The 53,528-nt window shown below is 35.9% G+C and carries 40 protein-coding genes; 38 read left to right on the forward strand and 2 right to left on the reverse strand.

The genetic code is table 11. The annotated features are described in order from the left end of the window. The first annotated feature begins 175 nt into the window (after positions 1-175). The 34 genes from G601_RS0105685 to G601_RS0105855 all read left to right on the forward strand — a co-directional run bounded on the left by G601_RS0105685 (position 176) and on the right by G601_RS0105855 (position 45,516). Positions 176-1,594 carry a flagellin N-terminal helical domain-containing protein gene (locus G601_RS0105685; protein WP_026664768.1) on the forward strand — a complete coding sequence of 473 codons (1,419 nt, stop codon included), beginning with the start codon at positions 176-178 and terminating at the stop codon, positions 1,592-1,594. A 155-nt stretch (positions 1,595-1,749) separates the two neighbouring features. Continuing rightward, positions 1,750-3,615, forward strand: a complete 1,866-nt coding sequence (locus G601_RS24760; RefSeq protein WP_051205627.1) for a flagellinolysin — start codon at positions 1,750-1,752, stop codon at positions 3,613-3,615. 170 nt (positions 3,616-3,785) lie between these two features. Further along, entirely contained in the window at positions 3,786-4,334 is a 549-nt protein-coding gene (locus tag G601_RS0105695) for a Uma2 family endonuclease (RefSeq protein ID WP_026664769.1), read from the forward strand. Positions 4,335-4,386: 52 nt separating this feature from the next. Beyond that, complete coding sequence (locus tag G601_RS0105700) at positions 4,387-4,689, forward strand: hypothetical protein (protein WP_026664770.1); 303 nt, start codon at positions 4,387-4,389, stop codon at positions 4,687-4,689. Between the two features lie 42 nt (positions 4,690-4,731). Beyond that, a complete protein-coding gene (locus tag G601_RS0105705; RefSeq protein ID WP_026664771.1) occupies positions 4,732-6,555 on the forward strand; it encodes a motility associated factor glycosyltransferase family protein in 1,824 nt (607 codons plus the stop codon). Between the two features lie 327 nt (positions 6,556-6,882). Then, complete coding sequence (locus tag G601_RS0105710; protein ID WP_026664772.1) at positions 6,883-8,322, forward strand: flagellin N-terminal helical domain-containing protein; 1,440 nt, start codon at positions 6,883-6,885, stop codon at positions 8,320-8,322. Between the two features lie 126 nt (positions 8,323-8,448). Further along, positions 8,449-9,372, forward strand: coding sequence for a Uma2 family endonuclease (locus G601_RS0105715; protein WP_330368805.1), 924 nt, complete (start codon positions 8,449-8,451; stop codon positions 9,370-9,372). Between the two features lie 79 nt (positions 9,373-9,451). After that, positions 9,452-10,219 carry a transcription termination/antitermination NusG family protein gene (locus tag G601_RS0105720; RefSeq protein ID WP_026664774.1) on the forward strand — a complete coding sequence of 256 codons (768 nt, stop codon included), beginning with the start codon at positions 9,452-9,454 and terminating at the stop codon, positions 10,217-10,219. A gap of 343 nt (positions 10,220-10,562) precedes the next feature. Then, positions 10,563-11,108 carry a hypothetical protein gene (locus G601_RS22115; protein ID WP_051205628.1) on the forward strand — a complete coding sequence of 182 codons (546 nt, stop codon included), beginning with the start codon at positions 10,563-10,565 and terminating at the stop codon, positions 11,106-11,108. Between the two features lie 133 nt (positions 11,109-11,241). After that, positions 11,242-12,177, forward strand: a complete 936-nt coding sequence (locus G601_RS22120) for a Gfo/Idh/MocA family protein (protein WP_035790374.1) — start codon at positions 11,242-11,244, stop codon at positions 12,175-12,177. 30 nt (positions 12,178-12,207) lie between these two features. Next, entirely contained in the window at positions 12,208-13,560 is a 1,353-nt protein-coding gene (locus G601_RS0105735) for a Gfo/Idh/MocA family oxidoreductase (protein ID WP_026664775.1), read from the forward strand. A 120-nt stretch (positions 13,561-13,680) separates the two neighbouring features. Next, complete coding sequence (locus tag G601_RS22125; protein ID WP_051205629.1) at positions 13,681-15,300, forward strand: RNA-binding domain-containing protein; 1,620 nt, start codon at positions 13,681-13,683, stop codon at positions 15,298-15,300. An 813-nt stretch (positions 15,301-16,113) separates the two neighbouring features. After that, positions 16,114-17,121, forward strand: coding sequence for a class I SAM-dependent methyltransferase (locus G601_RS24765; RefSeq protein WP_051205630.1), 1,008 nt, complete (start codon positions 16,114-16,116; stop codon positions 17,119-17,121). 53 nt (positions 17,122-17,174) lie between these two features. After that, positions 17,175-17,597: an adenylyltransferase/cytidyltransferase family protein gene (locus tag G601_RS0105755; RefSeq protein ID WP_026664776.1), complete on the forward strand. Its 423-nt coding sequence runs from the start codon at positions 17,175-17,177 to the stop codon at positions 17,595-17,597. Between the two features lie 9 nt (positions 17,598-17,606). Continuing rightward, on the forward strand, positions 17,607-18,800 hold the full coding sequence (locus tag G601_RS0105760) for a CDP-glycerol glycerophosphotransferase family protein (RefSeq protein ID WP_026664777.1): 1,194 nt from the start codon (positions 17,607-17,609) through the stop codon (positions 18,798-18,800). An 82-nt stretch (positions 18,801-18,882) separates the two neighbouring features. Then, positions 18,883-19,314, forward strand: a complete 432-nt coding sequence (locus G601_RS22135; protein WP_255346160.1) for a macro domain-containing protein — start codon at positions 18,883-18,885, stop codon at positions 19,312-19,314. 55 nt (positions 19,315-19,369) lie between these two features. Further along, positions 19,370-21,490, forward strand: a complete 2,121-nt coding sequence (locus G601_RS0105770; RefSeq protein WP_026664778.1) for a hypothetical protein — start codon at positions 19,370-19,372, stop codon at positions 21,488-21,490. A 45-nt stretch (positions 21,491-21,535) separates the two neighbouring features. Beyond that, on the forward strand, positions 21,536-22,762 hold the full coding sequence (locus tag G601_RS24770; RefSeq protein ID WP_051200757.1) for a glycosyltransferase: 1,227 nt from the start codon (positions 21,536-21,538) through the stop codon (positions 22,760-22,762). A gap of 126 nt (positions 22,763-22,888) precedes the next feature. Continuing rightward, entirely contained in the window at positions 22,889-25,252 is a 2,364-nt protein-coding gene (locus G601_RS0105780; protein ID WP_035790375.1) for a PEP/pyruvate-binding domain-containing protein, read from the forward strand. Next, complete coding sequence (locus G601_RS0105785) at positions 25,239-26,000, forward strand: class I SAM-dependent methyltransferase (protein ID WP_026664780.1); 762 nt, start codon at positions 25,239-25,241, stop codon at positions 25,998-26,000. The genes G601_RS0105780 and G601_RS0105785 overlap by 14 nt, the downstream gene beginning before the upstream one ends. Positions 26,001-26,020: 20 nt before the next feature. After that, positions 26,021-26,629 (forward strand): gamma-glutamyl-gamma-aminobutyrate hydrolase family protein, encoded by a 609-nt coding sequence (locus G601_RS0105790; protein ID WP_026491362.1) that lies wholly within the window; start codon positions 26,021-26,023, stop codon positions 26,627-26,629. A 19-nt stretch (positions 26,630-26,648) separates the two neighbouring features. Beyond that, the gene (locus G601_RS0105795) at positions 26,649-27,428 is read left to right on the forward strand and encodes a phosphocholine cytidylyltransferase family protein (protein ID WP_026491361.1); all 780 of its coding nucleotides are present in this window, start codon (positions 26,649-26,651) and stop codon (positions 27,426-27,428) included. Continuing rightward, on the forward strand, positions 27,429-27,950 hold the full coding sequence (locus tag G601_RS0105800) for an adenylyl-sulfate kinase (RefSeq protein WP_026664782.1): 522 nt from the start codon (positions 27,429-27,431) through the stop codon (positions 27,948-27,950). Between the two features lie 85 nt (positions 27,951-28,035). Then, complete coding sequence (locus tag G601_RS0105805; protein ID WP_026664783.1) at positions 28,036-29,490, forward strand: CDP-glycerol glycerophosphotransferase family protein; 1,455 nt, start codon at positions 28,036-28,038, stop codon at positions 29,488-29,490. Between the two features lie 36 nt (positions 29,491-29,526). Further along, the gene (locus tag G601_RS0105810) at positions 29,527-32,649 is read left to right on the forward strand and encodes a glycosyltransferase (RefSeq protein WP_081673401.1); all 3,123 of its coding nucleotides are present in this window, start codon (positions 29,527-29,529) and stop codon (positions 32,647-32,649) included. Beyond that, the gene (locus tag G601_RS24775) at positions 32,636-34,024 is read left to right on the forward strand and encodes a glycosyltransferase family A protein (protein ID WP_051205632.1); all 1,389 of its coding nucleotides are present in this window, start codon (positions 32,636-32,638) and stop codon (positions 34,022-34,024) included. The genes G601_RS0105810 and G601_RS24775 overlap by 14 nt, the downstream gene beginning before the upstream one ends. 44 nt (positions 34,025-34,068) lie before the next feature. Next, a complete protein-coding gene (locus G601_RS24780; RefSeq protein ID WP_051205633.1) occupies positions 34,069-36,513 on the forward strand; it encodes a glycosyltransferase in 2,445 nt (814 codons plus the stop codon). Between the two features lie 176 nt (positions 36,514-36,689). Further along, the gene (locus tag G601_RS0105825) at positions 36,690-38,540 is read left to right on the forward strand and encodes a hypothetical protein (protein ID WP_026664785.1); all 1,851 of its coding nucleotides are present in this window, start codon (positions 36,690-36,692) and stop codon (positions 38,538-38,540) included. A gap of 61 nt (positions 38,541-38,601) precedes the next feature. Continuing rightward, the gene (locus tag G601_RS22155; RefSeq protein WP_051205634.1) at positions 38,602-39,696 is read left to right on the forward strand and encodes a radical SAM protein; all 1,095 of its coding nucleotides are present in this window, start codon (positions 38,602-38,604) and stop codon (positions 39,694-39,696) included. Positions 39,697-39,714: 18 nt separating this feature from the next. Continuing rightward, positions 39,715-40,785, forward strand: a complete 1,071-nt coding sequence (locus G601_RS0105835) for a 4Fe-4S cluster-binding domain-containing protein (protein WP_026664786.1) — start codon at positions 39,715-39,717, stop codon at positions 40,783-40,785. A gap of 701 nt (positions 40,786-41,486) precedes the next feature. Continuing rightward, positions 41,487-41,921, forward strand: coding sequence for a hypothetical protein (locus tag G601_RS0105840; protein WP_026664787.1), 435 nt, complete (start codon positions 41,487-41,489; stop codon positions 41,919-41,921). A gap of 2 nt (positions 41,922-41,923) precedes the next feature. Next, on the forward strand, positions 41,924-42,724 hold the full coding sequence (locus G601_RS0105845; RefSeq protein WP_026664788.1) for a LicD family protein: 801 nt from the start codon (positions 41,924-41,926) through the stop codon (positions 42,722-42,724). Between the two features lie 45 nt (positions 42,725-42,769). After that, positions 42,770-43,633, forward strand: a complete 864-nt coding sequence (locus tag G601_RS0105850; RefSeq protein WP_026664789.1) for an acyltransferase — start codon at positions 42,770-42,772, stop codon at positions 43,631-43,633. A gap of 146 nt (positions 43,634-43,779) precedes the next feature. Then, positions 43,780-45,516, forward strand: a complete 1,737-nt coding sequence (locus G601_RS0105855) for an AAA family ATPase (RefSeq protein ID WP_242834387.1) — start codon at positions 43,780-43,782, stop codon at positions 45,514-45,516. A gap of 91 nt (positions 45,517-45,607) precedes the next feature. Here G601_RS0105855 and G601_RS0105860 read toward each other — a convergent pair whose 3' ends face one another. Together G601_RS0105860 and G601_RS0105865 are read right to left on the reverse strand one after the other, a co-directional pair. After that, entirely contained in the window at positions 45,608-46,465 is an 858-nt protein-coding gene (locus tag G601_RS0105860; RefSeq protein WP_026664791.1) for a methyltransferase domain-containing protein, read from the reverse strand. 21 nt (positions 46,466-46,486) lie between these two features. Continuing rightward, positions 46,487-48,031: a glycosyltransferase gene (locus tag G601_RS0105865; protein ID WP_026664792.1), complete on the reverse strand. Its 1,545-nt coding sequence runs from the start codon at positions 48,029-48,031 to the stop codon at positions 46,487-46,489. A gap of 184 nt (positions 48,032-48,215) precedes the next feature. Between G601_RS0105865 and G601_RS0105870 the strand changes: the two genes are divergently transcribed. From G601_RS0105870 to G601_RS0105885, 4 genes are all read left to right on the forward strand, one after another. Beyond that, positions 48,216-49,064, forward strand: a complete 849-nt coding sequence (locus G601_RS0105870; protein WP_026664793.1) for a Uma2 family endonuclease — start codon at positions 48,216-48,218, stop codon at positions 49,062-49,064. 100 nt (positions 49,065-49,164) lie between these two features. Continuing rightward, entirely contained in the window at positions 49,165-50,448 is a 1,284-nt protein-coding gene (locus G601_RS0105875; RefSeq protein ID WP_026664794.1) for an ATP-grasp domain-containing protein, read from the forward strand. Positions 50,449-50,524: 76 nt separating this feature from the next. Further along, positions 50,525-51,823, forward strand: a complete 1,299-nt coding sequence (locus tag G601_RS0105880; protein WP_026664795.1) for an N-acylneuraminate cytidylyltransferase — start codon at positions 50,525-50,527, stop codon at positions 51,821-51,823. Positions 51,824-51,893: 70 nt separating this feature from the next. After that, positions 51,894-52,766 (forward strand): N-acetylneuraminate synthase family protein, encoded by an 873-nt coding sequence (locus G601_RS0105885; protein WP_026491345.1) that lies wholly within the window; start codon positions 51,894-51,896, stop codon positions 52,764-52,766. The last annotated feature ends 762 nt before the right edge of the window (positions 52,767-53,528 follow it).

A 53,528-nucleotide genomic window follows, 5' to 3' on the forward strand; every position in this document is an offset into this window, starting at 1 on the left:
AGCACGCATGTTTTGTGGCACGGAACGCAAAGAAGCGCGCTTGTGATATAGTAGGATAACAGGGAGAGAGCAGCCTAGGAACTCCGCTCACCGGATATCCGAATCGAAGAAACAAATTTCATATTTTTAACTACCGCAAAAGGATTTGCGGCGTACACAAACAAGGAGGTATATTATGGTAGTACAACACAACGTGACAGCGATGAACGCTAACAGAATGCTCGGAGTAACAACTGGTTCACAGTCAAAGTCAGCCGAGAAACTCTCTTCAGGTTATCAGATTAACCGTGCAGCAGATGATGCAGCAGGTCTTTCAATTTCCGAGAAGATGAGAAAGCAGATCAGAGGTCTGGATCGTGCTTCAACAAACGCAGATGATGGTGTTAGTTCTGTACAGACAGCAGAAGGTGCACTCACAGAAGTACACGATATGCTGCAGAGAATGAATGAACTTGCAGTTCAGGCATCTAACGGAACAAACAGTGCATCAGATCGTACATCAATCCAGAACGAGATTGATCAGCTGACAACTGAGATCGATCGTGTTGCAGAAACAACCAAGTTCAACGAGACATACTTGCTCAAAGGTCAGACCGGATACAGACAGAAATACATGAACGCTCATGATGCTGGTCTTCAGGGAACGCTCTCTGATAATCTTAATGGTGGTAAGAGCGCAACATTTACAACAGAGATTAAATCTGATACTGACAAGAATATTGCCGGAAAAGATTACCATATCTTTGATAAGACATCTGATACTATTGATGCAATACAGCAAAAGATTACAAATTCGGTTGCTAGCGTTACTATCAATGGTGCAAGCTATGTTAAGGGAACATCCTCTGCTGATGGAAGCACAGTAGTATTTAAGCTTGGTGAAGAAGAATTCTCAGTAGATGAGATAAAGGCAAAGGTTGTTGACGGTGCAAAGGTTTCAGTTGCAGGTGACGACAAGGGAACAAGAACTGCTGTTGATACTAACCTTGACAAGAACATTTCTGTTGCTACTGCAGTAAACAAGATTAAGGCATCTCTTCTTCAGGCAAACAAGATTGGTGTTGATGCTTCTGAAACAGGTGATAAGTCTCGTCCTCAGAAGAATGTTAAAGTTGAACAGCAGGGTACTGCTACAAACAACAAATACACCTTCTCCATTTCCAAAGGAACAGCTCAGGTTTCTAAGGATCTTGGTCTCCAGCTCCATGTTGGTGCTGATGCAGACATGACAAACAAGATTACAGTTAACGTAGAAGCTATGACAGCTAAGAATCTTGGAATCCAGAACCTGAACGTTGTTGACAACACAGGTATGGCTGCAACATATGCAATCGATGCTATCGAAGATGCTGTTAAGACAGTATCTGCTCAGAGATCTGCACTCGGTGCTGTTCAGAACCGCTTAGAGCACACAATTAAGAATCTGGATAACGTTGTTGAGAATACCACAGCAGCTGAGTCCCGTATCCGTGATACAGACATGGCTGACGAAATGGTTACATACAGCAAGAATAACATTCTTGCTCAGGCTGGTCAGTCTATGCTTGCACAGGCTAATCAGAGTAACCAGGGCGTTCTTTCACTCCTCGGCTAATCCAGTTAGCGAATACTAAACGTACATTAAGTACAACCATAGAGAGGGCTCTCCCGAAAGGGGGAGCCTTCTTCGTTGGTGTTAAGTTTTACGCGATTGATTCCGATAACCATATTGTAACTGAAAAATATAGGGCAGGATGATAGGGACACGATATGGTTATACAGCATAATTTACAGTCAATAAATTCAAACAGACAGAGCTCACTTGTGAATACAAACAGGGCTAAGTCTGCCGAAAAGCTTTCATCCGGTTATAAGATAAATCGTGCTGCAGATGATGCGGCAGGACTTTCCATATCTGAAAAAATGCGCAGGCAGATGAGAGGACTTCATCGCGCTTCTGTAAATGGCGGCGATGGAATATCTCTTGTCCAGATTGCAGATGGCGCACTTAATGAAGTACATGATATGCTTCAGCGCGGCAATGAACTTGCAGTTCAGGCAGCTAATGGAACCAACTCATATAGTGACAGACAGGCCATAAACAATGAAATAGTTCAGCTGAAAAAGGAAATTGATTCCATAACAGCGAGAACCAAGTTTAATGAGACCATGATCTTTAGTAAGAATGGAATACTTCCAAGACTTGATAAGATAAGACCAGATACCAAGACTCAGAATGCTTTGGAGGAGATTGCTACAAAGATTACTGATGAGTATTTTCCAAATGCAGTTGATCAGATACTTACCAAATTTTCATCCCTTGGAGATAAATTAAAAGAGCTGGCAGCTGATGATAAAAGTAAATATAATACCAGGCTCAGTATTCAATATATCGATGGTGTGGGCAAAACTCTTGCTTATATGAGCGCAGCCTTTTTAAACAGTGATCAGTCATTTTACTCGGGATCGTTACTCATGGCAGTTGATAAAGATGATTTTCCATCAGTAAATTTGTCAGACAGCCAGATGGAGAAGCTGGAATCTACTATAGCTCATGAAGTAATGCATGGAATTATGGACACAGTTCTTTCTACGAGAATGCATAGACAGGGCGGAGCAGAGGATTTTCCGACGTGGTTTGTTGAAGGAACTGCTCAGCTTGCAGGAGGCGGTTATAGTACCGGATGGAACTATGAGCTCTCAAATATAGCGAGTGGACTTTCCGGTACAGATGACAGCTCAAAGGATAATCTTATACATGATTATCTGAGTAGAGGCGGAGAATATACCGTTGATACCAGAGAATATGGACACGGATATCTGGCAGCAGCTTATGCGAGCTATCTGGCAGCAGATGGAAATGATGTAACACAGTCCAACCTTCTTAATGGTGCAAATAAGATGTTCCAGAAATTAATGGATAGTAATGACAGCTTTCAGGATGTAATGGCAGATGTCATGGGAATATCTGAAGCACAGCTGAAAAATGCTATTGATAGTGGAAGTACCACATCACCCAAAGAAGGGAAAATGAGCGCTGTCGAATTTGTAAGAAGGCTTACCTATGAAAGTCTTGGTGGTGCAGGTTCACTTGTTACAAGTGCACTTAATACAGGTGGTTCTTCAATCCTTGGAGTATCAGCAGATAAGGATGCTCAGCCTGTAGTAATAGTTAGTAAGAAGGTTAACTATACTGCATTAAAGGATGATGAAGTAGACAATAGAGGCCACTATGAGAGACTGGCCCTTCATCTTGGAACAGATGCAGATATGACCAATAAGGTAGAGGTTAATCTATATGACATGAGTAGTGGTGCTCTAAGGCTAACTGATACAAATGTGCTCACCTCTGAGAATGCAACAGATGCAATAAATGATTTTGGCGATGCCATTATGATGGTGAGTGCAGTAAGAAGCTATTTTGGAGCTGTTCAGAATAGAATCGAGCATACAATCAAGAATCTGGATAACGTTGTTGAGAACACCACAGCTTCAGAATCCAGAATCAGAGATACCAATATAGCTGATGAGATGGTCAAGTTGTCAGCCGCCAATATACTTTCCCAGGCGGGACAGTCGATGCTTGCACAGGCTAACCAGAGTACACAGGGTGTGATGTCACTTCTGCAAGGATAAAAAATAGCCTTCCCCCTGGGGGGAAGGTGCCCTGAAGGGGCGGATGAGGGGATTGATAGAAATTGGAGGCTCTTCCGTTTGGGAGAGCCTTTTCAAATGATAGACTGAAATGGTATAATTTTCAGTATATTAAATGAAAAGTGTGACTATTCATTTCGGAGGTGAGTGATATGCCATTACCTATTGAAAATAAAGAATATTATACAGTGGAAGATTTTTATAACTGCGTCGAAGAAGAATTTGTGGAACTTATAGATGGGCATATATATAATATGACTGCTCCAAATAGAATACATCAAAAGATTACGACAAAGATGATTCAGAGAATTACGAATTATATTGATTCAAATAATGGAGATTGCGAAGTATATCCGGCTCCTTTTGCTGTTCTTCTGGATGCGACTAAAGATACTGTTGTTGAGCCTGATATTAGTGTTATTTGTGATAAAAATAAGCTGACAGATAGAGGTTGCACCGGTGCCCCGGATTGGATTATTGAAGTGGTTTCGCCAAGTAATTATTCTCATGATTATATTGATAAATTGAATTTGTATCATCAGGCCGGGGTAAGAGAATATTGGATAGTCAATCCTATGGACGAAAAAACTACAGTATATAATTTACAAGAAGAGGTAAGTCCAAAAGTATATGATTTTGACGAATCTATACAAGTTGGGATAGATGAGAATCTTAGTATTCGTGTTAGAGATTTTCTATAAACTAAAAAAATCGATTGGGTAATTTTTTTATGTTGATTCAGAAGGTGCGAAAATGGAAAGCATAAAGGATTTAGGACGCCAGATAATCAGAAATAACGAGAAGGCTGCTGACACCATTTATCAGAGGAAACCGGGCGGGGCAGAGATGATAGCTCCTGTTATGAAGCAGCTTGTGACGTTCACAGAGTTACTTGTGCAGAGTGGGAAAGTAAATCCGGATAATGCAGATAAACTTCAAAAGTGGCAGGGGGATTTTGCAAGACTTGCAGCTGCGAATGAGAATGGTGATTTGATACTTGCGGCAGATATAATTCATCACGATTTGAATGATGAGATTAGCAGGTGGATTATGTGACATCAACCTGATGGGTATTTGAGTAATTGTGTGGGGGATACAATGCTTCAAAAAAGTGAAGAATTAAGAAAAAAGAATTTTAATGCATTTGAAAAGCGTTACGGCTTCGCTCCGCAGATAAACGCTGATGAGGATGCGATTTATAGGATGGATTACGCAAAAAATGGCGAACCCATCCTTTTTATTAAGGGGGCAGTTCCAGGTGGCGCAGATCTTAGGATGAACAGTGAATATGATCCGACCTATGAAGCATCAAGGTGGGCTGAGAAGTTCGAGTTTGTGAACAGGCGTACAACAACTATAATGCTTGGATTTGGAGCTGGTTATCATCTCAAGGCACTTATGAAAAAGATGAGACCGGATACGATGTTTTATATTTTTGAGCCTCAGGAGGATCTTTTTTCATATATATGTGGATGTATGGATATAACAGATATCATAGGTAATAGCAGAGTTATGCTCTTTGTTAATGATAAGCAGCGAAGTCTGTATGTCACTGAAACCATGATGGATATTGTTACCTTCAATTCTGAGTCAGAGGCCATAAGCACGCCATTTTATGCTTCGAATGCAGAGTTTGAGGAGGCCTGTGAGGCTCTTAAGGTAATAATGTTTGGACAGCGCAATTATCAAAAAAATCGCGGAAGGGCAAGTCTTAAGTGCAGGCTCTATGCCTGGACACATATGAGAGAGGCTGCGCTTCTTCGCGATTTAAGAGAGGCTCTTCCTGATGGAATACCTGCGGTGATAGTATCCGCTGGACCGTCTCTTAATAAGAATGTTGATGTTCTTAAGAAGATAAAGGGGCATGCACTTATTATGAGTAGTGATAGAGCTCTCAATGTGCTTGATGACCATGGAATTGAGCCTGATCTGGTGCTCTCCGCTGAGCCGGTAAAGGATCCATCGTTCCTGAAGTATAAGGTGGCAGAGAAAATTCCGCTGTTATGTTCTATGCAGACCAATAGTGAATCTCAGAAGCTTTTCAAGGGACGATGCATATATTTTCATGCGCTTCATTATGAGGATGCTCTATTTGGAGAAAAAGTGGAGGCAAATCTTGGAGGGCTGGACCTTGGAGGAAATGTTTCCGGAGCCTGTTTTTATGCATGTGAGAAGCTTGGAATAAAGACAATTGTTCTGATAGGTCAGGATATGGCATATCTTGATGGCAAACACCATGCGGACAATAATGATTCCGGCGGAGATGATGCCAGAAACCTTGAAACAATAGAGCTTCCCGGAGCACTTGGTGGTATGGTACAGTCCTGCTCCATGTGGAGGGAGTTCAGGGATTATTTTGAAAGAAGAATAAATCTTAACCCTGAGCTTAGGGTAATAGATGCAACTGAGGGCGGAGCTCTTATAAGAGGATCGGAGGTTACGACTCTTGAAGAAGTTGCAAAAGAGTTTGGTGATAAGAGTTATGATATTGAAACTGCAATAAGAAATATACCAAGAGCGGAGACTGAGGAGGAACATCAGGAGACAATAGCAAAGCTTCGAAGCTGGTGCGACGATCTTGATAAGATAAAAAATAATTCAAACGAAATAGCGACAATATGCGCCCAACTCCTCAATGTGAGTAAATATCAGGATATCAGAGATAAGAAGAATAATAATAAGTTAAAGAAGCTGGATATTTTAAGAGCAGAGATTTATGCTACAAAGGTTAATTCTCTTCTTGAGGAATTCTGGGTAGAGGATGTCTATTCCATTCCGGATTATCAGTTCATGATAAGAAATAATGAGGAAGCGATTCCTGTTTTTGAGAATGGCAAGGAATATTATTCACACCTTCCGGAGGATTGTGAGAGTCTTAAGGAAGCAATTTTAGTAGCAATTAGTGATGAAAACAGCAAATAAAATGAAATTATTTGCAAGTTTTTGAAGGAAATTATTCAATTGATGAAAAGCCCAAAATGCAGATAAACACTGCGTTTGCAGGCTTTTTATTTTGCCATAAATTCAATTTTGAAATAAAAAATCAAAAAAATTTCAAAAAAGGGGTTAAGTTCTCGGAAAAGAAAACGATATATAGAGTGTAAAACAAATACAAACATCGTCAAGGATGATCGATGTGGGAGCGCACTCAACTTAATAAGAAACTTTTAGTAATGAATTTTTTTATCAAGCAGGCAGTCTCTGACTATACGGATTATAGGAGGAACTGCACCCACATGGAGGTATAATATGGTTATCCAGCATAATATGACGGCGATGAATTCTAATAGAATGCTTGGCATTACAACAAGTGGTCAGGCAAAATCTTCTGAAAAACTTTCCTCAGGATACAAAATAAATAGAGCAGCAGATGATGCAGCAGGACTTTCAATTTCAGAAAAAATGAGAAAGCAGATGAGAGGTCTTGACAGAGCATCAACAAACGCAGATGACGGTATCAGTTCAGTACAGACAGCTGAAGGTGCACTTACAGAAGTACACGATATGCTTCAGAGAATGAACGAACTGGCAGTACAGGCAGCTAACGGAACAAACAGTGAGACAGACCGTAAATCCATCCAGGATGAGATCAGACAGCTCACAACAGAGATTGATCGTGTAGCAGAGACAACAAAGTTCAATGAAACCTATCTTCTTAAAGGCGGAAATGGTTTTTATGATAAATACATGGTAGCACATGATGCAGGTCTTGACGGAACCCTTGCAGATGCAGGAAATTACGGAACCTTCACAATGGATCTGAAGAATGACACCAATGTAAAGATTGCAGGAAAAGAGTATCACATCTACATGGATCAGGATAAAGTAAGTGTAATCCAGGAATCCATTCAGGTGCTCGGTCAGACAGTTGGAAATAAGTGCGTTATCGACGGCACAGAGTATATAGTAGCTGAAAGTTCTTCAGATCCAAATGAAAAGATATTCAAGTTTGGTGAAGAAGAGTTTACAGTAGATGAGATTAAGCAGAAGGTTGTTGATGGTTCCAAGGTAAGCGTTGGTGACGGACAGCCTACAAGAACAGCTACTCTCGAGACACTTGATAAGAATATACATGTAAGTACAGCTGTCGCAAAAGTTAAAGATGCACTTGTTCAGGCTAACAGAGTGGGTGTTGATTCCAAGAATCAGCAGAAAGTAAAGGTTGAACTCAATACCACAAAGAGACCTGATGGTACACCTGCAATGGATACAGTATCAGGAGGCAAGGGTGCTAGATACATGTTCAGTATCCAGAAGAGCACAGCTCAGGTTGCTAAGGATCTTGGTCTTAGCCTCCACGTAGGATCTGACGCAGACATGACCAACAAGATTAGCGTTAACATTCAGACAATGACAGCTGCACATCTTGGAATCCAGAACCTCACAGTAGAAGACAGCACAGGTATCGCAGCAACATACGCAATCGATGCTATCGAAGACGCTATCAAGCAGGTATCAGCTCAGAGATCAGAACTCGGTGCTATTCAGAACAGACTTGAGCATACGATTAAGAACCTGGATAACGTAGTTGAGAATACAACAGCAGCTGAGTCCAGAATCCGTGACACAGATATGGCAGACGAGATGGTTACCTACAGCAAGAACAACATCCTCGCACAGGCAGGACAGTCCATGCTGGCTCAGGCAAACCAGAGTACACAGGGTGTTATGTCACTCCTTCAGGGCTAATAAAACTGCTTAACAAGAATCCAAATTTAATCAAACTCTATTATGCTGGGGCGCTCTCCATGAGGGAGGGCGCCTCTTTTTGTGCTTTTTTATATAATGTAAAGAGTACTTTTGGATATAAATTAAATGATAATGGATATCCATATATGGTTTGTTAATGGAGATGCATGGTGGTATAATGGATATGAGAATATGTACCACTATTATGGAAGGAGTATATCTGCTATGACTATAGATCAGATGATTGCGCGTAAAGAAGAGACGGGACTAACCTATGAGAAGATTGCAAAAATGTCCGGAGTACCAGTGGGTACTGTTCAAAAGGTATTAGGGAAAATTACAAAGTCTCCTCGGTATGATACTTTAAAGGCTTTGGAGAGAGTTCTTGGTGTGGAAAAACCTTCCGGGAGAGTCGAGGAAGCAGAGCCGGTATATGGCAGAGCTGGCAATAGTGGTAGAAATATTCATTCAAATGTTTTACATACAAAAGCGAAAAATCAGGGGGAGTATACATTAGACGATTACTATGCACTTCCGGATGATCAGCGAGTTGAGCTTATCGATGGAGTGTTTTATGACATGAGTGCTCCATATACTACGCATCAATTCATAGCGCTTGGAATCTTCAGTCAGATAAAAAACTATATCAATTCAAAAAAGGGTAAGTGCATCCCTCTTGCTGCACCTTGTGATGTGCAACTTGATAAGGATGATAAGACCATGGTTCAGCCAGATGTAATGATAATCTGTGACAGAGACAAAATAGTAAAGCAGAAGGTATACGGGGCTCCTGATTTTGTGGTAGAAGTGTTATCGGATTCTACTAAAAAGAAGGATATGACTCTAAAACTCTCAAAATATGAAAATGCCGGGGTAAAAGAATACTGGATAGTTGATCCTGATAAGCAAAAAATAATAGTATATGATTTTGTTCATGACTTTGATGTTTCAATATATGGCTTTGGTGATGATGTTCCAATTGGATTATATGATGGAAAATGCAGGATAGATTTCAAGACAATTCTGGATGAAATTAAGTTTCTGCTATAAGATATACTTGTTTTAAATGTCATATGTTGCGTTATAAAATATAGGATATGACTTCTCTATAGATAATGGGGGATGAGAAATGTGGTATGTAGTTCAGACTAAAAGCGATAATGAACAGCTTGTAATGGAATATTTCCGGAGGACAGCAGATTCTACGAGTTTTCAGAATCTTTTTATACCAATGTTTGAGGATGTGAGGAAAAAAGAGGGGAAAGCGACAATACATTTAAGACGACTATTTCCGGGGTATTTCTTTGTTGATACAGAAAATCCGGATGCAGTATTTAAGGCGTTAAAGAAGGTACCGGAATTTAAAAGGGTTCTCGGTGCAGAAGAGGAAGATGGAACTAAATTATTTATTCCTGTAGAGAAGGAAGATCAGAAGTTCCTTGATTCACTTATGGAAAATGGGCTTATGAGAGTTAGCCTTATAAAACGCGCTGGTAATGGAAGAATAGAACACATAATAGGACCGCTTGCAAAATACAGTAACCGCGTTATAAAGTTCGACATTTCCAGAAGACGTGCTATTGTTAAGGCAGATGTTTTCGGAAAAGAGAGAAAATTGAAGTTCGGTCTTTGGACGGAGAAGGATCCAAAGCTTCCGTGGATATCAGATATAGAGAGTAATGAGGAAGCTATAGGGAGTGCAAATCTTCTTAAGGGTATTGCAGATATTGGAATATATCCTGGAGATCAGGTAGTAGATGAGTTGGGAGTATATGAAGATCAGATATTTACTGTTACAGAGGTTGATACTTCCAGGAGAATAGTTTATACCACCATTGAAATGTTCGGAACGATGGTAAAGCTGCAGTTCAATGCAGATGATGTGAGAAAAGCATAAATCATAAAAAGTAAGCTATTTACAAAATGCAATAAATGTGATATTTTTGTTTTCGTTGCTGAGCAACGAATATATGTTATGCATTTATTGCATTTTGAATAGACATCTGAGCAAATCGCTCATTTATTCCACTTAGTGTTAATGATAATGTTAGTTGCAGTTATGTAATTCTTTTATTACTCCTTTATTGGATTGCTTCTTGCTATTATTCAATGTTCATTCATATGCGCTTGTGGATTATGAAAGTGATTACAGTCGTGGTAACCTGCATAAATACTTGAACTACGTTGTTAGGGCATCCAAAAGATTGTATAATGATCATAAGATATTTCTGAAGATAAGAATGATAGTTATCTACACAGCAGATGTTGAGAGAGGAACTACTAATCCTGAATTAGACATGGATAGCTTGAAGTTTAAAGTTACTGAAGCATTTCTTTCTGAATTTGATAATGAAGAAGCTTGGAAAAATATATCAAGTAAGATATCCGTTGGTGAGGATATTTCTGCTGAAGAAACTATGCAACTGATTATTTATCCGCTTGCTTTTAAAGAAAGAGAATCAAAACAAGATGCGATTAGACAAGTGATAGAGCTTGCCAAGGGGATAAAAGACGATAAGAAAATGATTTTTGTTTTAAAGTGTCTGATGGTCTTTTCTGATAAGGTTATAAGAGAGGATGATGCAAGACACATTAAGGAGGTACTTATGATGACTAAGGTCGAAAAGCTTATATATGATGAAGCAGAAGAAAATGTTGCTACAAGAATAGCGAAGAATCTTTTGAAAACAGGTAGTGAGGTTGATTATGTTTCTGAAAACACTGGACTTTCGAAGGATATAGTAATTCAGTTGGTTGCAGATATCGCAAAAGAAAAGGAACAATAAGTGTTATTCTTATTCAAAAGAAAACACAAAGTTATATGAAAGAAATTACACCCTATAGGGTATAAATACGATCATTTTGATTTGAATTATACCTTATAGGGTGTAATAGCATATTTGAAAATGGGTGACAATTATGATCAATCTGGGAATGATAGGAACCGGACGAATTGCAAAACGAGCAGTGAAGGAAATAGCTGAGGTGAAGGATATTAAACTCTCAGCAGTTTATAATCCTAACGAAGACCACGCAAAGACTTTTGCAGCAGATAATGGTATATGTCAGTCATACGCTGACATAAATAAGTTCTTAGAATCTATCGATGCACTCTATATTGCAGCTCCACACAGTACTCATTATGACTATGCCAAGAAAGCTCTAGGGCTAGGTAAGCACGTAATCTGCGAGAAACCCTTAACTTTAAGCGAAAAACAGACGATATCATTATATGAGATTGCTTCAGATAATAAGCTTGTTCTGATGGAAGCAGTAAAAACAGCTTACTGTCCCGGATTTAAGAAGCTCTGTGAAGTGATAGAAAGCGGAGCAATTGGCGAGGTAGTTGATGTTGAGGCAGCCTTTACAAGACTTACAGAAGGTGATGTGAGAGAGCTTACAGACACGAAAATTGGTGGTGCCTTCACAGAATTTGGAACTTATACCATGCTTCCTATATTCCGATTTCTTGGAACAGATTATACGGATATCGAATATAAAACTATAAAAGCAGGAAACGTTGATGGCTACACCAAGGCGCATTTTAACTATAGTGACAGATTTGCAACTGCAAAATGCGGTCTAACAGTAAAGTCTGAAGGGCAGCTTCTTATCTCGGGAACAAAAGGATATATTCTGGTGCCATCACCCTGGTGGCTCACAAGATACTTTGAAGTTCGATACGAAGATCCTCGAAAAATAGACAAATATGAAGAGATATTTGAAGGTGATGGTCTGAGGTACGAATTCAGAGAATTTGTAAGACGAATAAACGATAAGAATTATGATACAATAGAGTATAAAGAAGCTATATCAAGAAGCAGGGTATTTGAACACTTTCTATCAGACAGATAATTGTTGATTCAGGTTATGAGGGGTAATCTAATGAAGAAAGTAATAACCTATGGTTCATTTGACCTTTTTCATGAAGGACACTATCGCATTCTCGAGAGAGCTAAGGCGCTTGGGGATTACCTTATTGTGGGAGTGACCACGGAATATTATGATCGGCAGAGAGGGAAGCTAAACCTGGTAGATCCTATTATGACCAGAATAGAGAATGTACGCCACACCGGTTTTGCTGACGAGATTATAGTTGAGGATCATGTTGGCCAAAAGGTAGAGGATATTCAGAAATACGGAATAGACACCTTTGTTCTCGGCTCTGACTGGGAAGGAAAATTCGATTATCTAAAACAATACTGCAATGTAGTATATCTTGAGAGAACCCCAAATATATCATCAACATTTTTAAGACATGACAGAATGAGGCTTATTAAGCTTGGCATCGTAGGCACTGGAAGAATTGCTGTCAGATTCATGGACGAAGTCAAGTACGTATCAGGTATAGAAGCTGTTGCTGCGTACAATCCGGAAGAAATAAGCCTTAGTAATTTTGCTGTGAATTACCCTGTCCTTACTTTTTCAGATTATTTCGACGAGTTTTTAAATGAAGTAGATGCAGTATACATCGCTTCTCCAAATGAGACACATGCTGATTACGTTCGGAAGGCCATCCTTGCGGATAAGCACGTGTTATGCGAAAAACCTATGACTTTTACTTATGATGAGGCAGTGGAGCTGTATCAGCTTGCTCACGATCATCATGTTGTGCTGATGGAAGGAATAAGAGCAGCGTATCTTCCTGGATTCCAGCAGCTTCTTACTGTGGCGACAAATGGAACTATAGGTGAGATTTGCGATATTGATGCCTGCTTTACACGAATTGGTATTAGAAATTCCAGAGAGATGGCGGATGCAAAGTATGGCGGAGCATTCATGGAGTATGGAAGTTACACTATGCTTCCAATATTCAAGCTGTTCGGTATAGACTATGAGGACATAAGAATAGACTCCATTCTCGGAGATAACGGTATAGACCGGTTTACCAGAGTACAGTTCATATATAAGGGGAAAATGGCTACATCCAAGACAGGTGCTGGAGTAAAATCAGAAGGCCAGCTGGTAATATCTGGAACAGAAGGATATATATTGGCTCAATCCCCTTGGTGGCTTATTCAGAGCTTCGATGTCCGTTATGAGGATCCTAATAAAGTGGATCATTATGAATCACCATTTGTTGGAACCAGCGGATTCAGGTATGAGATAGCGGAGTTTCTTGGCAAGATCAACAAGACCGGAGGCAAGGACTATAAGCTGACATCCCAGGAGTCTATTGCTATGGCTAAGGTTGTTGAGAAATTTATGACTATGAGAAGGCAGCAACAGGGATGGTAGAGACCATAAAATAATAATTATGAGAAGGCATTCTGTGGTTGCAGGGTGCCTTTTTTTCTTTGGTTTCATTGACGAAAACTTTGGATTGATATATAATTTCTTTGTATTCGGAGGGCAATTATGGATTACAGACAAATAAAAAAACGTGCAAATGAAATTTTGAAAACCAGGACTGCTGAGTGCTCATATATAGAGTATAAAGCCTCAGAACAGCAGCTTGATAAGATTTTAAAGACTATCTGTGCATACGGGAATAATTACTACAACAATGATATTCAGTACCTCTTTATTGGTGTTGAGGAAGAAAATAGTGAAGATAATAAGGCAATACCAGTAATTCCCATAAAAGGAATACCGGAAGGACGCATGGAAAAATGCAAAAATGTTATTAATTCGTTGCGGTCATTTCTGTATCCAAATGTTGCTTTTGAAGTGATATCGAATAAACTTGATGGATTGAATTACCTGCTTATTATTGTTATGAGACAAGCTGGTGGACCTTTTATGGTTGCGGAAAAAGCGGAGAAGGACAAAAAGATAAATCTTAAGCCGGGGAGATATGTAAGAATTGAAGCGGACACAAGACTTGCAAGAGTTGATGAAGAATATGATCTTTTACGTAAGTTTTCAAATTTCCACTACAGCTCTATTGTGAGTACAGGAGCAACAATTGATGATTTGGATATAGATCTTCTTCGCGAATATATATTTAAAACCAGCGAAAGACAAATAAGTGAGGATCTGGATAAAAGAGAGTTAGCAAAAGTACTTGCGCTAGTAGATAAAAATGATCCTAGCGAAATGAGGGTAAAGAATTTCGCTGTCTTGATGTTTTCTTCTCATCCGGAAAAAATCGTACCGTATGCATATACAGAGTGCATAATTGATATGTTTGGAACCAAGAGAAAAATGGAGTCCAAAGTTTTTAAAGGAGCGGTATGGAAGCAGTACTATACTGCGCTGGACTATATAAACAGCAATTTCTTAAATGAGCTTGTAATAAGAGTTGATGGAAGTGCTGATAATAAAAGAATAGAGAATTTTACTTTTATAGCGCTTGAAGAATTACTTGCAAATGCAATCGTTCATAATAACTATGAAAATGGAAAACCGATTCAGATATATGTATCTGAAAAACAGATTAATATAGTTAATTACAATAAACCGCTACCGCCTATACGAATCAGTGATCTGAATGAAAGAACTTTTTTTAATGAAAGAGATACGGAAAATCCGGAACTAAGAGATATGTTTAAATCATTAGGAATCATTGAATCTTTTGGAACTGGTATAGGGGAAGCTAAGAGATCTATGAGGGAAAATGGATCACCGGATTTATATTATAAGACCTTTGATGTGAATGATAATATTACATCTGTCGTTATTCCAGTAAATGAGGAATATTATGAAATTAAAAATGGCTCCAAACCAAAGAAAAATGTTTGGATTGAGAGTGAAACCAAAGATTTTAAGCAAAAAATCTTGGATTCAGGGTTTTCAAAAAATATAAAGCAAAATATGTTGAAGTTATATGAGCAGATTGGTACGGGAGTTTTTGGGAATTCTCGTGTGGTTGAAATTCTTGGATGCTCAGAAGTTACTGCAACTTCATATTTGAAAAGAATGGGAAATGAACTAAAAATCATCGTTCCAGTAGAAGGGGTGGGAAAAGGAAAATATAAGTTTAAGTATAATGATATAGATACGGTTTCTGGAGGGGGAGATTTTGAAAATGTTTGAAGAATAAATACCTTAAACAATTTGATAATGTATACCGATATACCTAATATGGAGATGTTCTCCATATTAGGTATATTTTATATAAATTTAATATAATTTAGTGAAGTTGCTTTGTTGTTGGTACAATATATTTGTGATAATATACTATTATGTACAATATTTAGATAATTGTGCGAAAATTCAACTTGACATAGATTACATAAACGCATTGATAGACAGCCAGGAAGTATCTGAAAATCAGAGCTGCCATGCCGCCTGACGTACGGATATGGACATAATGAGCAATGACTCATTCATTGCGGGGGAGTTACAGGGGCTTTGTTAAACTGTGACATGGCGAAGCGCGGCATTGTGATGAATGAGGTGGTGGAAGAGGAGAAGGCAGAGTATAGGATATTTGACAATATAGGAAGGGTGTTGTAACATCATATTGCGAAAACGCATATAAAAGATATGAAAAAGTTCCAAGACAAAACGAAGCCCTCGATGTTCCAGCATCGAGGGCTTCTTGCTCGTCATAGTGAGCTATTCTCAGGCTATTACCGTGTTAATCTTCCCTGTCAAGCCATTTGCAAATATAATAGGCGACTATACTTGCCATAACAGAGATTAGAAAAGATATTAAAAGTTGCAAGACCGCCACCTCATTTCTGCTGGAGGTACACGGCTTCACAACGATAACACAAAAATTCTCCAATGACAATCAAAAACAAATTTGACAAATACAATGCAATTAAAGCAGGCGCAGCGTAAGCTGCGCTTTAAATATATCCAAAATAGATTAATAGAATTAGTTAAATCAACCACTATAAGATGAAAAAACGTATTTATATATTCGGAACAGGTGAATATGGTCACAGATTACTCGGCTTTTTGAAAGAATGTACAGATTCAGAAGTTGCAGGATTTATCAAGTCTGAAGCATACGATGGAGAAATGTGCGAAGGCATCGTAGTAATCAGTATTAAGCAAGCATCACAGATAAGTGGCGATTATATGATTCTGATTGCACTTGGTAATAGAGATACTATCAATCTGATAAGAGTGAAACTAATAGATGCCGGAGTTAAAGAAAACAGGATATTCGATTGCTCTGGATTTATAAGAAACAACTTACCTGTTGAAAGGAAAAGATGCCCTATATGCGGGAGTTTGATTTCTGAATATTTACCCGGACAGATTTGCGAATCAGAATTGTTCAAGAATCTTCATATTATAGGTGCGGGATATAGGAAAAACATGACTTGCCCGGCATGTGGAAGCATGGATAGAGCCCGCTGGCTTTACTATGTTTTGGCTACGCAAACAGATATCTTTGAAGAAGGAAAAACTATCTTGCATTTTGCACCTGAAGCACAGATAAGAGAAAAACTTCAAAATATACAGAATCAGTATATTCCTGCAGATATTAATCCTTCGAATGGAATTATAAAGGCTGATATTAAGAATATTCCATTTAAAGATGAGATATTTGACTATGTTATCGCTAATCATGTGCTAGAGCATATTGATGATTTAAAGCTTGCAATGGCAGAGCTTAAACGTGTTATGAAAAGAAGTGGAAAATTGATATTATCATTTCCAATTTGTAGAGATATGGACACAATAGAAGAGGACAAGCCATTAAGCAAAGATGAGAGAAAACGGCTTTTTGGACAGGAGGATCATGTAAGACTTTTTGGAAATGACTTCAAAGAACAGATTGAGAAACATGGAGTGCATGTAAAAACTTTTTCTCCAAATGTTTTTTTGGATAATGAAGAAATAAGCACAAATGGTTTTATTAATGATGATCTGATTTTGATATGTAACAAGGAATAAGTATCACTAAAAACGATTTTTTGCAGGTTTGTTAGAAAACAAGAAGGCTTCATATGTATAAAGTCGGCTATACACAAGGCGTATATGATATGTTTCACATCGGGCATTTGCACATCATAAATAATGCTGCAAAACAATGCGAAAGACTAATAGTAGGAGTCAATTCCGACGCTCTTGTTGAAGAATATAAGAATAAGAAAACTGTTATCCCTCAGGAAGACCGTGCTGAGATAATAAGGAATCTTAAGAGTGTGTCTGAATGCATCATTGTTGATACGCTTGATAAGGTTGAAACATATAAAAAATATAAGTTTGATGCAGTATTTATAGGCGATGATTGGAAGGGTGATGCCAGGTGGAAACAGACTGAAGAGGATCTAAAACCCTTCGGAGTAGATGTTGTTTATCTTCCGCACACGCCTAATATATCATCTACGCTTTTAAGAGTAGAAATACCTATGCGGGTTGAGGACTAACATACATAATTGGATACTAGTGATATCAAATATATAGAGATGAGAAAAAGAAAAGCAAGACGACTAAGCTTGCTTTTTCGTTTGTTTTGGGTACTTCCGATAAATAAAAAGAAAGTAACATTTTCTGCTTTTGAAGGAGATGGTGGTTTTGGATGTAATCCAAGATATATCGCAGAGGAGCTTCATAGAAGAAGGCCAGATTTAAAATTGGTTTGGCTGCTTCATGATCCAACAAAAGATTTTCCGGATTTTATTAAGCCAATTAAAGATACAACGTTTAATACAGTATTCCATCTTGCAACATCAAAAGTATGGATAGATAACTATAGAAAACCATTTGGAACTTTGAAAAGAAAAAAACAACTATATATTCAGACTTGGCACGCGACTATTGGGTTTAAGGCAGTTGGACTATATCGTGGAGATGCATTTCCAGAAATAGCAAGACTTGTCAGTGAATGGGATTCAAATCTTGCTGATTTTTTCCTGTCTAATTCAGAATACTGTGACAGAGTTTATCCAAAAAAACTATTATATAAAGGACCAACTCTTAGAGTAGGATCACCACGAGTTGATCCGCTAATAAATAATAAAGAAAAACTTCATGCACAAATAAGAGAAGAGCTTTCTCTTGATAAAGATATGAAGCTTGTTTTGTTCGCACCTACCTTCAGAGGCGGAAATCAGCAAGGGCAAAAGCAAGTAATTGCTGAGACACCGCAGATTGATTTTGATAGATTGATAAAAGTACTTGGAGAAAAGTTTGGAGGTGAATGGAGGATTCTTTTAAGGCTTCACCCACAGCTTTCAGCAAAACTCGATGAAATGCCGCTTCTAAGTAAAGACAGTAGGCTTATAGATGTGAGTCAGATGCCTGACATAAGTGAAATAATGGGTGGATGTGATCTGGTTATAACAGATTATAGCAGCTGTGCATTTGATGCAGCATTTGCTATGATTCCGGTCTTACTTTATGCGGATGATGTTGAAGAATATGTAAAAAATCGTGGACAGTTTATGTGGAAGAGGGAAGAATTGCCATTTGCAATTGCAGATAATAATGAAGAATTAGAAGATAATGTAAAAAACTTTGATTTAGATAAGTACCTTTCTGCAGTACATGAATTTATAAATAGAAATGAGGTCATTGAAGACGGTCATGCCAGTGAAAGGGTTACTGAAGTAGTGGAAAGGATTATTTAAAAATGTTAGAGCGTTCTAAGTGACATATGTATGATTGAGAATGAAGGTTAATATATGATTACATATGTAAAAAGTAATATATTTGATAGTCCTGCGCAGGTGCCGATTAAATACAGTTAAAACTGTAGGCGTGATGGGAAAAGGACTAGCGTTGGAGCTTAAGAACAAATATCCTGAGATGGTTGAAGCCTATAAAGATTTGTGTGATAAAAAAGCACTTAATGGTGGCGAGTTAGCTCTTTTTAAGGGTGAAGATAGATGGGTATTACTATTTCCTACGAAGAAACATGGGAGAAGTCCTTCCAAAATTGAATATATCGAAGAGGGTTTGAAAAAGTTCTGTGCGGTGTGGGATAAGCTAAATATTGACTTAATTGCTTTTTCTAAACTGGGATGTGGAAATGGTGGACTTGATTGGAACGTAGTAAAGCCTCTTATGGAGAAATATCTTAAGAAGCTTCCAATCAATATTTTGCTTTATGTTGATAATTATGAGTCTCCAAGACATAAATAAACTGATGCTTTTTCAAGTTCATTATAGGAATTTTGATTAACATACCGGTGACAAAATGATTAATCTCAAGTTTAAGGATGAAGTGGAATCATTCAATAAATATTTTAATAAGTTTAAGAATGTGCGGATAGCTTTATATGGTATTGGACGAATGACTTCTGTGATATTGACAGAGCTTGGTATGCAATATAATTTTGTTGCTTTATTGGACAAGGATCCTGAGAATATCGGAAGGAATATTAGAGGAGTACCAATAGTTAGTGTAGAAAATGTTGAAAAAGTTGCAGATATTATAATAATCAATACTCATAGAAATTATTGGAATATTATTTTTCATAGGATAAGAGATGTAAAAATACCAGTTTACTATTTAGATGGGACGATAGCGAGAACAGAAGTGTTAGAGGAATCATCAGGAAATGAGTATTGGCAAAAGGACGTCAAAGATCTCGAGAGGGAAGTTGAAAACTACGATATCGTTACATTTGATCTTTTTGATACGCTTATAGCTAGAAGCATATTGATTCCTGATGACGTCCAAAATTTGTCTTCTGATAGATTAAATGACATAACTGATTCTTTGGGCAACTTTTATGATGAAAGGAAAAGAGCAGATTCTCTCTTGTCAAATAAATATATAAATATTGATGAGATTTATGACATTATATGGAATAAGAATTCCTATAGTGAAGAACTTAAAGAAATGGCCAAAAGAATAGAGCTTGATGTAGAAAGAGTTGTTTCATATCCACGGGCGGATATGGTTAAGCTGTGTAATAGAATCTCTGAGGAAAAAGAAGTGTATATTATTAGCGATATGTATTTGCCAACTTCTTTTTTAAAGGAATTGTGTTACAAAGCAGGTATAAGCGAAAATATTCCATTGATGATATCAAATGAATTGAAACATAGTAAAAAAGATGGGAGTTTATGGGAACAATTTGTAAAAGAGCATGAGAAATCTCAAATAATTCATATAGGAGATGATGTTATTGGAGACATAGAACAACCTAAAAGATATGGGATAGCTACAGCTTATGTAGCATCACCCAATAAAATTTGGGAAATGTCATCCATGAAGGAACTTCTGGTAAGAGTACAAACAAAAGCAGAATCCGTGTTTGCAGGTCTGTTGTGTAAACGTTTATTCGCAGATGCATTTGGGCTAGTCGCCACTCGAGGTAAAGTAATTCTTAAATCGTACGAAGACATTGGATATGTACTTTTTGGCAGTATGATGTACACATTTTTGGAATGGATAGACGAGCAGACAAAAAAACAGAATATTAACAGAATTTTTTTTATGGCTCGAGATGGGTATTGGCTAATAGAGGATTACAATTATCTGAAAAGTGTCGCATGTAAAAAAATATATACTCAAGCACAGTATTTGCCAGTTTCGCGTGAGGTTTTACTAATAGCAGATTGTGATAGCGACAAGGAATGGAGTCCCCTATTAGAGCATCCATATTCTGGTCGTTTCTGTGATTATGTCAAGTCTAGGTTGCATTATTCTTTGCCTGAAAATGATGAACATAGTGATGAATGGATAGTACTTCCAAGTGAAATTAGTAAGATTAAAGAATGGTTAAGACCATATATTGACATGATTTTTCCTGGTTTGTCTAAGGAAGCTAATGAGTTTAAAGAGTATTTGAATGAATTACATTTATGCAAGGATGATGCATTGGTGGATTTATGGTATGCAGGCAGTAGTCAAAAACTACTATCGAAAATTTTGGGAATAGATTTACAAGGGTTTTATATGGTTGTAAGAAAACAAGCAAGTGATAATGATATGCATGCTTGTTTCCAAAAGAATAATGACTATAAGGGCGAAGATAGTTATATACGAAAACAAAGCATATTTGTTGAATCTTTTTTGACAGCTCCTTATGGGATGATTAAGTCCATAAAGCAAGATGGGACATTCATGACAGAACCTAAAATGACTAATCAGAAAGAATGGAATGCAAGAATAAGAATAAATAATGGAATTAAAGAGTTTATTAAGGATTATGAAAAGCTTGGTAATAGATGGATTGATACAGATTTTATTAATGAACTGTGGAAGCAATTTTACCTAGGTAATATAGAAATTGAAGAACAGTTAAAGAGTGCTTTTTATTATGATAACATCTTATCTAAAGTCCAGGAATATCCGGTATTCGAGTAGTTGCAAAGATTTTTTAGAATCATTAAAAAAAATATGCAGGTGTCAATGAAGAACAATACTCCTTTTTTTTCAATTATAGTTCCGATTTATAATGTAGAAGACTATTTAGCTGATTGTTTAGACAGTATACAAAAACAGAGCTTTAAGGATTTTGAGATAATTTGTGTTGAAGATGAATCAACTGATAATTCAAAGAATATTTTGTATTTGTATGCGGATCGTTCTGATCTAGAAATAAGAATATATGAAAATACACATAATGTTGGGTTATCAGCAAGTAGAAATAATGGAATATTCAAAGCAAGAGGAAGATACCTAGTTTTTGTTGATTCTGATGATAAGATCGACATATCCATGTTAGATACTTTATATAATATTTTAAAAATAGATGATATGGATATCATCTATTTTAATAAAGAAAATTTAGGGAATGATGATTTTTCTATCAAGCTTGATTTGAGTAAATATTCTAAAGTTTATGCAGGCAATGAATTATTTTGCATTTTTGAAAAAGATAATATAACAAATATTACTGCATATACAGCGGTTTATAATAAAGATTATGTTTTAAATAATAACATTTTATTTTATGAAGGTATTGTACATGAGGATTACTTATATTATGTTAAGGCAATATTAGGAGCTAAAAAGGTTCGAGTGATAGATGATGTTCTTTATTACTACAGACGACGAAAAGATTCTATAATGAGCGAAATAACTGAAGCAAGGCGCCAGTCTATTTTTGTTGTTATGATGGAAATAGCAAGGATATGGAGCGCGTATGCGACAAATAAGGAATTAGACGAAGCTTTTTACTCATATTTAAAGAAGAGATACCGAGTATATGAATATTACAATAGTGTACTTCCTAAGGAGAAATCACTTCATGTTGGAAGAGCGGTAGATGAATTTTTCTATGATATTATTCAATGTAAAGAGAATCTGGAGTATAAGATTATACCGTTAACGTATTCAGAGCAAGAACTTATAAAAAATGCTGCTAGAGTGTGGATATATGGGGCGGGAATGGTTGCTAGTGTAGCACTCGATTATTTGGATAATAATAAAATTAAGGTAGCAGGATTATTAGTTACAAATCTTGATAGAGATAAAGAAGTTGTTAAGGGGATAAAGGTGTTCAAATACAACAAACAAGATATATTACCGACGGATGTGGTAATAATAGCGATGAGAGAACATTTAATTCCTGAGATAGATGAAGTGCTAAAAAAAGATGGGATTACTAAAAAAATTATTTTACGTGCTCGATAAAGGCATATACGTAGTGATATTTAAAACTTATAAAAGAATTATTAGTTCGTGTAGTTAATGACTTGTACTGCTTTTGATTATATTTATAGGAAGTATTATAGAATAGACAAAGGGGGCAACTTCTGTATGATACATGGGTCTAAAGCTGATACTCTAAAGATGCTAGAAGGCATTATTCATAATGCCAAAATATTTCCTCAAGTATCTTTTACTGTTAAAGAATGGCTACAAGATAGTAAATGCATTATGGATAATATAATGAATGAATTTAATTCTACTGTAATTATTCGATCAAGTTGTCATGATGAAGATACTTCTGAAAATAGTAATGCTGGCAGATTTCTCTCAATTCCCAATGTGAAATTGAATATAGATGACCTTCATAATGCGATTGAAAAAGTAATAGTTTCGTACAATCGTACTGATTATTCGGATCAAGTGTTAGTACAGACTATGCTGAATTCTCCAGTTATGTGTGGGGTTGCTTTTACGTTAGATCCTAATACAGGAGGGGATTACTATGTTGTAAATTATGATACAACAGGTTCTACCGAAAGCGTGACGTCTGGGGATGGGAATGAAAACCACTTATTCTATTTTCATAAAAGCAAAAATTTTAATAATATTTGTGCATACTCAGATGATACACAGAACAAAAGGCTAAGTAAATTGTGCTCATGTCTTGCAGAACTTGAGGGATTATTTGAGGAAAATAATCTTGACGTTGAATTTGCATTTGATAAAAATGAAAATCTATATATTTTGCAAGTTAGACCCTTGGTTATGAGGAATAAATTATCAAATAGCGAATTACAAAAAAAGGAACTAGAAAGGATTTCAGAATATATAAATAATGCTCAGAAGAAAAGACCGTTTTTGTGTGGTAAAAACACGATATATAGTGTAATGACTGATTGGAATCCAGCAGAAATGATAGGCATAAGACCTAAGCCTCTTGCTTTGTCTTTATATAGAGAACTTATCACTGATAATGTTTGGGCGTATCAAAGAGACAATTATGGTTATAGAAACTTGAGAAGTTTTCCTTTATTGGTTGACTTTGGAGGATGCCCCTACATCGATGTAAGGGTAAGTTTTAACTCTTTTATACCAGCTACATTGAGCGATAGTTTAAGCGAGAAATTAGTAAATTATTATATCGATTTACTAAAAAAGAATCCTAAAGCACATGATAAAGCGGAGTTTGATATAGTTTTTTCATGTTATACATTTGACCTCGAGGAACGCATAAAAGTACTAAGAGAATATGGATTTTCTAAAGATGAGATTTCGCAGATTGTGGATTCACTATGTCTCGTGACAAAGAATATTACAGATTTCGAGCGTGGATTATGGAGAAAAGATGAAAAGAAGATTGAAATATTGGAGAAAAGATATTATGAGCTAATGGATAGCAATTTGAATGATATTGATAGAATTTATTGGCTTCTTGAAGATTGTAAAAGATATGGAACGCTCCCATTTGCTGGATTGGCGAGAGGTGCATTCATTGCTGTGCAGATTCTAAAGTCAATGGTATCTGTGGGAATTATATCAGAAGATGAGTACTCAGCATTTATGAATAGTGTTAATACAGTTAGTTCTCGTATGAATGATGATTTTATAATGCTCTCAAAGGAGGGATTTTTAAAAAAATATGGGCATCTTCGACCAGGTACATATGACATATCTTCAAAAAGATATGATGAAGCCCCTGACATGTATTTCGATTGGATTCATGAAAAAGAGCAAAAACATGATAGAAAGATGTTTAAGCTATCACTTTCCCAAATGAAAGAACTGAGGAAGAGATTGCAAGAAAGTGGGCTTTCGACAGATGTAATTGAATTATTGGAATTTATTAAATGTGTTATTGAAGGACGAGAATTTGGTAAATTTGTATTTACGAGAAATGTTTCAGAGGCACTTCGAATTTTAAAACATGTTGGGAAAGAGTATGGAATATCTGAGGAAGAGATGTCTTATGCAAATATTCATGTGATTCAGGAACTATATTCTTCTACTAAAAATGCTAAGGAAATAATACATAAATATATTGAGGAGGGCAGAGCTTATTATGATGTTACTAAGCAGATTACCCTACCACCAGTAGTGACGTCAAATATTGATATTTGGCAATTCGAATATCCAGATACAGAACCAAATTATATAACTACAAAAAAAGCTTGTGCTGAGGTGGTGTGCCTAGATGATGATATTAATTCGGATATAGAAGGAAGAATAGTATTAATAAAAAGTGCTGATCCTGGTTATGATTGGATCTTTTCACATGATATTAAAGGATTTATCACTATGTATGGGGGAGCTAATTCTCATATGGCAATACGTGCTGGTGAATTGGAAATACCAGCTGCCGTAGGGGTAGGAGAAAAGTCATTTTTTAGATTAAAACAGGCAAGTATTGTTGCGTTAAATGCACTTGAGAAAAACATACAAATAATAAGGAGAGATAAAAATGAAGCAAGGTGATTTTACAGAATTAGCTAAATACTATGTGGACAGACCTGGTTATTCAAAAGAACTTTTACGCTATGTAAGTAATAGAGTTATGGTGGAATTTGGAGATGATATAGTTGTTGCTGATGTAGGTGCCGGTACTGGCAAGTTAACAAGTAACTTATATGAAATTGGAATGCGAGGATATGCGGTTGAACCTAATGATGCGATGAGAAATGAAGGAATAAAAATCTTTTCTAAAATCCCTGAATTTCTATGGAAAAAGGGGGCAGCGGAGGCTACGGGATTAGATGAACATTCAGTCAATTGGTTATTGATGGGATCTTCATTTCATTGGGCTGATGCAACGAAGGCATCTATAGAATTTAAGCGAGTATTAAAAGCCAATGGTTATTTTACTGCTATTTGGAATCCAAGAGATGTTCAGAGGAATGAGCTGTTTGTCGATATAGAAGAAATGATCCATCGGATTGTACCTGAATTGAAGAGAGTATCATCAGGGGCTTCTGTTACGACGGAGATTATCAAAAATAAGTTAGGTGGAAACTTTAAAAATATAGTTTTTATGGAAGCTGAGCATGAAGAAATCATGTCTAAGGAACGGTACATCAATATATGGAGATCGGTAAATGATATTCAATCCCAGGCAGGACCCGAGCGGTTTGAAATGATCTTAAATAATATAGATAAAATGTTAACTGGTATGAAAGAGATAGCAGTGCCTTATAAATCAAGAGCATGGACAGCTCAAGTATGTTAATTGAGAATGATGGGTGAATAATGAAAAAAGTGATTTTTACGCAGAGAGTTGAGATTATTGAATCTTATAATGAGCGGAGAGATTGTGCGGATCAAAATATTGCAAATTTTATTTTGAAGTGTGGATATTGTCCAATACCTATTCCAAATCTTCCAGAACTTGTTGAAGATTATTTACATGAAGTGAAACCGATAGGAATAATCCTTTCCGGAGGGAGTAATCTCGCAAAATATGGGGGAGATACAATAGAGCGTGATGAGACTGAGAAAAGACTTGTGGATTTCGCTCTAAATAATAGTATTCCAGTTTATGGTTTCTGTAGAGGTATGCAATTTATTCTAGATTATTATAAATGCTCATTAAATAAGATATCTGGTCATGTGGCTGTTAAACATAATGTATCTGGTGAAATAGGTAATCGTATTGTAAATAGTTATCATAATTATGCATGCACAGATATAGATGAATGTATGCGTAACGGAGTTAATGTTGTGGCAGTTTCTGATGATAAGATTGTGGAAGCAATAAAAGTGAAAGATGCTAATATTGTGGGAACGATGTGGCATCCAGAAAGAAATATACCATTTGAAGAGAGTGATATAGAAATGCTTAGATGTTTATTTAAATAGCGAAGGAGATTATAAAGGTATGAAAACAATTATTTTGGCTGCAGGTCAAGGTACAAGATTAAGACCACTAACTGATGATAAACCCAAATGTATGGTTGAAGTAGGTAAGAAAAGTATTATCAGAAGGCAATTGGATGTTATGAGAAATTGTGGTATTAAGGAAGAAGATACAATCATTGTATGCGGATATAAAGCTGATACTTTGATTGATGAATTAAAAGATACGAAGATAACATTAGTAAAAAACGATGAATATGAAAATACAAATATGGTTTATTCACTTATGTGTGCTAAAAACGTAATTGAAAAGGCAGAAGATATTTTAATATCTTATGGAGATATTATATATGAGAAGCATGTATTAGCCGAAGTGCTACAGTATAGAGGGGATATTGGAGTTGTAGTTGATGATGGGTGGTATTCATACTGGGCAGCTAGATGTGATAATCCACTAGATGATGCGGAGACATTAAAGTATGATGCCGGTGATTATCTAACAGAGATCGGACAAAAGACTACTGATTTAAAGGATGTAATGGCACAGTATATAGGACTTATGAGATTTGTTGGCAAAGGGATTAAAGATATGCTTGAAATAGTTGAAGAAGCATCCAGAAGATCTGAGGTAGGCGAATCACTTTGGAGAACAAAGCGAAACTATAGAAAAATGTATATGACAGATTTGCTTCAAGGGATGATAGATGAAGGCAAGAAACTTAAAGCTCTTCATATTGATAGGGGATGGTATGAAGTGGATGATAAGGATGATTTAAAGCTTGCTGAAGAAGGGATTATTTAAGTGGAGAATACTAAACAAAAGGGAATGGTATATTGGATAACAGGTCTGGCTGGTGCAGGTAAGACTACTATTGGTAGTTTGTTTTATGAAACATATCATGAGGAACATCTAAATAGTGTTTTTTTTGATGGGGATACATTAAGAAAGGTATTTGGAGATGATCTGGGCTATTCTAAAGAGGACAGAAAAAAGTGTGCAATGCGCTACTCTAAATTATGTAAGCTCTTGTCTGATCAAGGTATAAATGTTGTTATATGCACGATTTCAATGTTTGATAGTATAAGAGAATGGAATAGAGAAAATATTAGAAATTATAAAGAAATCTATATACGTGTTCCATTAGAAATATTAAAAGATCGTGATCAAAAGGGGTTATATAGTGGTAGTTCCTCTGAGGAAGATACTACTGTCGCTGGGTTGGATTTCATATTTGAGGAACCAAAATCTCCGGACTTGATATTAGATAATGATGGTCTCAAAAAACCTACAGAAATGGTATTAGAGATATTGCGCAACATTTGATCATAAGGTAATGCCATTTCAGTCCTTGCATGCAAAAATTGATTACAAGGAGCATTATGACATTTCAAATTTGAAGGAGAGATTAATGAGAAGGACTGTTATATACGGTGCTGGATTAATTGCAGAAAATATCGACTATAATGAACTAAGAAAGGTTTTTGATGTTTATGCCTTTTTTGATCGTGATGTCCAAAAACTTGGAAAGCAAATAAGTGGGTATACCATCTATTCTGATAAAGATTTAATTAAATATGTTTTGGAGAACAACATAGAGTGTGTATTAGTTGCAATCGGAAACATACAGATGCAGAATGAGATAATTGCTGAAATATCTGAAAAAATAAAAAAACATGCAAATGTATATGTGACAGGTTATCAAGAGGCTGTATTTTATAATTCATTGGAATGGGATGAGCTAAATGAATTGTTATCTTCGCAGAATATTGACGATTGTTTATTTGATGCAGGGTTCTTTTGGTCATCATATTCGTATTTTTATTATAGTAATTCAAAATTGGTTGAGATATTTCACCAAAGAGGTAGCAGGTGTATTATGGTTTTCCCTGAAAAGGACTCATTAGAATGGTCGTTTGCGGGAGTGGATAATTTAAGACGTATTATTAGAATAATCAACGATCTGAAGAAAAAAGATATTATTTGTATTTTTAAATCGAATCATATATTGGAGAAGTGTGAAATTAAATTGTGCTTCGGTTTGGGATATGATCATCATTACATTCCATTTGGGATGGATTTTGGGCCTGATCGTAAAAATGTACTGATACAGGTGACACCAATTAGAACACATTTATATCATTCAGGAATGTCGAAAAAGGAAACTAAAAATTCAAGTTATAATGAACAGGTATTACGTAGTATCGATTATTATATAGGGAGTGAATATTTTTGTGATTGGATATGTAAGAATAATGAATTATGGCAGAAAAAAGTTTTGAGATTTGGGTATCCTAGATTAGATAATTTGTATGAATCGATTAACGAGGATGTTGAACTGCCAGATAATTGGAAAGAAAGGTGTAAAGGGAAAACCGTTTTTTTATCTACAGTCATTGATCCAAGACCGTTATTTAAATTCTTTACCGTGGAGAATCCGGAAAGGGTTATGATATGGAGACCTCATCCACTTACGTTAAAGAGAGAGAATTACATTGATGAGATAATGAAATATGAGGAAGAATATTCAGTTATTATTGATATGTTGCCGAATTATTATGCGAGTTGCTCTATTTCAGATGCTTTGATTTCTAATCTTGAAGTGTCTTTAAATCTCAATTATTTGTTTTATAATAAGCCTATTTTATGCATATTACGAGGTACAGAAGATGGCGATTATGAGGAACAAGCATGGTATAAAGCTATGTATAAAGCAACTGGAATGCAAGAAATCGGCGATTTTATTAAAATGATAGGTGATGGTAAAGATTATCAAAAGGAGGAAATGCAAGTATATAGAGATTATATGACAACTGGTTTTGATGGTAAAGTTTGTGAAAGAATATACGATTTTTTCCAAAATTAGTAATTAGATATACCTTATTGCAATAAAGAAAGGTTGATGATGAAAAAGATTTCAGTAATTGTTCCTATATATAATGTTGAAAAGTACGTTTCCAGATGTATTAGTAGCATACTTAGTCAGACTTATAGAAATATCGAGTTAATTATTATTAATGATGGCTCAGTGCAAAATGAAGATAAACTGATTCAAGAATATTTGGAAAAGGGATGCGATTTTGATATTAAGTATATTAAGAAAATGCAAAACGAAGGTTTATTTAAAGCTAGAATAACAGGAGTAGAGAACGCAACAGGTGATTACATAGCATTTGTTGATGGAGATGATTATATCGATAATGATTTTTTTAGGAGCTTGGTGCGTAAAATTGAAGAAAGTGATGCGGATATTGTTTATTCGTATACTGCAATGTTTAGTGCTGAAGGGAAAAATACAGTATTTCCTATTATGAATACTGTTTTTGAAAAGTTTCCTTTATATGGAAATGATTTTAAACAAGAATATTATAAGCAAGAGGGTACTGCATACGTATGGCATACTATTTGGAACAAACTATATAAAAAAGAGTTATGGATGAAAGCTTTGCCCTTTTTTAAAACTGTTGATAAGCATTTGGTGATGCTTGAAGATTTCTTGTTTTCATCAATTCTTATTTACTATGCGCAGGGTGCTGAGTTTGAGCAGGATGCAGTATATTATTATTGTCAACATAATGATTCTTCTACTGGAGTTGGAAATCTTAGTTGTCAAAAATATATTAAAAATGTGCAGGATATTACCTACGTATTTGATAAATTAGATGAGTTCTTTGATGAACGAGAGAAGTGGATTAGTGATCATATATATAGAGTAAGACAAATGTATTCTCGAATTTGGTTTAATTCAGTAAAAATGGTAGAAGAAAAAGATCGTAAAGAATGTCTGAAGATTTTAGACACTCTATGCGGTGACAGAGGGCTATCTTCAACTTTTGGGGATAGCTATTTTTATAGTGTTCATGCAGAATTTGACAATGTATTAAGTACAATAAAAAACAGATTATTAAACGGAAAAGAAGAATATGTCAGCTTTGATATTTTTGAAACCGCTGTAAAAAGACCATTTTATAATCCATGTGATTTATTTTATCTTTTGGATGAGACGTTTGAAAAATTATATCGTTGTAACAGTAGCTTTCACACATTGAGAATAGATGGTGAGAATGGATGTAGAGCAGTATCAGAAAAGGAAGATATCAATTTGGATGATATATATCATTATATATCAGTAACATATCGTATTCCTGAAGAAGTGTGCTTGTCACTAAGGAATGCGGAGATATGTTTGGAACAGAAATATAATTTAAAACGACGCTTTGTTTATTCAATTTATTCATACGCTTTAGATATTGGTAAAAAGGTAATTTTTACGTCGGATATGTATCTTGATGAAAACGATGTAGAAAATATTTTACAAAAAAATGGTTATACAAATTACGAAAGGATATTTGTATCATCTAAAACTGGTAAGCTTAAACGTACGGGAAGTTTATATAAAGAAATAGTTCGGCAATTAGCAACGGCTCCAGGTAAAATTATCCATTTTGGAGATAATTATTACAGTGATTATGATATGGCAATACAGTGCGGGTGGAATGCTTTTTATATACCCAATTGCATGGATGCCATGGAAAAGTATGTTTTGATCGATAAAGATAGAGCCGGAATAAATGGGTATGGTTGCATGATTCAAATGGTAGCAAATTATTATTTTGACAATCCATTTAGACCATTTAATCCACTCACAAAATATGGGTCAGATCCATATTTTATGGGATATTACGTTCTAGGAATGAACATTGTGGCTCAAATTATTAAATTGAACAAAGTTCTGAAAGCTTATAAAAAGAAGAGAGTTGTATTTACTTCAAGAGACGGATATCTGTTAAAGAAGGCATACGATGAATATATGTCAATATGCAAGAATAAAGTGGTAACTGATTATAGATATACATCAAGAAAAGCAATGTTACCAATGATAGTAGCCTATAAATCTGATTTTTATAATCTGCCAATTGTCTATAGTAAATATACCCCACTAATGATTTGTGAATTACTTAGTTTTTGTTCGCGTAAGATAGGAGTTAATTATCTGAAAGCGAATGGATGGAATCCATATGAGAAATTCAGTTCAATTGACCAATATCATAACTTTATTAGTTTTTTCTTGGATAATTGCTATAGTAAGAATAAACACACAAAATCTCAAAATGTAATTCGTAAATATTATAAAGATATTTGCTCAGATGATCTTATTTATGATATGGGATATAGCGCGGCAATACATAGTGCAATCACCGATGCATGCAAGAATAAGCCTATGGCATTATTTGTCCACACTGATATTGATAAACATATGCATTTTATGCGTGCTAACCAATTTGATATTATCAGCATAATGGACACTATACCACCAGTATCAGGAGTTATTCGTGAATACTTTTTCTCGGAGCAGGCCCCATCTTGTATTCAATATAAAAATACCAATAATAATATTGAACTCGTTTTTGAGGAATATGAGAAATCTTATACGGATTTATTTCCCCTTTTAATGATGCAAGAAGCTGCTTTAAGATTTAATAGAGAATTTTGGAGACTCTTTTCAGAATATGAAAACTATATTGATTTTAGAACTGATGATATTTTGTTTCCATTTGAGGATTATTTAGAAAAGATTACCAAGAATGATCTTAAGGCTTTCTGTGCCTCGTTTTATGAAGATAAATTATATGGAGCTGTTGATAGTATAAACGTAACACAGTTTTGGGAACAGAGATTGGCTTATATTGGTAAGGATGATAGGGGAAATGTAGAGTCGGAAATTGAGAGATTAAAACACAACCTTGGGAAGGATAAACTTGCATTTTGGGGGACTGGAAAAGTGTGCAGACGCTTAATTGCTCAACATGGAACTTTACAAGTGGATTACTTTTTTGATAATTCTGAGACTAAAGAAGGAATGATAATTAATGGGAAGAAAGTAATTAAGCCAAAAGATTTCAGTAATTATGAAGATACTTTGATTATTGTTGCTTGTAAAGCAAATTTAGAAATAGAAGAGCAACTAGAAAAGAATGGATTAAAAAAGTATAAGGACTTTTTTGCATACTATGACGTATTCTAGAAGAGAAAATAAGATTTATAATAATAATCTAAATGCTGTATCAATCATTATGCCTACGTACAATAGAGCCAATACAATTGGTAGGGCTATTAACTCAGTATTGAGTCAAAGCTATAAGTATTTTGAACTTATAGTTGTAGACGACGGATCAAATGATGGCACGGAAGAATTAATCATGAAAATTCGTGATAAAAGGATTCGATATATAAAGAATAAAAAGAATAGTGGTGCTTGCTATGCCAGAAATGTAGGAATGGCAAATGCTAATTATAATTATATTGCATTTCTTGATTCGGACAATGTTTGGAGGGAAGAGTATCTGTTTTGCAGGATGTCAGCATTACTTGAGATGCCTGATGATGTAGGCGGTGTGTTTGGAACAACAACATTGGTAAACGGAGATAATGAGGAAGAATTTCCTTCAAAAGAAATATGCGAAAGAATGGTATCTTATTATGATAATGAATATTTTTTGAAAGAGATGCTATATGGAAATGTTATAGATACTAATACTATCGTAATTAAAAGACAAGCAATAGAAGGGATAGGTGGCTTTAATATAGTATTAAAGAGATTGCAGGATTGGGAGTATTTTTTTCGTGTATTATTGCATACTAAATACAAAATTAGATTTATATATGATTCATTGGCGATCAATTATTTACAAAATGATTCATTGGGAAAAAGTGAAAAAGAGTATTGGAAATCTCTTATATTTTTTTATGGAACATATAAACAAGAATACAAAAAAAGAAATTGTTGGTATGAGTGCATAACAAACCAGTTTACTAATCAGCGTGTGAAAGCAGATAAACAAGACATTGCAGGTTTAGTGGAATTGCTTGATGAGAATGAACGTGAAGAAGCTATATTTTTTTTTCAAAGAAAAATGTATGAGAAGGAATCTGAAAATATTAGATATTGGCAGGATAATTTAAATCTTTGGGGAGAAAACGCAAAGCTAATAGAAGAAAACATAGCACTTAATGATAGACTTACTCGGAATATTAAACTCCGTAATGTGCTCAATAATTGGATATTACTTGCACAAAGAGGTGTGACTATAAAGACTTTCTTAGAAAAAAACGATTATCATAATGTTGTTATATATGGATACGGTATTCTTGGAAAAATTCTAAAAAATGAACTAACAAAATATGATTATAAAATATCAGGGATAATAGATAGAAAAATAGAAGAAGGAAAAATTGATAGTATCCCCATATATAATGCTTTGGATAATTCTTTAAATAGCGATGCAATAATTGTAACAGCAGTATCTGATTTTGATGAGATTAAGAATACTATAGCTCATAATAATGTTTTTTCGTTAGAAAATATTTTGGACTATTTATTTTTAGGCATAAATGAATAGAACTGGTCTATAAAATAATAAGAATTGTCATTATTTGGAGGTATATGGACAGAAGTATGATTGCCAAAGTATCTGTCATTATTCCTGTGTATAACACAGAGGCTTATGTTGAAAAAGCTATTTTGAGTGTGGTAAGTCAATCGTATAGAAATATTGAGATAATTGTTGTTGATGATGCATCTACTGACTCATCATGCACCATTGTGGAGAAAATGGCTGAAATAGATAAGCGCATTAAATTATTGCATCATGAGAAAAATAAAGGGCTAAGTGCATCTCGTAACACTGGTTCAAATTATTCAGAGGGAAAGTATATATATTTCCTTGATTCAGATGATTATATTGCTCCTGATTGCATTAGGATTTGCGTGGAAGAAATGGAGAAGTTGAATCTGGATATACTTACATTTGATGCAACGACAGAGTGTATAGGAAAAATTCCTGAAAATTTTGTTAAGGTAGATTATGATAGAAGTAACGTTGTAGAACCTTATAGGGTGTTCAGTGGCAGAGAATTTGTTGAAAGATATTTGGGAACTAAAGGGGTAATGAGCCCTACTTGGTTATTGTTCCTTCGCAAACAGTTTTTGGATGAAAAAGGTATTACTTTTTTAGAAGGAGCGCATTATGAAGATAATAAGTTTTATTTTGATTGTATGCTTCATTCAAGGCGTGTTTGCTATATTCCTAGGAGCTTTTATACAAGGATATATAGGCCTGGTTCAATTATGACATCAGAACTCAGCAGGAACAAGGTGAATAGTGTTTTTGACATTTCAATAGGAATGATAAATACACTATTAGATTATGATGACTTTTCTGATTTGTTTTGGCTTCAATATTTGGAAAGGCAAACATTTTATATTATATTTCATATTTTAAGATATTTCGAAAAGGTAGATAGAACTTTGGCAGAGGAATGTTATGAACTATTCATGCTTAGACTTTCGGAATTTTATATGCAGCTTTTTAAAGTGTTAGTTAAGTATAGGATAATAGTTGAGTCTAAGGAATATTTATTCTGCTATAGCATGCTGTATGAAATTGTGGATCGTTTTGGTAATGGTTATGATTTAACGCAAGTTGGCACCACTTTAGAACAAATACGTGATTATCAGTATTACGCTATTTATCATATTTTATCGGAAATAGGTCTTCTTAGTGATTGTGGAAAGACGATTGGGATTTATGGTATAGGAAAGTATGCAGAATATGTTATTAATTCGTATTTACGTGTTGGGGGCATGATTAATGCAAGGTTGTTTTTTATTAAGACAGATTGTATATCATATGAAAAACAATTTAAGGGAAGACCAGTTGTGTGTATTAAAGAAGCAAGTAAGGAAGAACCTGATGCAATTATAGTTATGTCTACAAAGTATGACAGTGAAATGACTGTTGCTGCGAAGCGTAATGTTAAGGTACCGGTCTACTCTATTTATTCTATTCTTGGATCTTCCTTTATAAGTCATTGGGATAATGAATATACTGAATGGGTAGAACGTATATGTAATTTGGTTATAGAATGTAGCAAGCCTGCTAGAATAATTATTGTTAATACTCCAAGCCATAAAAATGTTGGAGATTATATGATTATAAGAAATATGGAGCGACTTATACAACAAAAATACCTTAATTATGAGATTATAAAATTTACGCATGATGAGATTATTAGAAATAAACAAATGGTATTCAAGCAAATTCGAAAACAGGATATAGTATTGCTTGGAGGAGGCGGATATCTTGGATCACTTTGGAATAGTGGTAGGGTAGTCCCTTCTATTGTTAAGGAGTGCAGAAATAATAAAATAATTGTTTTTCCGCAATCTATTTATTTTCCAGATAATGAAACAAAAAGTGAGTGGATAAATAATTATTCTGATGCTATTACGCATCATAATAATATTGTGATATGTACAAGAGATAAATATTCGTATGAGATGGCTAATAGTTTGTGGGGAGAATATGCTAAAATAGCTCTTTTTCCTGATGTGGTTTTAATGCAATCTGATCAGAGTAGAGATTTTAGTAGGCAAGGAGTGCTTATTTGCTTAAGGACTGATATAGAGAGTAACATGACTGAGGAAACAAGAAAGCGCATTATTGAAAAGATGAATACTTCATTTGCGGTTGTTCGGAATACTAGTATGCACTATGAGAAGATTATATTTGAAGGGGAGATTGACGGTGTGATTGAGAATAAGCTCGACGAGATTAGGCGAGCTGAAGTTGTAATAACGGATACTCTCCACTGTATGATTTCCTGTGCTATAACGGGAACACCTTGCATTGCTTTAGATAATTGTTATAAGAAGGTCAGAGGTGTATTTGAATGGATAAAGGATATACCATATATAAAGTTTTTTGATAATGTAGAGATGTTTTTTAATTTTGAAATTAAGGACTGGAACGAAATTTATAAAAAGTGGAAATATGAGAATCATTTTGAAAAAGAAGCAGAACAGTTACTGAAACTAATTGATAGTTAATCATATTTATCAATTTTTTGAATGAATAAGTGATAATTATTCTGTATACAGATAGATGTTATTGTTACTCTAAGAGAAGAAATCAAATATAAAAAACATTAGAATGAAATATAATGAGACATTTATGGTATTTATCATAAGAAAAAAGTGTTACAAAAAATCAAGGAGCTTTTTTAATGTCACATAATAAAATCTCTTTTCTTCATTTTAGCATAAATGATGTGATGGATGCTTTTCGGTGCGTGCATGATAGCATGCCGGAAAGCATTTTTGATATTAATTTATTTGCGAAATTACTACAATGGCATAATAAATATTGGCTATCATTTGATTTGTATGTTTTTGAAGAGAAAGACGATTTTAAACTATCAGATTTACAAGATTGTTATTGGGAAGAGTTAAGGATGAACTCTTGGTGGTTAAAACTTGGTTGGCATCAGGTTAAACCAGGAAAAATCGAATTAGATATTGGGAAGCAAATAGCCTCAATAAATCGCTTATACAAATTAGTAATAAATAAATGTCTTGAACGAGGATGGAGTAATATAGTGCGCCTTCACCATTACCAAGGAGAAGAAAGACTTATTAAGTATTTATATGAGAAAACGGGTGTCAAATATTTTTTAACTGCTAATTCAGATTATATACAATCTTATGATCTTGAAAAGGATATTTGTATAAACATATGCCAGTCCAGTGGATGGTTTATGGGTAATAATGGAGCACAATATATATCAACAGATCTTTGCTTGGATGACTTAGGGAAGGGAAGCTCTGTAGCAGAAGCGCAAAATCAAATTGAAAAGCGGATGAATATCCAACCATATATCCGAACACTAGAATTGTTTTGTCATGAATATAGATTTGCGGATATTAGTTATCAAATTGAGAAAGTATTTGATTCATATATGGATACAAAAAAATATTTATGTATTAATACAATATATTCATGTAAAGATAGTATTATATTTTCAACAGTAAATTCGAATAAGATTTTTAAGTATTCGAATAGAGATTTGACTGTTATAGCAGAGACTCCCATTAAGAATGGTTTTCCGTGTTTTTCTTCACTAATTGAAAGCAATAAAAATATTTGGATGATTCCATGGGTAGGGGAATACATTTACAAATATGATATTGAATTAAATTCTTTATGCTCATATAGATTACCTTATAAATTGAATAGTATTGAAAGGCAAAGTGGATACAGAAAAGCTATAAAATATGGAAGTAATATTTGGCTATTGCCTATGAGAGAGAAGGCATTATTAAGAATAAATATGTTGTCTCATGAGATGAAGATATATGATTCTTTTCCTAAAGGTGTTATATTTGATGAGAATAGAAAAATGCCGTTTAAATGGATGGATTTGTATAATGGATACCTTTATCTTTTTTCGGATGGATGCAGCCATAATATCAAAGTGAATGCTACGACTGGCAAGATGGAAATATGGAATAATGCTTTTAGAGGGGTATTTGGAGCTATTATAGATGAAAGAACGATTTTAATTTCGCCAACATATGAGGGGGATCCAGTTAGATTTTTTAATACAAGTACTCGGAATTTTACAAATGTTGTTTTGCCTTCAAATGTCTGGAAAGGGTCAAAAGTTTATGCGTTTTGGAATGTATATAGAATAGATAATTATTTGTACATTTTGCCACATGAAGCCAATAATATTTTACGTGTGCACTGTGAATCAAAAGAGATAAAGGTTATAGAAGTTCCAGAACATGAATATAAGTCATTACGGCCTAATCCTGGATTTTCTGGGTATGATGCAGTTAAGGTGGACGATGAAATATGGATTTCAGCTTATTCGGGAAATTGTATTATGAAAGTCTCGCCTATGGGAATAGTCACAGAAATACTAGATATGGAAACTGCTATAAAAAATTTGGCTCCTAAAGAGGAATTAAGTAGCCAATTGCTTTATGAAGACCAATTGTATTCGCTAGAGTTTTTTGTTGAATGGATAAAAAGTAATATCTATGAAGAAACAGACTTTATAATGGAGAAGTAAATTAGAATGGTTGTAGATATAAGAGTTACATGTGACTAATAAAGCAAGGAAGGTAGAATATATGATGAATAAGACTAGAAATTACATGGACTTTTCATTTGATGAGCGAAGAGAATATGAGAAATTACATATAAAGAAGTATGATGAGAAATATGCAAGAAAGGTAACACACAATGATGATTTAGAACTAAAAAGGTATATTAACATACACACATCCTATAGATCTTGTAATCTCAGATGTGATTACTGTTATGTATGGAGAACTGGTGAATTTGAACAAAAAGAATTGACTTATCCATCAATGGATTTTTTTAAGCGTGCATTATCAAAAGAACGGTGGGGAGGGCTTTGTTTTATCAATTTTTGTGCGGAAGGAGAAACATTGGCAGATTACCAACTGTTCCCTCTAATAAAGGCAGTAATTGAGGAGGGACACTTCATACAGGTTGTTACAAATGGGACTGCAGCAGAAGCATATGAATTGTTGAATCAATATAGTATTGACTTTTCGCATATTCTTTTTAAATTTTCATTTCATTATAAGCAATTACGTGATAGGGGATTACTAGAGGTATACTTTAACAATATTTTAAGAATGAGAGAGGCGGGTGCATCAATTACCTTGGAATTAGTTCCGTCAGATAATATTGTTGAATATATTGACGAGATTAAAGAGATTTCATTATCAAAGGTTGGAGCCCTACCGCAACTTACGGTTCCAAGAGAGGTGAATGATAGTATGCTTCCTATAATGACTAAATATTCGCAAGAGGAGTTTACAAAAATATGGAGTGTATTTGATTCTGTAATGTTTGATATTAAGATGAAACATTTTAATGTAAAGAGAGTTGAAAATTGCCATGCTGGTAGGAAATCATTTTGGATGGATTTGGCAACTGGAGAATTGTATAAATGTTGCAAATTTGGATATTTGGGAAATGTGTATGAGAATATTTCAGATCCAATACTATATGATGAAATTGGATCAGCATGTGAGGTTCCATATTGTTATAATGGACATATTTACTTTCCTTTTGGCGTTGTTGATGACGTACATACTGTTACTTATGATTTGACAAGAGATAGAACGCTTCCAGATGGTACGCATTGGATAACTGATAAGATGAGATCAGTAATATCACAGAGAATACATTAGTGCATGTGAGTATATAATATGAACTGTTTGATTATTAGTAAATCGGATGAATTGAGTGGATTATCAGATATTAGTATAATAAAAAAAATATATGAAGTTAGGTCTGTAATAATATCTGAAATATATCGTATAAGCTATAGTGATTTTCAAAGAGAACATATAAATGAAGATGATATATTAGTGTTTAGCTCATATTTACGCCGCAAAGATATAATTTATGCAGTGGGAGAACTCTATAAGAATAAAAGCTTTGTGTTAGATATTGCATATGTAAATGGGGGTGTTATAGATAATCCAATTATACCAGTAGAAGATTTTTATTATTTGGATACGTTGCTAGTACCAGTTTGTGATCACTGCAATTTGAATTGTAAGAGATGCTCGCACTTTAGTCCTTTGGTAGAGGGAGACGTGTTTTATGATGTTGATGTTTTTTATAGTGATATAAATAGGTTGCGGAAACTGATAAATCATTCGGATCGTATTAATTTTTTGGGCGGCGAACCTTTATTGAATAAAAATCTAGATAAATTTCTTTATATCGCAAGAAATGAATTCAAATATGCTAACTTAAAGATTGTTACAAATGGGATTTTGATATTGGATATGTCATGGCAGCTTCGGGTAGCAATAAAAGAAACAAATACAGAATTGATCATTTCTTCTTATCCAATATTTAAGGATCATACAGAGAAGTGTATTTCTTTTTTGAAATGCGCAGATATCAAGTATGTATTATATCCGGGAGATAGATTTGCTCCAATACTGCGTGAGCATAGGGGAAGATATCCTTATGACAATAATGAACTGTGCGATCAAAACGTTACATTACACAATGGACATATTATGCGATGTCCAATGTACGATACTATCAAATACTATAATAAAAAGTTTGGGACGAATTTTTCAGTGGACGATGGATTTATAGATATATATGATAGTGAATTATCCCCCCAAAAACTACATAAAAGACTTAATAAACCTGTTGAATTATGTGATTATTGCGCAAGGTGGGAAATGCCAAATTTGGGGATGAAACCATGGGAAATATTTTTGGGGGAAGAGCCACTGTGTTCGGATTGGCTTTAGCGGTGCGATAGCGATAAGTTTTTTTAGTCTGTATAATGCAATTGTTGTATCAATGTCATTGAGTGCGCCCATAAGGCAATTTTTATAAATGGAAATTTATAATATGACTTGAATTAGTTTTTTAAAAAATACTATTTGGTCGATATATCGTAAGTTCATAAGATTGGCTTTTTGCGTGCAAAAATGTGTAAGAGCTATATTCAGGGAGCTAGAGCGGTGTTTCTCCACTAATAAGTACTTTTAAAATTTCATGCTTGCATTAGAGCATACTCAACAAATTATTACCACTGATATTTGCTGACTTTGAGGGCAATCCGTGAAATAATAGATGCAAGGAAATCATTACTTTATCTTCAAAAAACTTGCACTTTTTGCTGAGAATCCCATGCACAAAAAGAATTATTACGAAAGCGTCGGCTGAACAATCAGCCGGTTGCTGAGCATACACTAATTAAGGAAGGCGCTAAATCAAAAAGCTGGTTTGAAAAAGTGAACAATGGTATTAGCGTATCGACCAAAGAGATATGTAAACCAGTTTCGTTTGCAAATCGATATAAAAAGGTTGCTGTATAATATGCTCTAAATTATGATGCACAGAAGATATTTGATGCATTATTTCCATCAAAAAAGCACCTTACCAAATAAGATTATGTAAATTATGCTGTAAGGTATGTGATTGATTTTTACATCAGGATTTTGTTATGAAAAATAATAGAAAATACTTATGTGAAGTTGAGTTTAATAAGCGCATTTACATGCCAAAGGGAAAGAAAAAGAAGGCTATCCTGTATAATCTCTGTACTGCCAGCCTTTTAAGATATGGAAAAGAATTACTTCATAAACTTGAACGAAATTATCAGGTTTTTGAAGATAGTAAAGAGGATATTTTTGTTATTTTTGCTATTCAGACAGGACTTGAAGATAAGATAAATTTAGTGAGGGAGGATATTTTGGAGGAGTATAGATCAGTTCTTTGTAAATATGAGAGTGCTGATTTTTGCATTGTTATAGATAGCGAAGAGATGGATGATGTCTATGATCTTTGTGATGCTTTTTACGGAGATTGGGGAATTGGTGCCTGGAGATGCAGGCTGATGGAGAAGCCTGTAATGATCCAAAGTGCGCAGGTGGAATAAATATGGCAGAAATTTTGTCACAATATATGTTATCGGATTTTGAATTGGATAAGGTTCAGGTAAGGTTAACAGAGATGGCATGCGTTATTGAGGATATACTTAATAAGCATGCCATTTCACATAGCATAATGAATGGTACGTTGCTTGGGGCAGTGAGGCATGGTGGATTTGTGCCATGGGATGATGATTATGATTTTGTGGTTTTTAATGAGAATTATGATGAGGCATTGGATTGCCTAAGAAAGGAGTTGCCGGATTGGCTATTTCTGGAGGATGAAAAATCTGAACCACTGTATTTTCACGCTTGGGCTCATGTTAAGGATTTGAATACATCTGCTGAGTGTAAACATTTTTTACAGGATAATTTGTATAGCCATCACGGTCTTTCTATTGATTTATATAGGATTGAGAGACTTAAACTTAGGAATTTATGTGCTCGTGGCGAAGAGGAATATGTCAATTACATAAGTAGGGGGCGTATGCTTGGGACTATGGATGATGAAGAGGTAAAGGAAAGGCTTGGTAAGCTTGAATGGATTACATCGAATTTCTGGAATTATAGGATGAGAAGTGAAGATGTTAAATCTATAGAAAGAGAAGTCTATGCAAGTGTCTATACAAGTAGGAATTACTATGAGATTGAAGATTTCTTTCCTTTAAAAAAATACAAATTTGGGGATGCTGAGTTTTGGGGACCAAATGACGGGGATGCTGTTCTTACAAAGTGCTATGGGGATTATATGGAGCTTCCTCCGGAGGAGAAGAGGATTCCACATTATTCTAAAGTGGAGTTCCTGAACTGACTCATTAACTATTTGCTGGTTAACGAGTAGGCAAAGGAGATAGTTATGGTTAATGATAATCTGAATGTAATCGAAGTGGATAACAAAGGGAATATAATTATTGGAAGCTTTCCTAGCGTCTACCAATCAGCAATTATGTGGAGTGGAAACAATAATGTGCTCTATTGTGAGATGGGAGTTGATTTAAAGAATTCGAAGATTACTTTTAATGGGAATAATTCTCTGATTTATCTTCATGCTAATGCACCTATAGTTAATTCGCTGGATTTGAGTATTTTTAGTGATTCTGTTATTCATATCGGAAGAAGATGCAGAGCAAAGCAGGTTGTGAGGGTTATTATCGGTGAGAAGAAGCATCTTTTTATTGGAGATGACTGTCTGTTTTCAAGCGGAATCACTATCAGAAATGCTGATGGACACATGATTTATGGGATAGAAGATTATAACCGAGTTAATTCTTCCAAGAGCATTTTTATGGGTGATCATGTGTGGGTAGGTCAGGATGTGTTGATGCTTAAGGGAACGAGGATTGATTCGGGTTCTGTTATTGGTGGTGGAAGCGTAATTTCAGGGAAGATGGTAGAGCACAATTCGGTTTGGGCTGGTAATCCTGCTATGTGTGTAAGAAGCGGAGTGTTTTGGGATGTAAGCTTTCCGAACGATTTTAGTAAGGCTGAGCTTAAGAACGCAGAGAATTATGGAGATTTTCTGAACCACAGAGGCGTGAATCAAAGTGAGCGAGATCGCTGGATATATGGGTATGATAATGAGGAAGCTATTTCTTGGGATGACATAGATAGTAAGTTGTCCGAGGGCGAGGCGATGGAGAAGTGGCGGTATTTGAGGAAATTGAATGAGAATGTGGGGAAGAATAGGCTTATTCATAAGAATAAACTAAAGTCAAAATAATGCATGAATCATTTTAACCTTTTTAACCCTAAATTGAAAAGCGAGGTTAAAAAGGTTAAAATATTCTTAGGGGTATATTTAATATGAACAGCGAAGAAATAAATAGAGTAAAAAAGCAAATTAGTAGCCTGCCTCCTGGGAATATCGTGATAAAAAGGATAAATGGCAAAGAATATGAGTACTGGCAATACAGGGAAAGTGGCAGACAGATAACAAAGCGAATTAAAGGCGAGGAACTTGAAATTCTGCGTAAGCAAATTGAAGAGAGAAAACGCCTTGAAGCTATGCTTAAAGCGGATAATTCTCCCAAACTTCCTGTTGCAATAGTTGATGAAGCGGTTGTAGGACATAGCGTTTTGACAGATTCTTTCATAAGGGTAGGAGATGAATTAAAGGAATTTTCTGCTCCGGTGAGAGATTACAAGAAAAGAGATTGCTTTAGCAAACTTAAAGACTATCTTTATTCGCCGGTAAATGATAGAGTGTTTATTCTTTATGGCCTTCGAAGAACCGGAAAGACCACTATGATTAGACAGGCTATCTACGACATGGATGCGGACAAATTATCCAAAACAGCTTTTATTCAGGTTAATGATGGAGACGATATTTCATCCTTAAATAAATATATTCGCGAACTTGAGAAGAGTGGATATAGATATCTTTTTATAGATGAAGTTACCCGTATGGATGATTTCATTGAGCAGGCAGCTCTTTTTTCCGATATATATGCCAGCAGTGGTATGAAGATAGTTTTGTCAGGAACGGATTCTCTTGGATTTTTGTTTTCTCAGGACGAGCAGCTTTATGACAGGGCAATAATGCTTCATACAACCTTTATCTCCTATGGTGAATTTGAACGTGTGCTGGGAATACAGGGTATTGATAATTACATAAAGTATGGCGGAACAATGAGTCTTGGCGGAGTGAATTACAATCAAATGCCAACGACCTTTTCAAATGTAAAGAGTACCAATGAATATGTAGATAGCGCTATTGCCCATAACATCCAGCATTCTTTGAAGAACTATCAATATGAAGGGCATTTTAGAGGATTGGCAGATCTTTATGAAAAGGGGGAGCTTACAAACGTAATTAACAGAATAGTAGAGGATATGAACCACAGTTTTGTGCTGGAGGTCATTCAGAGGGCTTTTGTATCTCATGATTTGGGAATAACCAGAAATAATCTTAGAAAAGATAAAAAAGCTCCTTCGGATATTCTGGATGATATCGACACATCAATGGTTACAGAGCGATTGATGGCTAAACTAGACATTCATGATGTTAACGGAAAGACAGCAATTGTTGAGACTACTCATATGAATGAGGTGAAGGAGTATCTTCTTTTGCTTGATCTTATCGATACAATTGAAGTGGTATCTTCTTCAGGGAGTGACAAGAACAAAGAGAGAATAGTGTTTACCCAACCTGGACTTCGCTATTCACAGGCAGAAGCGTTGGTTTCATCCCTTCTCCAGGATGATTTATTTCGTGATATAGGCATAAAAGACAGGCTAAGAATTACGGAAAGGCTACTTGATGAAGTTAGGGGAAGGATGATGGAAGATATCATCCTGTTAGAAACTAAAAAAGCATTCCCTGATAAAGAAGTGTTTGTCCTGCAATTTCCTGTAGGTGAATTTGATATGGTAGTATTCGACCGTGGAAGTATTAGTTGTCAACTATATGAGATAAAGCATAGTGACAAAATAGTTTCAGAACAGACAAGACATCTTGTGGATAAGGAAAAATGTGAATATGTCCAAAAGCAGTATGGAGACATTGTGGGGAAATGTGTTATCTATAACGGAGTTTCTTCGTGTGAAAACGAGATTCAATATATTAATGCTGAGTACTACCTTAACAATCTAAATAAAGAATAGTTTAAAGATAGAACGTGTTATATAAAAAGTGAAATGAAAACTAATAGCAAAAACTATAAATGGATATACACATAAGATTATTCCCCTGAATCTATCTGGGATCCATGGCGTGATGATGGTATGGAGGGGCTTTCCAATAATCTACAAATGAAGGAGAAAATGTCCACTCTCCCGGTATTTTTGATGATATATCTTTACAAAGGTTGTATTTCTCACTGTCTTTAAAAAATAGCCACATTTTTGATGGTAAGTGGTATGCACATCCAACAAATCCATGCTGAGTATATATTCTGCTCATTGCCTCATTAGTCCATAGGGTGCAGTGTACGGGCATGGAAATATAGAACCAATCAGGATCCTGGGGGACTGATTCGCAAATAAGTGTGTGGATTATTGCAACGCCGGTGTCATTCACCAGGTTAAAGAAATAATCTACATCTTCTCTTCCTATCATATGCTCAAGCACAGCAGAGCATATAGCCAAATCGAAACTTTTGGGTGTCATGTCCTGTTCATTGTAATAACCATCTTTATCTTTAATTTGCAGATATTTTTCATATGTTTTTACGAGAAATTTCTTTTGGGATGTATGGCATTTTTCTAAATAGTCTTTTTGTATCATTTCTGAAAACAAACCGTCTCCACCACCGTAGTCAACAGCTTTTGTGTCTTCATCAAATAGTCCATTAATATATAATTGGTAGACTAGTTCGGCTTGAGGCTGAAGACGAGAAATACGTTTTTTCCAGGATGGATTTTGGGTATCAATTTCCCCCTGAAAACTCTTGTGGACATTATTTGCATCTGACCACTCAGCTTCACTCATATTGTAGACCGTGGAATTAATAACCAGTCCGCAGGAGGGGCAACGTTCAAAAATGTGAGTTTTGATATCATATTTTTTCTCGAAATAAGGTTCCATTTTGGTATTACATACAAGACATTCCATTATATATTGCCTCCTAAATAATCACTGCTTTTTTGCTATTTCTAATATTTTGTCCAGTACTTGGGCAAGATCACTTTTAATATCATTAGAGAATAATGTTTTAAAATGATTTTTCGCTTTTTCAGACTGCTCATGATAATATGATGAATCCTGGATATAATGCAAGACGTCAGAGGTCATTTCATCGTAGTCTTTACAGATAAAATCGTTTCCGGCAGAATTAGCAACATCACACTCTGGAAGTGTTGTGACAGGAATACCCATTCGCATTGCCCTTACAGCACCACCGCCACCACCTGAACGCTTTGGGTTCATGAAAAGATCAATTATTTTAAGAACGTTTAAGAAGTCTTTTCTGTAACCTAGTTTCTTGGAGCGCTGTTCTAGAATTTCAGGAAGTTTCTGCTCGAAAGGCCCTATAAAGATAAAGTATGCTTTGGGATTTTTCTCTGAAATAGTTACCATCATCTGTCTGAATTCTTCGGTAACTTCTCTTTCAATTCTGTTTCCAATTATGCCTATGGTAAAGGCATCCTCCGGTATTCCAAAACCTTTCTTGGTATATTCATCTTCCTTCTGTTCCTCAGAATAACCAAAACCTGACATTTTAAAGTAAATGGTTTCCTGTCCAAATGCTTTGATGTATTCAGCAGTTTCAGGAAGAATGTCACCTGCCTGATATCTTGCCAGCAGGTGTGCGTCGGATACTTCGTGCCCGTGGGTTACTGGCATTGCTACATAAGTGGTCATCGACCGCCAAATCTGATCCATTCTGGGCAGGCCGTTTATCTGCCAGATGAATTCCGGTCGCATGCCATAGATCTCACCGATGAATGAGAGCATGTCAGCTCTTGATGCTTTATTTATATCAATTTGGTAACAGTGAATTATCTGATCGTGATAGTTGATTCCGTATTCTCCCCAGGTGTCAGTGTAGTTGGGCATTGCAAAATCGCCGGTCCAGATTTTTGAAAATTCATTAGAATCTATAGGCTCGCCGATGACGACCATGAGGACTTCATACCCGAAGTGATTCTGGAGATGATGACATATGGAAAGCACAATATTTGTAGGTGCGTGTCTTTCACCAAGCAGCTGATAAGTAGTAACCACAGCAAATTTGTGATTTCGCTTTTCATAAGGAATCATCTCGATGTTGGCATCGAGCTCTTTTAAATATCTCTTGGAAATATACCTGTGGAGGGTTCTTCTGATTGCGTAGTCATCAAGTGCGCCATTTATGAATCGTTGGTGATAGGTCTGAAAATGAACAGCCGCAGTAAGATTCATGTTCAGAGCACCGGTCATGATGACTTCTTCAGCCTTGAACATGTACTTCATGTCGGGAGCAGCCCAGTAAACAGCAGACAGCACCATGAGATAGAGCTGGGCATCTGTTGCAAAGCTTTGGTCAAAAAGAGGCAGCAGCTCATCAGCTGTCCAACCCTCTTGCTTTAATGTGTCGCCAAGCTTCTTGGTAAGAGGTTCATAAGCTTCGGTTCTATATGGAAAATCTGCTTCTATGACTGTTGAGATCAAGTCGCATAATGCTTCAAAGTTCTTCATTTTCCCCCTCCGATAATGAAAACTGTTAATGTAATTATATCAATAAATAGACGGCGTGTGAGATTATTTTTTATGAGAAAATGGCGTCTTCCCGCTGCTTTGATATTGACTAAAGATATTATGAGATATAATATGATATCATAATAAATCTAATGATATGATTTGAAATGAAAAGAGGTGCGATATGACTATAGATGAAATGAATAAGATAAAAGAAACAAGAGGATATAGTTTTACGCAGCTTTCAGATTATACCGGAGTTCCGGTTGTGACTTTGCAGAGAATTTTTACTGGCGCAACTAAAAGTCCCAGGAAGGCTACTCTGGATGCCATTGAGAAAGTTCTTAAGGGTGATGAATCGATATTTAGTGGGAAGGCTTATTCCTATGGCGAGAAGAGTTCAGTTTCATATTCGGATTATGAAGGAAAGTCAGGGATGCTCTTAGAGAACGAGCCTGTCTACGGGGCTAAGAAGAATGGAGAGTATACAGTAGCTGATTACTACGCTCTTCCGGATGATAAAAGGGTTGAGCTTATAGATGGCTATTTCTATGATATGACCGCGCCGAGGACTATTCATCAGATTATCTGTGATCTGGTGTTTAACTCGATATACAATTTCATTAGGGAAAATAAGGGTTCATGTATACCGATCTCTTCACCTATCGATGTTCAACTTGATTGCGATGACAAGACTATGGTTCAACCAGATATCATTATTGTGTGCGATGAAGATAAGATTAAGGACAGAGTTGTTTTTGGGGCACCTGATCTTATTATAGAAATATTGTCTCCTTCGACCAGGCGAAAGGATATGTTTGTTAAGACAGACAAATATTGTAATGCAGGGGTAAAAGAATATTGGATGATTGATCCCAAGAAGAAAATCCTTATTGCCTACAATTTCTCTGATGAGGATGTAGTACCGGTTATTGTTCCGCTCAAAGGAGAATTTGCAATGTTTATGTATGATGGAAAATTGAAGGTTAATCTTGATGAAATTGCCCAGATGATAGATAGGTTTACAAGATAATCCTAATCATGGTCAGGGTGGTTATTTTATCATGAATGTAATAAAATACTAATATAGATGGTTTATTGTTTCTTGCGTGTTAGCAGTGCGAGGGGGCATTGTGCAGAAAAATATACTTATATTCCCGGCTGGGACCGAGATTGCATTCGAAATACAGAATTCTTTGAAGTATTCCAAGTTTGTGAAAATCTATGGTGGGACAAGTGCGTCCGACCATTCTGAGTTTACCTATGCCCATCTGATAGACGGTTTTCCGTTTGTTGATGACGATGGTTTCCTGAGTTATCTCAACCAAGTAATAGATGAAAATAGCATTGATTGCGTATATCCTGCTCATGACAGTGTCTGCATGTTTTTTAGTGCGCATAGTGACGAGATTCACGCGCAGGTGATTATTGCTGATGAAAAGACTACCGGTATCTGCCGTTCTAAAAAGAAAACCTATGAGTATTTTCAGGGCGAGGATTTCGTTCCGAAAAGCTATGGCTCAGCAGATGAGGTGGATAGCTTTCCTGTGTTCGTGAAGCCTGCAGTGGGACAGGGCTCAGCTGGCGCATCTAAGATAAATAATAAAGAAGAATTGGAGATTGCCCTATCTTCCGGAAAAGAGCTTGTTATCTGCGAGTACCTTCCGGGAGTTGAGTACACTGTGGATTGCTTTACGGATGGCGACGGCAAGCTAAAATTTTGCAGGCAGAGAAATCGTGAGAGGATACGAATCGGGATAAGTGTCAGAACCAGAAGTATGGAAACTGATGTGGAAGTAAAGCACATAGCAGATACACTTAATTCCAGGCTGAACTTTAAAGGTGCATGGTTTTTCCAGGTGAAGAAGACAGCTGATGGTAAATATAAGCTGATGGAGGTTTCGCCCAGAATTCCCGGAACAGCAGGGCTTTACAGGAACAGCGGCGTGAATCTTCCGATGCTTACGCTGTTTACATTCTGGGGATATCCTGTATCGATAATTGAAAATGATTATGACATCGTTCTGGACAGGGCATTTTACAGTGCTTTCAGAATAGATTTTGATTACGACACGGTTTACCTTGATTATGACGATACGCTGACGCTGGGAGATAAGGTGAATGCTGATGTCATGCGATTTATATACCAGGCTAGAAATGCCGGAAAAAGAATCATATTGCTTAGTAAGCATTCCACCGATCTTCATGTAGATCTTAAGAAGGCAGGAATCTCGGAAGAGCTTTTTGAGGAGATTATTGTATTAAGTAGGGAACAGGAGAAGAGCGACTGTATAAAGGAAAAGAAGGCAATTTTCATTGACGATTCCTTTGCTGAAAGAAAGAGAATCAAGGACAGGTGCGGAATACCGGTTTTTGATGTGGACATGATAGAGAGCCTGATAGATTGGAAGACTTGATGAACCGATGCTGGGATGATGTTAGAGACACCTTACACAATTGTTTGAAGTTGGAAAAATTATCGGAGAACATAATATGAATGTAGCGTTTATTCCCGTGCGAGGGGGGAGCAAATCCATACCACTTAAAAATATTAAACCGATATGCGGGATGCCGCTTGTGTATTGGACGGTTAAAGCTGCCTGCGAGTGTGATGCAATTGATAAGGTGTACGTTGCGACGGACAGTAAAGAAATTAAGGAAGCTCTGGAAGAGAGCTGTTCTGTTGGTCTAAGTAGAAATGACAATTCCGTTGGGGTCCAAAATGGTGAGAAAATTATTGGACAGAATGTTTTTGTCAAACTCCAAATCATTGGCCGCTCCGCTGAGTCTGCTTCAGATACTGCATCCACAGAATTTGCGATGCTTGAATTCGCAGAGAAGTATGACTTCGACAATATAGTTCTTATCCAGGCTACATCTCCGCTTCTTACTGCGGATGATTTAAACAGAGGATTTGATGCGTTTAATGAAGAGGGCACAGACAGTGTGTTGTCAGTTGTTCGTCAAAAGAGATTTAACTGGAGGATTGATGAAGACGGCTTTGCGCACCCGTCTAACTATGATGTTTTTAATAGACCGAGACGTCAGGAGTTTGATGGATATTTTGTGGAAAATGGAGCTTTTTATATTACTTCCAAGGTTGATCTCATGAAGACTAGGAATCGTGTGTCGGGAAATATCAAGGCAGTTGAGATGCCGGAAGATACTTTCTTCGAAATAGATGAGCCCTCTGACTGGGAGATAATAGAAGGACTCATGAAAAAGCGCATGACAAAGGGACTTAAGGATGTAGCGGGCAATATTCTTGAAGGAGTAAATAGGTTATACACAAGTAGTGATGATAATGAGCTGAAATCTGAGAACGACATTCCTGAAATTAAGATGTTTCTTACAGACTGTGATGGTTGCCTTACCGATGCAGGCATGTATTATTCTCCTGAAGGTGACCTCCTAAAAAAATACAACACCAAGGATGGAATGGGGATCCGCCTTCTTAGAGAACGCGGAATTCTGGTGGGTATTGTAACAGGAGAAAGTGTCGATATAAATAAAAGAAGAGTTGAAAAGCTTAAGATGGATATCTATGAGCCCGGATGTAGAGATAAGAAGAGCGTAGTTGAAAGGATATGCAGGGAACATGGCATCAGTCCAGAAAATGTGGTTTTTGTCGGTGATGATATAAATGATCTTGAGGCTATGAAATATGTGGGATATCCCTGCACTGTTGCGGATGGACATAAGTCCGTGAAGGAAGCAGCAAAATATATCGCTAAGGAACCCGGGGGACACGGGGCGGTAAGGGATATAATTGACCATATTCTTGGACTATAAAGGCTTTTATCACTTGGTTGATAAAGTAAATGTTTGCAAATTATTGTTTTGACAACTACTTGGAGGCACTATGGAGTACAGAAAACCAATAGTTATAGCTGAAGCAGGTTGTAATCACATGGGACAGATGGATATCGCCCATGAGCTGATAAATGTTGCGGCATATTTTTGTAAGGCAGATGCCATCAAGTTCCAGAAGCGCTGTCCTAAGGAGCTTCTGACTGAGGAACAGTACAATGCGCCACATCCAAATCCCTATAATTCTTATGGTAAGACCTACGGCGAGCACAGGGAATTTTTGGAGTTTGATGTGGATCAGCACGCCCAGCTAAAAAAATGGTGTGAGGAGGTTGGAATCATATATTCTACTTCCGTATGGGATATGACCAGTGCAAAAGAGATTACTAGCCTTGATCCGAAGTTTATCAAAATCCCATCTGCCTGCAATACTCATTTTGAGATGCTGGAATGGCTTTGCGATAATTATGAAGGCGAGATGCAGCTTTCATTCGGAATGACAAAGCGTGAGGAAGAGGAGCAGATAGTCTCACTTTTTGAGAAGAAGGGCCGTGCAAAGGATCTTGTACTCTATAACTGTACTTCGGGGTATCCTGTACCCTTCAAGGATGTTTGTCTTCTTGAGATTACACGTATGCGTGAGCAGTATGAAGACAGAGTGAAGGCCATCGGTTTTTCCGGACATCATCTTGGTATCGCGGTGGATGTGGCTGCCTATACGCTTGGAGCAAACTACATCGAGCGTCACTATACTCTTGATAGAACCTGGAAAGGCACTGACCATGCGGCCTCCCTCGAGCCTGACGGAATCCGTAAATTAAAGAGAAATCTAGACGCTGTCTACGAAGCACTTCGTTACAAGGATTCGGAGATTCTTCCTATAGAAGAAGAACAGCGAAAGAAATTGAAATATAGAAAACATTAAAATAAAAAGAATTATCCCAAAAGCATTAGGATAATATGAGAAATATGATGTAGTAAACAAATAGCCGTAGTACTCATCAAAAAATGATGAAGCTACGGCTTTTCTTTTGGGAAATATTTGTAAATGCTTTTCGTTATCAGAAAACAGAGGGGTAATCGATTTTCGTGAGGGGCTACCTTCGTGAGGGTCTTTTATGAGGGTTGCTCGTGAGGGGCAAACTTGAGGGGCTGGTTTGAGGGTTATTCGTGAGGGTTTTACCTAAAAAAATAAGAAACAGGATTGATCAACGTGTTTGTTGGTTAATCCTGTTTCTTTTTTGAAGGATCATTGTCCTTTGTAAGTGGTAATCTAAAACCATCAAATTTAGGCAGTTAAGATCCAGCAGTTTTTGGCAGTCAGAAACCAGCAGTCATCAACATTGTTAGCATCGGGTGATAATCGCCAAATATCATCGGAGAAATTTGACCATTTATCATCGGATTAAAACAGCCATAATTCATCGCAAGAAAATAACCAAAAAGTCATTACTGAACTTATCTTTTGTCCTAAACTGATGTTAGCCAACGCATCAGATAGGAGGAAAATGTATAGAAAAAGCATCAGTAATGACTTACAAGAAATCTTAACACAAGCAGTGGATAAGATGAAACAGGAAATGGGGGATTCTTACAGCATAGACAAGGTCAACCTTGCTGAGTTGGAACGCAGAACTGGTATCAGCCGCTCAAAACTCAGACGTTATAAGAAGGATGGTTTTATAAT

The sequence above is a fragment of the Butyrivibrio sp. FC2001 genome (assembly GCF_000424125.1).
Taxonomy (GTDB): Bacteria; Bacillota; Clostridia; order Lachnospirales; family Lachnospiraceae; genus Butyrivibrio.

Coding starts and splice junctions, on each gene's coding strand:
- G601_RS0105685 (WP_026664768.1), top strand. CDS start 176: ATGGTAGTACAACACAACGTGACAGCGATGAACGCTAACAGAATGCTC.
- G601_RS24760 (WP_051205627.1), top strand. CDS start 1,750: ATGGTTATACAGCATAATTTACAGTCAATAAATTCAAACAGACAGAGC.
- G601_RS0105695 (WP_026664769.1), top strand. CDS start 3,786: ATGCCATTACCTATTGAAAATAAAGAATATTATACAGTGGAAGATTTT.
- G601_RS0105700 (WP_026664770.1), top strand. CDS start 4,387: ATGGAAAGCATAAAGGATTTAGGACGCCAGATAATCAGAAATAACGAG.
- G601_RS0105705 (WP_026664771.1), top strand. CDS start 4,732: ATGCTTCAAAAAAGTGAAGAATTAAGAAAAAAGAATTTTAATGCATTT.
- G601_RS0105710 (WP_026664772.1), top strand. CDS start 6,883: ATGGTTATCCAGCATAATATGACGGCGATGAATTCTAATAGAATGCTT.
- G601_RS0105715 (WP_330368805.1), top strand. CDS start 8,449: ATGATAATGGATATCCATATATGGTTTGTTAATGGAGATGCATGGTGG.
- G601_RS0105720 (WP_026664774.1), top strand. CDS start 9,452: ATGTGGTATGTAGTTCAGACTAAAAGCGATAATGAACAGCTTGTAATG.
- G601_RS22115 (WP_051205628.1), top strand. CDS start 10,563: ATGATAGTTATCTACACAGCAGATGTTGAGAGAGGAACTACTAATCCT.
- G601_RS22120 (WP_035790374.1), top strand. CDS start 11,242: ATGATCAATCTGGGAATGATAGGAACCGGACGAATTGCAAAACGAGCA.
- G601_RS0105735 (WP_026664775.1), top strand. CDS start 12,208: ATGAAGAAAGTAATAACCTATGGTTCATTTGACCTTTTTCATGAAGGA.
- G601_RS22125 (WP_051205629.1), top strand. CDS start 13,681: ATGGATTACAGACAAATAAAAAAACGTGCAAATGAAATTTTGAAAACC.
- G601_RS24765 (WP_051205630.1), top strand. CDS start 16,114: ATGAAAAAACGTATTTATATATTCGGAACAGGTGAATATGGTCACAGA.
- G601_RS0105755 (WP_026664776.1), top strand. CDS start 17,175: ATGTATAAAGTCGGCTATACACAAGGCGTATATGATATGTTTCACATC.
- G601_RS0105770 (WP_026664778.1), top strand. CDS start 19,370: ATGATTAATCTCAAGTTTAAGGATGAAGTGGAATCATTCAATAAATAT.
- G601_RS24770 (WP_051200757.1), top strand. CDS start 21,536: ATGAAGAACAATACTCCTTTTTTTTCAATTATAGTTCCGATTTATAAT.
- G601_RS0105780 (WP_035790375.1), top strand. CDS start 22,889: ATGATACATGGGTCTAAAGCTGATACTCTAAAGATGCTAGAAGGCATT.
- G601_RS0105785 (WP_026664780.1), top strand. CDS start 25,239: ATGAAGCAAGGTGATTTTACAGAATTAGCTAAATACTATGTGGACAGA.
- G601_RS0105790 (WP_026491362.1), top strand. CDS start 26,021: ATGAAAAAAGTGATTTTTACGCAGAGAGTTGAGATTATTGAATCTTAT.
- G601_RS0105795 (WP_026491361.1), top strand. CDS start 26,649: ATGAAAACAATTATTTTGGCTGCAGGTCAAGGTACAAGATTAAGACCA.
- G601_RS0105805 (WP_026664783.1), top strand. CDS start 28,036: ATGAGAAGGACTGTTATATACGGTGCTGGATTAATTGCAGAAAATATC.
- G601_RS0105810 (WP_081673401.1), top strand. CDS start 29,527: ATGATGAAAAAGATTTCAGTAATTGTTCCTATATATAATGTTGAAAAG.
- G601_RS24775 (WP_051205632.1), top strand. CDS start 32,636: ATGACGTATTCTAGAAGAGAAAATAAGATTTATAATAATAATCTAAAT.
- G601_RS24780 (WP_051205633.1), top strand. CDS start 34,069: ATGGACAGAAGTATGATTGCCAAAGTATCTGTCATTATTCCTGTGTAT.
- G601_RS0105825 (WP_026664785.1), top strand. CDS start 36,690: ATGTCACATAATAAAATCTCTTTTCTTCATTTTAGCATAAATGATGTG.
- G601_RS22155 (WP_051205634.1), top strand. CDS start 38,602: ATGATGAATAAGACTAGAAATTACATGGACTTTTCATTTGATGAGCGA.
- G601_RS0105835 (WP_026664786.1), top strand. CDS start 39,715: ATGAACTGTTTGATTATTAGTAAATCGGATGAATTGAGTGGATTATCA.
- G601_RS0105840 (WP_026664787.1), top strand. CDS start 41,487: ATGAAAAATAATAGAAAATACTTATGTGAAGTTGAGTTTAATAAGCGC.
- G601_RS0105845 (WP_026664788.1), top strand. CDS start 41,924: ATGGCAGAAATTTTGTCACAATATATGTTATCGGATTTTGAATTGGAT.
- G601_RS0105850 (WP_026664789.1), top strand. CDS start 42,770: ATGGTTAATGATAATCTGAATGTAATCGAAGTGGATAACAAAGGGAAT.
- G601_RS0105860 (WP_026664791.1), bottom strand. CDS start 46,465: ATGGAATGTCTTGTATGTAATACCAAAATGGAACCTTATTTCGAGAAA.
- G601_RS0105865 (WP_026664792.1), bottom strand. CDS start 48,031: ATGAAGAACTTTGAAGCATTATGCGACTTGATCTCAACAGTCATAGAA.
- G601_RS0105870 (WP_026664793.1), top strand. CDS start 48,216: ATGACTATAGATGAAATGAATAAGATAAAAGAAACAAGAGGATATAGT.
- G601_RS0105880 (WP_026664795.1), top strand. CDS start 50,525: ATGAATGTAGCGTTTATTCCCGTGCGAGGGGGGAGCAAATCCATACCA.
- G601_RS0105885 (WP_026491345.1), top strand. CDS start 51,894: ATGGAGTACAGAAAACCAATAGTTATAGCTGAAGCAGGTTGTAATCAC.